Source organism: Sporosarcina sp. BP05 (assembly GCF_014282005.1).
Lineage (GTDB): Bacteria > Bacillota > Bacilli > Bacillales_A > Planococcaceae > Sporosarcina.
Genome location: NZ_JACFTD010000009.1, coordinates 57,672 through 112,430 on the forward strand (window position 1 = coordinate 57,672; position 54,759 = coordinate 112,430).

The window sequence follows — 54,759 nt, forward strand, 5'->3', positions numbered from 1 at the left end:
CGCAGCATCAGGATTTTTCTTTTGCGGCATAATGCTACTTCCCGTTGAATAAGCATCTGCCATATCAATGAATTTGAATTCTTGGCTGCTCCACAAAATTAGTTCCTCACTCAATCGGCTCAAATGCATCATAATAATTGAGAAATCCGACATCAATTCAAGTAAATAATCTCGGTCACTAACGCCGTCTAGGAAATTATCCACCGGTTTAGAGAAACCTAAAAGAGCAGTTGTCACATCACGATCGATGTTATGTGTTGTACCCGCAAGCGCCCCACAGCCTAATGGGTTTTCATCTAAGATTTCAATCGCATTGCCAACACGTTTTTTATCCCTGCTGAACATTTGTGCATACGCACCTAAATGATGACTAAAAGTAACGACTTGCGCACGCTGTAAATGTGTATAACCAGGCATGATTACATTGTTTGCCGCCCCTTTAGTGTTCAGTGAATCGATAAGCATCTGAAGGCTGTCCATTACTTGTGCCGCCTTGCCTTTTGCATACAAGCGCATATCTACAGCGACTTGGTCATTTCGACTACGTGCTGTATGTAATTTCTTCCCCGTTTCCCCAATGCGTTCCGTCAAATGCATTTCTACGAACGAATGGATATCCTCGTAATTGCCTTCGATTTTAATCGTACCCGTTTCAATATCTTGCAAAATAGATTGGAGCCCACCCACAAGCAGTTCGCCTTCTTCTGGTGTCAATAAATCACAGTGTACCAGCATCGTAACATGTGCTAAGCTTCCTGCAATATCCTCTTTATATAATCTATGGTCCACAGGTAATGATGTATTAAATTGCTCCATTATTTCATCTGCACGACTGGTAAAACGTCCGCCCCAAAGTTTCATTTATACGCCCACTCCTTTTTTGTACTTTCTAGCATTCAGTTTCGATAATAAAATCACTGCCAAGACAAGAAGAACTACTGTCAACAGTAACGTCAATGCGCTACCTGTAATACCTGCAACGATAAATCCAACTAACGCAATCGAACCGTTAAGAAGGGCATACGGGAATTGTGTTTTTACGTGATCGATATGATCGGCCCCCGCCCCTGTCGATGATAAAATCGTTGTATCTGAAATTGGCGAACAATGGTCTCCGAAGATGCCTCCTGATAGGACTGCTCCAATACAGACTAACAGATGCGCATCGAGTGCGACAGCCATTGGTATAGCAATGGGTAGCATGATGGCAAATGTCCCCCAAGACGTCCCTGACGCGAGTGCCATTCCTGCACCAACGAGGAAAAGGATTGCTGGGATAATGAACGCAGGGACATTTCCTTGCATCACTTCCACAATAAAGTTTGCTGTCCCCATTTCATTGATTACTTTACCTAGTGACCATGCTAAGACTAGTGTAATCGCGACATACACCATTTTCTGCATTCCCAATGTATAGATAGAGAAAATTTCATTAAACTTTTTAACTTTATAGATAAGCATTAAAATGACAATTGTTATTGCTGCGAATAAGTATGCCGTCGATAAAGCAATCCTAAAATCATTCCCAGGTACTGGTTTGATAGGGAATCCGAATGAAACTAATAGCCCGAATAAAGTTATGAATAGTACTAATAGTGGAAGTAGTATTAAGCTTGAATGACTTCCCTTGGTCATGTCTTCACCTTCCTCCGCCTTTCGAAGAGGTGTTGACGTTGGCCAATAAAGTGCACCCGTTTGCTGTATCCTTCTTTCCGCTTTCGCCATAGGACCGAAATCCAGTTTTGCTATGGCCATAAGCGGCACCATCGTTACAGCTAAAATTGCATAAAATTGAAATGGAATGACCTTTACTAACGTACTGAATTCAGAGGTCGTAATGTTCAACAAATCAAATTCATTTTTAATGAGCCCCATTATATATACACCCCATCCGATGAACGGGATTAAAACCGCCACTGGAGATGATGTTGAGTCAATGATCCAAGCGAGCTTCTCTCTAGATATTTTCGCTTTATCAAAAACCTTCTCAAAAACGGGACCTACGATAAGAGGTGTTCCAATATCGGAGAAAAAGATGAGTACACCGCCAAACCAAGCAGCCAGTTGTGCCTTCACGCGTGTATTAATAAAATTAGTCGCTTTTTCTGCGAGAGCCGCACCACCACCCGATTTCTCCATAAGCGCAACAAATCCTCCTATGAAAAACAGTAAAACTAATACAGCAGCATTGTAGCTATCTGCCACTTGTGGAAACAAGTAATTTCCGATTGTTTCCATTGTTGCTTCAAGCGGACGACCGCCGACCAATAGTAAAACACCAAAGTATGTACCCGAAAATAGCGAAATGACAACATTCTTCGTTACCACAGCTAATATGACCGCAAGTATTGGTGGTAGCAATGATACAATACCCATGTGTTCCAATAAAACCCCTACTTTCATTCACCTTTATGTATAAATATGAATTATATTTTATAATTAATCGATTAGCAAGAACTATTAATAGGAAAATTACATTTGAAATTTTCGTTCTATTTTCGCGGTTCAAAAAGCGTAACCCATCGATACGTTTTTTAAATTATCTATAGGGCAATCTACTTTATAGTGCCTGTGTTAAGTATTTTAAACTCCACATCTACCTTGTATTCTGTCGTATCTATTAGTTTCTGCGTTAATTCTTCCGTCCATTTTCCTTTGTGTTGCATTCTAAAGTTCTCACTGAATCCCACTGGATCAACTTCTAGTTTTTGTAGTTTTTTTAGTAAGTTTTCCATTTCTTTTTTTATGTGATTGCTAATTTCTTTTTCATAAAAATAGACTATCTTATTTCCTTCAGTGATTGAAGATGATATACCAGAAATACTGTCTTACTCTGGCACATCAGCCGACTTTAGCAAGTCTTCCTTGTAATCTAACAAGGGAGAGATAACAGTTCTGTGCAAAGTGAGTTTTTCGATAAGTGAGCTAAAATAAATGATTGTCACAAGCTTATCGGTTGTTTGAATGTCTTTAAATACTGCATCATTTATACCTGCTAATTCTTTCTTAATCGCGGCAATTGTAATGAGAACTTTGTCATTCTGAGTGGACGTTACTTCATTATTATTAGACATACCACCATCCGTAAAACCCATCTCTATCACCTTCTTTATCGTTTAATAACCTTATCAATATTTCCTAAATCGCAAAGGTTTATACAAGTAAGGAACTTCTATACTAAGACAGCAAGGCATGTAATCCAGCTATTTTCGATATTTTTATTGGAGATTGCATATTTAATTTATGATTTGGCCGATTAGAAGTCCTCAACCTTTTCCTTGCTGTCTGAATCTGGCAGTGTTACAATTGGAAAACGTCTTAATTTAGCGAGTGATAACTATGCATGCATTCAACCTAAACGATTATACGAATACCCCAAAACCTTGACAGGAGCCTGTCAAGGTTTTTTGTTTCCCTTGGGAAAGATATTAATAGGAGGTAATCATTGATGAATAAACATAGCCATTCAAGTGCTTCAATAATTGCAGTGTGGATCAGTTTAATAAGCAATATCCTCCTAACAGGCATTAAACTTGTTGTGGGTTTTCTCTTTCAAAGTCCGGTTCTTCTAGCCGACGGTTTCCATAATGCCGGCGATGTTATTGCCAGCGGTGCGGCCTTAACCTCGATGCGAATATCCAAGCGTCCCGCGGATGATGACCATCCATATGGACACGGAAAAGCGGAAGTAATCAGTTCTGCCGTTGTGGCACTGATTTTAGGAATTGCCGCACTCTATATTGCATTTGAAGCAATTTCTGCACTTTTTGAGGAACCAGCTAAAGCTAGTTTAATTGCTTTACTAACTGCTTTCATTTCGCTTATATGGAAACAGGTCTTGTATGTCTATACAATCCGGATTGGTAAATTGACCAATAGTAAAGGGTTGATTGCGACCGCCTATGATCACTTGGCAGACGTCTATGCTTCCCTAGCAGCTGTTGTGGGAATCGGACTTGCACTCATTGGCGATCTGTACAATATTCACTTCCTAGCTTACGGTGACCCCGTAGCGGGTATCATTGTGTCGTTTTTAGTGCTCAAACTTGCGTATGAAATTGGAAGAGAAGCAATGGATGTCCTTATGGAGAAAAACATAAGCCAAATCAGACTTGATGAATTCGCGGCTTTAATCATGACAATCCCTGAAGTGAAACGGATTGATCGTTTGCGCGCGCGGGAACATGGTCATTATATTCTAGTCGATCTGCGTGTTGGTGTGCCGGGCGAAATGACAATTCAGGAAGGGCATGATATTTCGCATAAAATCAGGGATACAATCATGGAATGTAATGAAGATGTGGATGAAGTTTTGATTCACTTGAATCCTTGGTATAAAGAAAACGACTAAAAAAGTTGCGTACATGTCAATGACATGTACGCAACTTTTATTGATCACTCAATTTTTTTCTGGCGGTATTCTTCTTCCATTTCAGAGTCTTTCACTTCATCCTCAGTCGATAAAAACTGTTGTAATGCCTGTTTGTTTTGCTCGAAATCGATACTAAGAACTTCCCCTGCCGCTACACGCTTCTCTTCAAAAGAGTGTTCAACAGGAATACGTAGCGTCTCTATTTTATCAGTCTTGCCAAGAAGTAAACCTTTACCGATTGTAAGGATTGTTCGATTGTCAACATTTGTATTAACGTAAGGTTCCACAACACCTAGTAACTTAGGTAAGTTTAGTAAGCTGTGGACGCTCACAGCTTCATCCTTTAATTTCGACAACGCTTCCTGCTGCCGTTCCACCCGCCCATAATCATTATGTTTATCGTGGCGGAAACGCACATAGCCAAGTAACTGTTCGCCATTTAGCAATTGGTTTCCAGGCTGTAATGTCATTCCAATTCCATGAGACATGGCATAAGGAATATCAACTTCTATCCCATTAGGAGCTACAACGTCTACGATTTTCGAAAATCCAGTAAAGTCAACAATTGCATAGGAATGAATATCAATATCGAAATTTTCCTTTATCGTTTGCCTTACAAGTTCCGGACCCCCAATAGAAAAGGCAGCATTCATTTTATGGTATCCGTAACCCGGAATATCCACATACGTGTCTCTCATAATAGATACAAGTTTCATCAGATGAGTCACTTGATTGTAATGAGCAATCATTAACGTATCAGCTCGTGCATCTTCTTCTCCCCGCGAGTCACTACCTAATAATAGAACATTAATTTCACCGAATTGTGGATCTGCACCTTCAAATTCACCAAACGACGCATCGTCTTCTTTAAGCATTCCTTCTTTTCCAAAAGATAATCCGCTATTGTATTGAGCTACCCCGTATACGATTCCCGCTAACAGAATCAATGTAGTCACGATAAAGAAATTCCTTAGTCCTTTACGTTTTTTGATTCTTCGGTCGCTTCTTTTCATAAATAAATCCACCTATCATTAAATTCTATGTCATGTTTTATCGAATTAACGCCTAGCGCTATCTAGACTATAAAAATTGTATAGTTGTAAAGACATCTTGTCAACAATCGGTGGTACCTATCAGGATACCCACTCCCCTTTATTTGACACCGCGCCAGTGGAATAATTCAAGAAAATAGATGTTACAAAATAAAAGCCTAACGGAACAATGTAGGCTATACTAGGATATAAGAGGAATGCAGTTTAATCCCTCTCTAGTCAAGGAGCTGATCTGAAATGTTAAAAAAACAGATGGAAAAGTATATTGCAGAAAATACGCTGGATAATAAAATCGAGTTCTTTAATGTGGATAAAGAATACGCCGCCAAACATCAATTGATTGCCGAGGGTGTAACCGTTGTAGAAAAAGCGTTTCAATTCAGCGCCATTGAACGGTGCGTTAAAGAAACGGAAAATTTGATTCGAGAAGAAGATCAGAACTTTTTAAATGACAGCATTTCATACTTAAAAAATCATATGAATGAATTTGTTTACGTAGAATCAAATGCTTTTGAAGTTATTAGAGTCGACGCCGTCGTTCTTGAACTTGATGATGTCTTTGAAACGTACACTGCCTTATTTGGACTGAAATTACAAAAGAAATTCGGGAATGACATGAAAGCATATCTTGACACACATTTACGCGGAGATGGTGCAAAGTATAGTGTGATGTTTTCCATTGAAGACGGATTATGGGATATCAATTTTGCACTTGACTATATAGAAGGTTTTAGTGAAGACTTATCTTTTGTTGAAGTTTATCAACTTATGTACAACTTTATATTCAAATTGATTGAGACCGTTGATGAAGCGCAGTGAAGGATGGGAATTAATTGAGTGATTTAGGTTTTATTTACACATATACGCAGCACACAGATGAGCATGATTTGTGCATGTTAGAGATGAGATCCTTTTTCGGCTTTGATGTCACTTCTACCGTGTTGAGAAGTTCGATTAAAATCGATCCAAGTCGCAGTGCATTTATGAAAGAACGACTGGATGTTATGTATGAAAGTGACAGTCTTGATGGAATTTCACAACAGGTTGAACAATACGATATAGGTAATTCTACATTTAGGGTCGTCAGTTTGAATACAACGGATCTCGATTTGACGAAAAAGATTGGACATCCGGAACGTCGGAAAATTGAGCGAGAAATTGGCTTACGTATCAATGGTACACCTGATTTAGTATACCCGCCCGTCAATACGTTTGGCATAGTTTTATTGGATGGTAAGTGGTATTTCGGGAAACATGTTGAAAGTGAATCGGTCTGGTTCCTTCATCAGAAAAAACCGCATATGTACTCTACAGCATTAAGTACACGTGTCGCAAGAGCAGTAGCTAATATTGCGGTTCCACATCCCGAGGGTGTACGCGCAATCGATCCTTGTTGTGGCATTGGAACGGTGCTAGTTGAAGCATTGTCAATGGGTATTAACATCGTCGGACGGGATATTAACCCGCGTGTCGTTTTAGGTTCGAGAAAGAATATTGCCCATTTTGAACTCGTGGGTAGTGTAGATGTCGGCCCTATTGCCGAGGTTGTTGACGACTATGACGTCGCGATTATCGACATGCCTTATAATCTCTTTACACATATTACACCCGAAGCGCAACTTGAAATATTGAAGGAAGCACGCCGCTTTACAAAAAAAGTCATTGTTGTAACGATTGAAACAATCGATCATATGGTTGAAGAAGCTGGTTTCGTTATTACGGATCGTTGTGTAGCGAAAAAAGGGCATTTTATCAGACAAGTACTTGTTTGTGAATAAAAGGAAAGACCTCGTTCAAAGAAGCGAGGTCTTTTCTTTTGTGATTTTGCAGCAGGTATTTCCCCCTAATTAAACTCCAGATAATACAACTCTATTTCTTCCTTCTGTTTTTGCTTGGTACAATGCCTTATCTACTCTGTCGTATAATTCTTCTATTGTTTCCAGATTTCCACGATAACCCCCAACACCTAAAGAAATCGTTATATAATCATTTGTTGGGGATAACGATGATGAAACAGTCGTTCGAAGCCTTTCAGCGATAACCATCGCCTCCTGAACATCCGTTTCAGCCAATAAAACAACAAATTCCTCCCCGCCCAATCTGACACACACATCGTCCCCCCGTACGATGTCGCTCATTTTTTTCGCGAGATACTTAAGTACTTCATCTCCAATATGATGGCCGTAATTGTCATTGACAACTTTGAAATGGTCGATATCAATCATAATAATAGAAAACTGTTTTTTGTCCGAAGTCCACCTTGTAGTAACTTTGTCGCCATATCTACGATTCTTTAATCCGGTAAGAGGGTCTGTGTAGGAACGTTCCTTATAATCCTCAACCCTCAACTGCTGACTTCTCGCGTATTCATGAATTGTTTCATTTAATTGCTTAGCCTCAAAATACCATGTTGGAATGTCAGCATATTGGTTTTGCTCCTCATTATCCTTTAGTTTTGCCGAAAACATTGCCAATTTGCGCAACGGAGATGATAATCTCTCAGTCAAAATAATAGTTAACAGGAAAAAAAACAGGACAAAAGGAAGAGCATACAAAAGCATTTTGTATATCATCCCCTTCAACGGTTTGACGCTTGTTTCATAAGGTGTTTGGGAGACAACTCCCCATCTACTCGACTTAATGTTTGTGTAGCCGGCAAGAAATTGCTTACCTTCTGAGTTCGTAACTTTTTGTGCACCACTTTCATGTCCTAGTATTTTTTGCGCGACTTCATTCTCGTTGACTATTACCCCGATTCGTTTTGGATCCGGATGGTAAATCAACATCCCCTTATTATCGACTACCCAAACATAAGAACCGTCCGTAGCATAGTGTTCGTCGAGGATATTATTAATAATATTATCTTCCTGCAAATAAACCGTGCCGCTCAAGAAACCCAGGTATTCATTTTTTTCATTCCACAAAGGAGTGGAGACTAAAATGAGCAATCTTCCAGTTGCAGCTTTATAAGGTACGGAGATTAGATTTCTTCTTTTAAGGAGTGCTTCTTTCGGACCCTCGGTATCGAGTTTTTTTCCTACTATGCCCAATTCCGGCGAGGTAGCAAGTACCACTCCCTCTCTACTTATAACCGATAGGGAATTAAAGTTTTTACTGCTAGTTAATAGATCTGCAAGTGTGCTAGATAATTTTTCAACGTCATCAATTTCCGCACTAATTTCGGAAGCTTTAACTTGCAAATTACTCTGCATTCCATTAAATACTTCCTCCGTCAAACGTGCCAATTTCATTGAATATACTCTGTTGATTTCTAGAGAATTATTTATCAAGTTTTCTTTTGTTACATAATAGCCAGAAAGCAACGTGATACTGAGTATGCCAATCATCGCGAATGATACGAGAAGCGTTATCCAGAATCGTAACGTTTTGATCATATGTATTACCTCTTCTTTAAGTTGTATTTGGTATCTATCATTATATCGGCTATAAAGGTGACAGTTGAATCACGAACATTATTAGAAATAGAAACTAAAATATTACTAATCAGTTTAATGCAGTATGGGAGGATTCCAATCCCCCTATATATGGTATATAATTCGAGGGATGTCCATATTTAAATTGTAACACTGTTAAATAATTAAATTTAGGTAATAAACACCATTACATTCACAATGACGCTTCGGTGATTTTTGCAAGGTGACTTTGCTCAAACTTTAAATTTCTTCAACTATTAACTAGTAAGAGTTGAAAGACGGTGATGTAATGGAAGTAAAGTCAATATGGGATGAAAGATTGAAAGAGTTTTACATGGAAATCGTGAAATACTTTTCTCTTATTGCAATGGGTGTATTTTATTCCTTTATCATCTTTGGCAGTATTTCTCTATATTACTACATGAAATTTCTTCAATGGTTACCTCCCCATTTTCCAACCGAAATGATAGCATCATTCGTAATTACATTCACTTTTTTAAAGGCTAACGTTCGTACATTTGTCAAAAAAGCGGATGTTATCTATTTAATGCCAGCGGAGACAGCGTTATCCTCCTATTTTAAGAAATCGATGTTTTATAGTGCCTTTATAAATGTAATCAAATTGATAATCATGCTACTAATTATTAGCCCTTTAATAAAACAAGGGGAAATTTTCAATGCCGTATCCATTATAACTTTTTCAGGCTTAATCATCTTAAACATTCGCCTGACTTGGATTGAACAATGGCTAATTACTAAACTTCAAAAGCTCTTCCACAAAGTCATTCGATTTTCAACATTTTATACAATTATTTATTTTATGTTTACAGGTGAGTGGGCAATTTCAGTGATCTTGTTGTTTGTCAATTTCCTTCTATGGTTCTATGTATTTACTACGCAGTATAAAGGGATTAATTGGAGTTTTTTAATAAACCAAGAAGAAAAGTCCCTGTTAAAGATCTATAAATTTATTAATTTCTATATTGATGTCCCTCACCTTAAGCATTCATTTAAACGGCGGAAGCTTTTAGGTTGGTTGTTAAAAAAAGTAATAACTTATAAACTTTCTTCTTCCTACACGTACTTATTTTCACACTTATTTATCAGGTATAATGAATTTTATTATTTGTATGTGAGATTAACCTTAATCGGGATTGGCGTTAGTTACTTCTTTCCTGCTTATGGCTGGTTTGTTGCTTTTCCACTATTACTTTTATCCGGATATCAGCTACTCCCTTTACAATACTCGATAAATGACAGTTCCCGTATTTATCCCGTATCAACTAAGACACGTAAACAGTCTTTTCAAAAACTACTAATGAGCCTGTTAATCATACAACTACTTTTTTTCAACTTGGCTTCGTTTAGTCCTATTTTTGATCTAAAAGTCGTTGTACTAATCTCCATGGAGTTGCTAGTTGCATACTGGTTTGTTTACTTTTTCGCATCGAAACGCATTTTTGTTCAGTAAATTTAATAACCAAAAAAGAAAGTGCCCATGACTGAGCACTTTCTATTTTCAGTTTGAAACAAATGTTGTATAGTCGGCCAAGAGTCGTGCGCCGTAACCAGTTGCAGATTTCGCGTAATATCCTGAAGCGCTGTTTTTACTCATCATGCCTGCCATATCGACATGCAACCATTTACTGTCTTTCGGTACAAAACGGCGAAGGAATAAGCCTGCTGTAATGGATCCTGCGCCGCCTAATGAACTGATGTTATTCATGTCCGCATAATCACTGTCTAAAGACTTGTCATACGCTTCGACTAGTGGCATCGGCCAGATGAAATCACCGTTTTGATCACCAATTTTTTTCATTTGGGTAGAAAGTTCTTCATCTCCGAAAACACCACCGATTTCAGTGCCAAGCGCATTGACGATTGCACCTGTAAGCGTAGCAATATCGACGATGTATTCCGCTTTCCACTCGCCTGCACGTATAAGGGCATCTGCTAAAATGAGACGACCTTCCGCGTCGGTATTGCCGACTTGTACTGTCAATCCATTTTTGTAGGTGATGACTTCACCTGGTAAGACAGATGTGTTATCTGGCATGTTTTCCACGATTGGAATAAGTGCCACGACATTTACTTTTGCTTTCGATTTCGCAAGCAATGTGAGTGCACCGGAAACGGCAGCTGCTCCACCCATATCCATGCGCATATCACTTAAGTCTTTCCCGCTCTTCAAGCTGATGCCGCCTGTATCGAATGTCACGCCTTTACCGACGAGTACCACAAGCGGTTTCGACGCATCACCTTTGTAGACTAATTCAACGAATGAAGGCTTGTAGATACTACCACGAGCGACTGTCAGCACGCCGTTCATTTCCATTTCCTCAAGTTGATTTTTGTCAAAGACATTCACTTCGACGTCAGTACCTTCAAAATTTTTCTTCAGTACTTCTGGGAACGTTTCTGGATTTAAGACGTTGGACAGTTCATTCATCAAGTCGCGCGAGAACGCAGTTGCGGCCGCACGAATCTTGCCTGCTTCGACGAACGGCTTTGCTTCTTCTCCGACTACATGAAGTTCAGTTTGGAATGCTGTGACCTCCGATTTGTATGTAACAAACTGGTATGCCCCTAGTTCCCACCCTTCTGCAAATGCTGTTAGGACAGATTCTTTATCCAACTTTGCGTAAGCATGCGAAAGAATTTCTGATTCAATAATTGCTGATTCGGCTTTTTGAGCGCTTACATCACGAGCAATATTCCCCGCTGTTGCTCGAACTTTTTCAAGTGTCGCCTCTTTTTCTTTGCACTCTTTTACTACAATATAATGCGTTTCATCGATTAATACAGAACTATGCCCCGCCTTTTGATTGGCTACAAATTGTTTGATTGCAGCATTTTCCGAAACAATTGGATCGTTCGCAAAAATAACTTTTACTTCATTAGACATATGAATTCCCCCCGGATAAATTATTTCGACTTCTAAAATAGTTTATCACAAGTTGTCCAACTTCAACGAATTATCTTTTTATAAAAGAAACCAAACGCCTATCTCCATGAACTGAGCGAAGCCGCCTTACAAAGGCTAGCGTATTCAACTGGATTTATTATTTCAACTTATCTATATAGTCGGCACTTAAGAAATAGATTGTTCTTCCTACACCGCTTTGTCTCTTGGTGATGGCCTCACGCTAGATTTGTACGTTATACGGGTGAGAAATACCACCTAGTTAATTCTAAATTAGCAGTGCAGAATATATAGTTAATCCAATACTAATAACCCTTCCACTGATCTTTGTCGGCTGATTGCTCTCCAATCCCTTCCCACTCACGTAAACGCGTGAAATGTTGCGCTAGGCCATTTGCTGTTTCCGTTATTCTTGCCGGATAGTCAAGTATTTCAAGAAGCCTGATTGCATTCCTTGTTAGTGAAGGACCTGGATGGACCGTATAATCAAACTGGATTTCACCGTTTTCAATCGATTCTCGGAAGTGATGATTTGTATACCGATGCTTTGCCATTTCGGTCAGTTCTATATCATGAGATGCAACCACATTGATGCCATTATTTGCAGAAAGCCACTCCATCATTGCAGCAGATGCAGCAATCCGCTCTATCGTATTTGTTCCTTTCAATATCTCATCTATAAAGGAGATGCATGGCTTTTCTTCCTCAATCAACTGAATAATTCGTTTGAGCGATTTAATTTCGGCGATAAAATAACTATCCCCATCTAATACATTGTCCTGTATCGCCATAGATGTCACGATAAAGCTCGGTTTCATCATCCATTTTTCCGCCAATGCCGTATTGATAGTCTGTGCCAAAATCGCATTAATAGCGATTGCTTTAATGTACGTTGACTTTCCGGATGCGTTGGAGCCAGTAATCAACGTACATTTGCCAAGGGTCGATGTATTTGTAACTGGCTTATCAATAAGTGGGTGAGCCATATTACCGAATGAAATTTCTTCTTTACCAATAAAAATAGGCGTACAATATGTATCAAGCGATTTACGGTAAAACCCGACGGCAATCGCAGCATCGAGTTCACCAATACGCTCCCAAACTTTACGGTACTCCTCTTTATGATTGGATACCGTTTTGATGATTTTATTATAAGAAATGAAATCCAATAAGAATAAGATTCGAATGTACTCAAAAATAAAATCAAATTCTCCGCCGCCTTCTTTTCCAAAAGCAACAATTTTTGTCAACGTCAATACTTTTTTAATAGGTTGTACCTGTTGTTTGAATTCCTTTGCATATCTTGTGAATTCAGGATGTTTGACGGACGCTAGGCTTTTTGCAGCATGAATGATGGCTGCTACATACGAGACGGCAAACAGTTCATTTTCTAACATCGATTTATTTCGATAGTAAATGATTGTATTGAGTAGAAATGATCCTAAAATAAGCATAATCCCGTATTTCAGACTAGAAAACATCAGGGTGAATGACACGATTGGCAGTACACCCAATAGAATATAAATAGATGCATGTTTAATTTTATTGCCTTGGTTCTCGTGAAAAAATGATGATGAATTTGTATAATTTCTTTTTCCTAGACCTGACAATATCAGAAGAAGCTCTTCCCTTAATTCCTGATTGCTTGCCAATAAGGTATAAAGTTCCTCATTATTTTGCACCTGTACAAGGGATGGGTTGATATCTCTAAGCTGATTGAATAAGTATTCTGACCCTACAGTGGACTGTGTATAATTGAGCTTTTTGAAAACTTCATTCATCGTTAAGTCATCCCACGTCAATTGATCTACGCCATCATACCCTAATTTACTGCTTTTCTTGTTTTCCCAGTAAGATGAAACTGTTTGGAAACTCTCACTAGCCGCGTGGAAGCGCCCCGATTCCCATTCTTTCCGGAACTTTTTAAGTTTCTTGTTGTTTTTCGTTAGGAAATGATAAACGATAAAAACGACCACTAGTAGTATGATAATGATTAAAGAATTCACCACTTTAACCACCCCCTTCTTTATATGCCTTATTATGTAATACGTTTAAAAAGATTGAAAGTTTCAGTTTTTTGTTTTATTATCATTCTCGGCCTTTTATCATATTTGTGGCACTTTTCTTACTCAAACCTTCTGGAGGTAATTACATTGAAAAAAGTATGGAATCATCAAGGAATTATTGAAAAATTTGAAGCGAATCGCAACGAGGAACTAGCTGGACCGATGACTGCCTATATGAAAGGTCATTTCCCTTTCCTCGGCATCAAGAGTCCACTTCGTAAGCAATTATTAAAAGAGCAGTTTGCGGAATGCGCGTTGCCTGAACCTGGACAACTTTTTAACGAGGTATGGAAACTATATAATCTTCCAGAGCGGGAGTACCAATATGCAGCATTTGCTCTGATTGAGAAAATGAAAAAGCATCTAACAACAGAAGATTTCCCTGCTTTACTTCAATTGATCGAAACGAAGTCATGGTGGGATAGTGTCGATTCGATTGCTCCTCATTTTGTTGGTCGCATTGTAAAACTTGATCGCGATTACGGCGAAAAAATCATGCTGGGGTGGTCTCTTTCTAACAATATGTGGACAAACCGTTCTGCGATTCTTCATCAACTAAAATTCAAACAAGAGACGGATACGGATTTATTATTCGAGATTATCAAACAACATTCTAGTTCAGGTGAATTCTTCATCCAAAAAGCGATTGGTTGGGCTTTACGGGAATATGCCAAGACGAATCCGGATTGCATAAAATCATTTGTGGATAGCCATCCTTTAAAACCACTTAGTAAAAGAGAAGCTCTGAAACACTTTAAGTAATAGTAATAAGACTTTTGAATTATGTACACACAGCTAAAAAAATTCCAGCTAAAGTCAAAGTCTAAAACACAAGTGGTATCATTCACTTGTGTTTTATATTTTTAATAGTTATTCAAAACCGTTTTTTTATGTCAATGTTTCACTAAACTGCATCTTAAGTTGAATAAAAACAGGGTGCTTAACCCCTACTTGAAGTAAAGCACCCGTTAGTTTGTATTTTTTATTATTTCATCATAATACTCTTTCGGATTAGAGATATTGTTATCAATGAAAAACCTTGCATTTTGTTTGAACATATCAATGTAAGAGTCTTTATCCATACTTAATTCGCCCAACTCATCAACATCACCCTCAACTTGTACAGTTTCGGTTTTTATATCTACGATAACAGTCATATATGTTTCATCATTGTATATTACAATACAGGTTACTTGCTTTTTCACTAAATCAACTTGCGGAAATTCGTGACGTACACCTGTGGCTTTAAATATTGTATATCCAACATTAGATTCATTTGAATTATTCTCCATTTTCAACACATCCTTAATAAAACTAATTTACTCATATTCTAAATAGGAAGTTAAGTGTGTCCTTATTTTACTAACCTGCTCGTTAGGTAAAGTAAGAAATTACTCGACTCCATTACTTACTATGAAACTTCAATCTTCTTTCATCAAAAGTTTTTTCATCTTCGGTTCCAAATCCGTAACCATCAAAAATAATTGAATTTACTGGAACTAGCGGAGTTAATGCGATTTTCCAATTACCATCTTCCAATACAAGAACCACTAAGAAATAATTAACCCCATTTATGTGATACTCATTTTCGTGATAAACCTTATAATCAACCGCAACATAAAACGCCCTTTTAATACTGTACTTATCCATATAACGATTCGGTAAATAATTTTCAGCATAATCATATGGTAGCTCTTTCCACTTTATTAATCGAGCTTTTCTAATATTGAGTAAACCTAACTTTTTTTCCTGGTTTTCTTCATCATCCATAAAACTTTTCATTTCATTTGCTTCTTCCTTAACATACCACTTATCTACATTAATCCATCGATTTGCATTTATATCATTAAAATAGCCAGCGATTACTTTTATTGCAGATTTATACCTAACTTCAGTGGAGCTTTCGCGGATTGAAGGAGAAGTATTGTTGGGATTCGCAATTACTGTTCCATAATTCAACCCACAAATTAATATACTAATTAAAACCAACAGAAGAGGGCCACTTTTATTCAATATCATCACCCCAAATCATATTTGGGTTTAGTTTATGCAGTTCAGTTAAAACAATCCGTTGTAATTCAATGTTTTCTCCCCATCAACCGAACCCGTTAAAAAATCAAGTGCTTTTTGATATCCAGTACCTTGCAATGAACAATACCTTATGATATATTGTTGTCAACGAGTACTTTATATACGCCAGTACTGTTCATTAATTACTAGCGGAAGGAGTGTGTGTGAAGTGAATGTGCAATTCAAAAAAGGCGTGCTGAATTTATGCGTGCTTGTTCTTCTCGATAAGCAAGATCGCTATGGTTACGAGCTTGTGCAAAAGATTTCCGATCAAATTTCCATTTCTGAGGGATCAGTTTATCCCCTGTTGCGACGTTTAACGAAAGAAGGTTATTTCACGACCTATTTGCAGGAATCAACGGAAGGACCTCCCCGTAAGTATTATAAATTGACGGATGCGGGTCGTACCTATCTTCACGACCAATTATCGGAGTGGAAAAATTTCACGGATGGCGTCAATACATTAATCGAGGAGGGTGTACAGAATGACTGAAAACCAATTTATAGGTGAACTTGAAACTGCATTGAAACGACTGCCTACTGAGGAACGGAATGATATTATTCAAGATATCCAGGAATACTTCACTAACGGTCGTGAGGATGGAAAGTCAGAAAGTGAGATTGCTACTTCTCTAGGATCTCCTGTTAAAATTGCTGAGGAATTACTTGGATCGTATTCATTTGTGGAAAATAAAGCGGAAATCACATCGACGAATGAAGTCATTACAATCCAAGATGATCGATTTTTGAATGTTGACATCAACGTCCAGCATGGCGCACTAGTTGTCAGTCCGTCTGACAGTTCGGTGACGACCGCCGAACTAATTGGCTCCAATGAGAAATTGAAACTAACTGCGGAAGTGGTTGGCGATACATTGTTCATCCGGCTGAAAAGCCTACGCCACTGGTTACTCATGTTTAATTTCAACATGAAGGCAGTGACACTCAACGTGTTCATTCCTAAGAAGCTGTATCAAACGATTGTGATGAAGACAGATAATGGACGGATTTCTGCCGAGAAAATACTGTGCAAAAAAATCAGTGTGAATACCGATAATGGAAAGATCCAATTAAAAGAGATTGCTGCCACGTCGTTGACTGCCGAAACGGATAATGGACGAATTGAAGTTGATAAGGTGCAGGTCGATCATTTACGCACGAAAACGGATAACGGGCGAATTGAAATGCGTCATGTCGATGCGGACAGTATTGTAGCTGAGTCTGATAACGGTCGAATCGAGCTCGAACATGTTACGGGTTCCATTGTCGGCAGTACGGATAATGGACGGATTACACTTCAGACGGATAGCCTTGATCGGAATATTGATTTTCAAACGGATAACGGAAGTATTGTTATCCAATCAACTAGCAAGCCAACGAATGTTTCCATTCATACGAAAACTGGCCACGGTAAAGTCGATGTATTTGGCGAACGAAATTCACGGACGGTCATCGGCGCTGGTGAACATACGATTCGCTTGAAGTCGGATAATGGACGGATTACGGTGGGTTGATTGTGGATATGGTTGGTTGGCGAGGCAATATGCTTGGCCTTCAACGTTATATGATTGCTTGGCTGAAGGATACGCTTGGTCGGCAACTTTATATTCTTGCTTCCCATCTCAACCAGTTAATTTCAAGAAAAAAAGCTGATGATACACCGATTTTCCGGTGTATCATCAGCTTTTCAATGTTTTCACACGACTGGCGCTTCTCCGCCAAACGCTGCCCACTCTTCACGGGATGGTCCGTAGACGCCCGGTACACGCAAGCCGGCTTGCCTCATGAGTACTGTCATTTGACCGCGGTGATGCGTTTGGTGCGCTGTTAATATACTAAGGACAGTCCCAATCGCCCATTGCTCCCCGTACATCTCTTTTAATTCCGCAAACGATCCATCAGTCCACTGTTCTTTGATTGCTGCAACCATTGCTTCATTTGTTGAACTGTAAGCTCCCGCGATTTCGGCAGCCGTTGTTGGTACAGCTGCATCGTGAGGATTCGCTTCGAAATCAAGACCTGTCCGTGACATCATCTCACCAAGTGTTGTGACGACATGCCAAGCAATTCCGCCAAGGGTACGGTCATCGGGTGATACTTCTTGCTCAAGAGACTTATCAGTTAATTCATCTAGTATTTTTTGTGTCGATTCACTTTCATGGCCCCAGTTAATAAGAAACTCTTCGATTGTTTTAAACAACTAAAATCCCTCCAAGTTTTGCTTTACTCTATAATCCTTTTCGCCATTTGTCGTAATTTCTCCTGCAATATCATAAAAATAGAGGACGAGGAGGCATCCTCTATTGGTTGATTGTGGAACTCTTCATTTTATCATCTTCCACAACTTCACTCATTATTCCCTATCATGGTTATAATGAAACAACATTGTCATGGTATAATTTCCAAAATTAGAATGGAGGAATCTTGTGGCTCGTAAAAGAATGCTGTTTTCATTCCTACTACTATTTTCTATCCTACTGACAGCTTGCTCAGCGAAGACATCCGGTGTGGATAGTCCAGAATTTGATCAAGCACAATCTGAATTTATCGAGGAATTAAACATTGAAAATATTTACGCTTCATTGAACGAATTAACGAAAAATCCTCGAGTAGCTGGCACAAGTTCGGAAATGCGGGCGGCGGCTTTTTTGACTGTACAATTGAAGGCGGAAGGATATGAAGTTGCCGTTCAGCCATTCGATTTCGAAAGGTACGTCATACCGGAGTCGCACGGCCTAATTGTCGAAGGCTTTGCAGGCCCACTCTCCCCTGCCCCATTTCAATATTCGGTTGACGGTAATGTCGACGGCCAATTGGTCGATGCAGGATATGGCTTGAAAAAAGATTACAAAAAAATTGATGTAAAAGGAAAAATCGCGCTTGTCGCTGTTGATAAAACCGCTTTTTCTGAACTGGTCTTATTGGCATCAGAGGTTGGTGCAAAGGCTATTCTTCTTTATTTCCCCGATGAATTAGAAATTGATAAATGGACGCTTGGTAAAGAGCATTTTAAAGAATTCATTCCCGCGCTGGCTCTTACTTATGATGATGGAGCAAAGCTTATTGAATTAGTCAAAAACGGTAGTCCTGTCAATGCGGCTGTTAAAATTAAAGGGGCCCGTATTGACAAGGTTGCATCACAAAACTTGATTGCCACTAAGCATCCCACTTCAGAATTGAATGATGACATCATACTAATTGGTGCCCATTACGATTCCGTCGATGAAGCACCCGGTGCGAGTGACAATGCAAGTGGTACTGCAGTTGTCCTTGAACTGGCTAGAATGTTCAAATCGGTTCCAACAAGTAAAGAAATCCGATTCCTATTTTTTGGTGCTGAAGAAGAAGGATTACACGGGTCAGAAAAGTATGTAAGTGCACTGACGAAAGATGAAATTAAGCGCTCTGCCGCCATGTTCAACTTGGATATGGTTGGCAGTGCAGACGCGGGAGATTTAGCCATTCAAACGATAGATGGAGCGGACAATACCGTTACAAAAGCTGCAAGTAAAGCGAACGAGGCACTGAATGGTGATCCAATCGAGACTGACTTTGGAGACAGAAGCGATCACACACCTTTTCATAATGCAGGAATCGACGCAGCTTTGTTCATTTATGATCCAGTGGAAGAGTGGTATCATACGCCAGAGGACACTATTGAAAAGTTAAGTAAGGACCGTCTTGTTAACGTCGCCAAAATTGTTGGTACATCGGTTTTTGAACTGACTTTTTCAGGAATAATTGAAGAGTAATATAATAAGAGTTCTTTATTCACCCAATTTGGCATACTAAAGATAAAGGGAGGCTGCTTTATGACGACCATTCTAATCGACGCGGATGCGTGTCCGGTTGTGAAAGAAACGATCCGAATAGCGGGGACCTTCGGATTTCGCTGCATCCTTATCTGCGATACAACCCACGAAATGCATCGGGAAGGTGCAGAGACAATTATCGTCTCGAAGGGGGCGGATGCAGTTGATTTTGTGCTTGTAAATCGTGTAAAGAAAAATGATATTGTCGTTACACAAGATTATGGTTTGGCAGCGATGGTGCTAGCAAAAAAAGGCCATCCAATCGATCAAAACGGGCGACTCTATACGGAGGACAACATCGACCAGCTGTTATATGCCCGCCACACAGCTCAAAAAGTCCGAATGGCTGGCGGACGATTACGCGGTCCAAAAAAGCGCTCCAAAGAAAGTGATTTGAAGTTTGAGGAGAGTTTGAAGAAGTTGTGTACGGAACTTGCGGAAATATAAAGCAAAAGCCTGTCGGCATATCGACAGGCTTTTTTCACCGGTTAGTAATTTTCTGTACAAGCTATGCGTATGTTGGGTATATACAAACTTTCAGGATAGCATTTCCTTAGCAATCAATTCATAGGATTTCAACCTATCTTTAAAATCTGGTAAATCTGTAATGAATACTATTAATGAAGCCGGAGGTAGCCTATGCCGAAAATTCTATCTGTCAGTACTTTTAAACCGCCTCATGAAGTTAAACAGCAACAAGCAGTTGAGTTAACTCGTTCACTTTTCAGTGAGAAATACAATGATATTGAACGGCTTTTGAAAGTCTTTCAAAATGGCGATATCGAGACGAGAAATGTCTGCATGCCCCTGGAATGGTATGGAAAAGAGCATGACTTTGAAGAGCGCAATAATTTATACATTCAACATACTATCGACTTCGGTGTACAAGCCGTGCTGTCGTGCCTCCAAGGGGAGGGCATGCTTGATGAACCGATTGAACCGTCTATGATTGACGCCATTTACTTCATCTCCAGTAGTGGGATTTCAACGCCAAGCATTGAAGCACGCATTATGAACCGGATTCCTTTTCGGGATAGTACGAAACGCGTTCCAATCTGGGGGCTTGGTTGTGCTGGTGGCGCTACGGGAATAAGCAGGGCCTACGAGTATTGCCTTGCGTTTCCCGAAGCGAATGTCCTTGTTCTCTCCGCTGAATTATGCAGTTTAACATTTCAGAAAGACGATTATTCAAAAAGTAATCTAGTGGGGGTCTCACTGTTTTCAGATGGAATTGCATGCGCATTGGTTTCTGGCGACAAATCTTCGGTGAAAGTGAAAAAAGCGATGCCTAGGGTTATTGCTACCACTTCGAAACTGATGCCCGATTCCGAGAATGTTATGGGCTGGGACGTAAAAAACGCTGGACTGTATGTTGTTTTCTCAAAAAGTATTCCCGCTGTCATTACAAATTGGCTTGGGCCTTTCGTTCATGAATTCCTCAGTGAGCATGGGCTAACAAAAGATGATATTACACACTTCGTTGCGCATCCTGGTGGTAAAAAGATTCTTGAAGCATATGAAACAGCATTAGGATTTGATCAAAACAAAACGGACATTTCACGGGATGTACTGCGTCACAATGGCAATATGTCATCCCCTACAATTCTTTACGTGTTAGAGAAGTTCATGAAAAGTGAGCCTGCTGCCGGTGAGTATGGATTAATGGCTGCACTGGGCCCTGGATTTTGCGGCGAATTGCTGTTATTGAAATGGGAATGAGGTGTTTTACAAATGATATTTTTCATTGTCATTTCAATCGTGATCATACAGCGTCTTATAGAACTTATTATCGCGAAACGCAATGAGAAATGGATGCGTAGCCAAGGAGCATTCGAAGCGGGTGCTGCCCACTACCCCGTTATGGTTGCCATGCATATCGCATTTTTCATTTCACTCCTTGCGGAAGTCATTCTGCTCGATAAGTCACTGTCGTCAGTATGGATTTTATTTTTCGCCATTTTTCTAGTGGCGCAAGTGGCACGGATCTGGTGTCTTTCTTCGCTTGGGAAGTTCTGGAACACGAAAATCATCATCTTACCTGGCGCTGACGTTGTGCAGAAAGGCCCGTATAAGTGGGTGCGCCATCCCAATTATGTAATTGTGACGACTGAGCTCTTGGTGCTTCCCCTCATCTTCAGCGCTTATTTAACAGCAATTATTTTTACATTACTGAATGTGTGGATGTTATCCGTCAGGATTCCTGCAGAAGAGAAAGCATTGAAGGATGCGACGAATTATAAAGAGAAGTTTTCGCTGGACTAATGACAATCGGCACTTACACATAAAACCTGCTTTTCTAAACGACAAAAAACGCTGAGCTCAACTAGTCAGCGTTTTCCTATTCATTGCTATCCAATAAATTCCGATGCTATCAATAACTTTAAGGGATTACCATCTTCTACGCATGGATTTCATAGCAAAACTAACAACAATCACTATGATAAGTGCTCCGATAATCGCAGGTACAATGTAAAACTCAGCTAATTTCGGACCCCAGTTCCCTAGCAACCTACTTCCAATCCATGCACCAATGATACCAGCAATCACATTTCCTATGATTCCGCCCGGCATATCTTTACCTGCAACTAATCCCGCAAACCACCCGATGATTCCACCAATAATTAAATATAATAACAAACCCATACATTACATCCCCTTTTAAGTTTTTTGTCTCCTAAATAAGTTCGGATTTCGGGTTCTCTATAAATTAATACGGTTTGAATTCCTTGAATATACCTCCTTCCACCGCCCCCTTCCTTTACACTTGAATTGTATAAGCCGAAGATGATTTAAGTAATCTTTCTACTCCGCCAGGATGATAAGGCATTAACCCATTCGCTGTCGGCAAATCTACCCATTTTATTTCTAAAATTTCTTCTTCGTCTTGAATGGAGCATTCTCCGGATACGATTATTGCTTTAAATGTTAGAAATAAAGCGTGATGCCCTTTTGCATTAAAAAATGCTTCATTTACCGCCACAATACGTTCAACTTCAATCGTCAAACCTGTTTCTTCCTGAGCTTCACGAATAATTGCTAGTTCCAACGTTTCCCCTTCTTCAACGTCACCGCCAGGAAAAGACCATCCGCTACCTTTGTTATTAACCATCAGTACTTTTTGCTCGTCTTCTTTATAAATAAGTGCATAGACAACATTTACTTTTTTCATTTCTGCCATCCCCCAAAATGTCGATTAACTACAACAGAATTCCGTAGACTACCCTTCATACATTCCTACATAGGGTATCTCCTTACCGTCTACTACTACAATATATGCGAGCGTATCCGTTTTATATATCTTTGTTCCAACAGGTAATTTGTTAGATGTACCACTTTTAAACTTCCAAGCTTTGCTCGTTTGTTTTGTTATTTCTCCCACTTGCTCCCCCACTATATAAGGTAATTCTTTTAGCCATTCTAGATCTTGGGCGTTCGAGTAGACGATACTATCTAAAACAAAGATATCCGCATCACTACTTCCAAGAAAATCTTTCGGCGTAAGATTTCCTTTATAAGCTTCTTGACAGCCTGATACTACCAATAGAAGTAAAGTTATAAAGAATACGAATCGACCGATTTTCATGGATATACCTGCACCCCTTATTCAAAAGTCTTTTACACATATTAATTAGTGTTTCTTTAACACACTATTAAATTATTAACCTATGAGTCACTTGTCCAAGAAACATTAGGAATCCAATTAAAGACAAGATAAATCCAATGTAAAAAGGCCAGGGATTGTCTTCTTTCTCCTTATCAAAAGTCTTATAAGTCAACATGCATAAAGCGATTGTAATGACAGGTAGAAAACCGTAAACTGGCCCAAATGTAAATGAAACTCCGCCCATAAACATAGCGACTAGTCCGAAGCGGTTTTGTTTTGGAATTCTATCTAAATACGCTTTATCAGCCTCTGTAATACCTTCATCATCTTGTGAAAACCTCTTTATAAACTCCATATATTTTTTATAAAGCCTCATATCTATATACCCTAAAATACATAACAACCTCCTATATTCGTCACAATATGGAACAACCCTACTACTTATACGTTGGTAAAGGTCAAATGGTTCCACAATCTACAAGTAATAGGATTTTTTACTGGTTTCACAACAGAATCCCTTCGATAGTAATTTCAAAATGAGAAGGAGCACTCCCTAACAGGCGTGCTCCTTCTCATTTTACATTTTTATCTTTTCAACAGTCAGACGCGTCAAAGTTTTTCCAGTAAACCCGAACAATACCGTTAAAATTGGTGACAACAGACAAAAGAATGCGAATGGCAAGTAATCGAGAGTTGCGACACCTAGCATACCCGAAATAAATATACCGCAAACGCTCCATGGTACCAATGGATTTACGACCGTTCCCGCATCCTCCATCACCCGACTTAAGTTCTTGCCCGCAAGACCTACCTTTTCATATTGTGATTGAAAAGCTTGCCCTGTCAATAAAATCGATAAATATTGTTCGCCAATCAGCACATTAATCCCAATCGCAGTTAACGCGGATGCAAAAATAACCGAGGATACTTTCTTCAACACACTTTCAATTTTCCCGAGTAAACATTGGACAATTCCAAGTGTAAATAATAACCCACCCATACTAAGTGCCAACAATACCAATCCAATTGTAAACATCATGCTTTGCATTCCGCCACGCGTTAGCAGCGCATCAATATCCGCAATCCCTGTCGTTGAAACAAAGCCGTTAAACAAAATCTCAAACACTTCTACAGCGCTGAAACTCTGATGGAAATAGGAAACTGCAATTGCACTTGCAGAGCTTATCGCCAATGCCATAAGCGCTGGCACTTTCATTATCGTCAAGGCAAACAGGACAACTAGCGGAATGACTGTATACCAGTGGATCATCCCTGTATCCAACAATCCTTCTTGGAAATAGGCAATTTTATCAACATCAGTAAGCGTACCACTTGGTGACAGTAAGCCGAAGATAATCAGTGATAACACAAATGCGGGGATAGTCGTCCAAGCCATATTTCGAATATGTTCAAACAAATCAACACCGACGATGGAAGAAGCCAAATTTGTCGTATCTGACAAGGGAGACATCTTATCTCCAAAAAACGCTCCAGAAACTATTGCTCCAGCCGCTATAGGCAGTGATAAATCGAGCATAGTCGCCATCCCTATAAATGCGACACCCACCGTTGCAACCGTAGTTAACGAACTACCAATTGAAATTCCAACAATTGCCGTAACTACAAAAACAATCGCAAAGAAAAAGGACGGTGTAATCAAATTAAACCCAGCATAGATCAACGTAGGAATCGTCCCACTCATGATCCAACTACTCACTAAAATACCGATGAAGAAAAACAGGAAAACGGCACTCATACCTGCTCCTGCTCCATCTACCAAGCCACCTTCTAGCTTGCGATACGGAACTTTTTTGATAAGACCATAACAAATTAATAACAAGATAGAGAACAAAATAGGCAAATGCGGCACCGATCCAAATTGAAGAATACTAACGTTTATTATGGTTACTATTGCCACTACTAGCGCGGACGCCTCTATAAATGTAGGCGATACGACTTCCTTTATTCGAAACATGATGACTTCCTCCTCGATGGTTATAGAATGCTGAATGCGCCTACTTAGTCGAGACAAGCGCTGGTCGACTAAGTTCCACACGTCCTGTGGCAACGTCGCACTAGAACGTCCTGTACGTAGAAGGCTTGCGCCTGAAGCTAGGCCTAGAAAAAATGGGTACAAAAAAAGCCCCTTCAATCCCTTGGAAAGGGACGAAGAAGCTCTCCGCGTTACCACCCTAATTGATGGACCAGTTCTGGCCTGGCCATCCACTTCATTAGTAGTTGAGAAAATCGGACGGCGTACTTCATACATATTGTTGCCTGAATTCTCACCTACCATTCAGTCTCTTGCTGCTGCTCACAATATGATTACTGGACCATCTCTCAAATATATTTAATTATAATGATTATCTTTTTCGCAAAAGTTATTGATTTGAATCTTATCACGTTCAGCGGGCATGTCAAGCAGTTTCAGAAACACAGAAAACTAAGTATTTTCCATTTCTTCTTCCAGGCGTCAGCGCTCGCACGCAAAACCGTCTTTATTGCCATCCATTTTTTCAGAGTAAGCAGGATGCCCTTTTTTCACGCCGTTTGGATACTTCTGACGCAGTTCCGTACAGTTTTTAAACGCTTCCTTAGCGCCAGATACAGGTTGGGTTTCAGCTTTCTTTTCTACATACGTTTTACTGTCAAATCCGCGATCAGTCGCATAATCTTCTAGCGTCCAGATACCGATTCCCGCTTTTTTGGCCTTCTCTTCTGCTTTCTTATAAGCGTCTAGATGACGTGTATTTGGCGGATAGACGTACGCGACGCGTGCAAGCCCTTCTTCCAGCAGTTTTTCCTGAACGCTAACGCCATCAATATAAATATAGGCAAGCAGTCTGTCGTATTTATCTTTTTTTCCACCAACATCGAATTCGATTTCAAGTTTCCCGTTGTTCATCAGCTCAAGATTTCGCTCTTTTGCTTTCTCGCCGAAAGGCTGCTTTCCGAGCCTTGGATGATTCGTTTCTGGGGTATCAATTAGTAAATAACGGACATTCTGTTCTTTACCCTCATACTTAATTTTAATCGTATCGCCGTCGATTGTCTTTACAAGTTCGACCGGGATTAAATCGGAACGACTTGGCTCTGGTTCTTGTTCTGGGAAAAACAAATTGTATACAATTACAGCAAGCAAGACGAGACCGATACTCACTTTGCCAGCCGGTGTTTTCCACATTTCATTCTTTTTTTCTTCGTCATCATTTTCATTCCTTTTTTGCTCAACGTTTAGATTGACGCTATATAATAACCGATTGCTGCGAGAATAATCCCACCACCATATGTTAGCAGGAAATACAGTAAAGCATGCTTTTTTTCATCATTTCTCCAAAGTTCAATCAATTCTTTATTCATCGTAGAAAATGTCGTCAAGGCTCCTGCAAGACCTGAAGCTACTAATAAAGTCCACATCCGTGGTATTTCCATTCCAAAAATGCAGCCAATCAATAATGTACCAGCTAGATTGACAACCAATGTACCTCGGGGAATTTCACCTGGACGATTCATGAAGGTTGAGATTAAATACCGAATGATAGCCCCGAAAAAACCACCGATGCCAATCATCAAAATGTCTATACTCGTCATATGCGCGCACTCTTCCTTCCTAGACGGAAGCCAAGTCCCCCGGCAGAAAGTCCACCTAAGATACTGCATAGGCCATATAATCCTGCGAGGATGAACTGGTTATTTTCTACAAGTAAAACAGTTTCCACACTCAACGCGGAAAACGTTGTGAATGAACCAAGAAAACCCGTTGTCACTATATCTTGCACATCTTTATGTGCGGATAATGTGCGAAAAGCGCCCGCAATGATGAAACATAATAAGAACGTTCCAATTACATTCACGGCCAGCGTCGATATGGGAAATCCCGATACATTCGGAACTGCCTGTCCAATCAGCACCCGCATGGTAGCTCCTGCCGCTCCGGCCAAACCCATCCATAAAACCTTTTTCATAGGGGAACCTTTTCAAGGAGCCTAAGCGAAAGCACCGTTTCAAGATCAAGCCGCTTCTCTACTTTACCGAATTGAATATGGACTTCGTCACCATCACGTCGGGTGATTTCACCATTTCCGAATACACGGTGTTTGACTGCTGTGCCAACCGTGAGCTCGTCACTGTCTTGTATACCATCGGGATTGAGTGCAATCGTGGCTTTCGTAATCTTCACGGGTTTCTGCTCTTTTTTCGCTTCACCCGGTTTCAAAAGGAGGCCCCGTACTTCATTCAGAAACCTTGAATCTTCTTTCGGTTTCCCTTCGTCTTGGCCGTATGACAACAATTCAAGCCGTTTTTTCGCACGTGTCATACCGACGTAGAAAAGCCTTCGTGCTTCCTCCAACATAGCTACGTCACTTTCATCTTCCTCAGATGGAATGACCCCTTTTAGCAAGTCAATCATGAACACACGCCGAAACTCCAGCCCTTTTGCACTGTGGAACGTTGATAATGTCACCGCATTTTCGGGTGCATTGAATTTTGCGTTTTGTACAGCCTGTTCAAGCTCTTTCAAACGAGTTGCAAACTCTACCATCGTTCGCAGTTGTGAGGCAATCCCTTCAAGCGTATCTAAAATGCTAAGGAGACTCTCAAAACGGAATCCAAACTTTTCTGCCCTACTTTTAAGTGCCGCCTCATAACCAAAATCATTCCGGATCAGCTGAATCACTCGTTCCGGGCGCATGCCAGGAATCACAGCGTACCCTTTTTTATAGTCAGCTAACTTTTTCACTTGACTGTCTTTCATTTCAACCGTTTGAATAAATGCATCGAATACATTCCCAGTTGTTGCGGTATTTTCAAACTGGGTGAGCATGTTTCGTGAAATAAAGGCATTCATTTTCATGATGATTTTCGCAAATATATCTTTCCGTTCCATATTAAAACTAAGACGCATAAAGTTCAAAATATCCTCGACAATCCAATGCGTGAAAAACTTGTCGTCTGCATCCTTCATATAGAATGGAATCCCTCGTCTGTGCAGTTCGCTTACAAACATCGTTGACGATGAATTATTCCTAAACAAAATAGCAATCTCATTCAAATTCTTCTCGTTCAACAGTTCATATGTTACGTATTCCAATTGCTGTTTCGGACTATTAAGCTGTTTAATATAAATCGGCTCGACTTTGCCGTTTTCTGTATGCATGTCTTTTGGATAGCGCTTTTTGTTCCGTTTGATAAATTTCGAAGCCATCTCCACGATTTCTTTTGACGAACGGTAATTGCGTTCCATCATCAGTACTTGAGCATCCGGGTAAACCCTCTTAAAATCCAGAAGATAATCCGGCTCTGCGCCGCGCCACGTATAGATCGACTGGTCATCATCCGCAACAACGCAGAGATTGCCGTGATGCGCTACAAGATGCTCAACAATTTTATGTTGAACAAGAGACGTGTCTTGGCTTTCGTCGGTCAGGAGATAGTCGTAGAGGTTTCGAAAGTGCTCACTTAGCTGTTCGTCTTCTCGAAGTGCCTGTTCCGCAATCGTCAACATATCGTCGAAATCGAGTAGCAAATGACCACTTGTGCGTGTCTTATACTGTTCATATTTCCTGGCGATGCGCCCTGCCTTGTCAACAGGTCCATCTAGCTCCTCCCATTTTCCAAGTGGTATCATACGGTTTTTAATCCCACTGATGAATGTCGAAAGAGATGAAAGTTCATCATCGGTGCAATCTTCTTTCAATACCTCTTTATAAATTCCTTTCAACAAGAAAGTCTTGTTGACTGACTGACGCCCCGTTCCACTGCCTTCAATCAGCTCATATGTTGTGCCAGTCTTCTCTAAGTAGCGTCGCGCAATCATAAACGCCAAACTATGGATTGTGGAAAAGTCAACACGAGCGCTATGCGGGAAAAACCTTGTAAAACGCTCCGTCATATCTCGTGCAGATGCTCGGCTAAATGTAATTGCTTTAATACGCTTCGGATTGACGTTCTTTTCTTCAATCAAATAGCCAATTCGCATAATCATCGTTGTCGTTTTCCCAGATCCTGGGCAGGCCAAAAGAAGAAGCGGTCCCTCCGTTTGAAGGACTGCTTTCTTTTGTACTTCATTCAAATCTATATTCAGTTCGCTCTTTTTCCGTTCAAAAAAATCATTCATTTTACCGTAACTCCTTTTACTTACACTGTACTAAACTTACCATACGAACGCCTATTTGTAGAGGAATCAAACATCGTTCACACAAAAAAGCCTCCGCACAATAGTCTGTGCGGAGTACTCGTGATTTTCTTAATCATTTAGATTACACTCGGTGTGCAAAATAGAAAACATCAACGCATCGTGGGAATGTCCATTTTGGAATAAATAACTTCTCAACTTGCCTTCTTCCACGAATCCATTTTTCTTTAACAGTCCGATAGAGGCACGATTTGCAGGAAATGTGACTGCCCCCATACGGTGCAATCCAAGTTCATCAAATGAATAATCCAAGACTTTTTGCAATGCCTCAGACGTAATGCCACTTCTCCAAAAATCCGGATGTATTTCAAATCCGACTTCGGCTTTTTTCATACCGAGCGCCAAGTTATTCAGTCCAATTGTTCCCACAAAATGGTTTCCGTCATTTAGCGTAATCGCCCAGCGGATTCCTTTTTTGATTTCATAAGTACTTTTGAAATGCTCAATAATTTTTTCCGCCTGAGCCAACTCATGCATCGGATCCATCCCATAATACTTAACTACTTCAGGGTTTGAAAAAATGGTAAATAGTGCAGACGAATGGTCTTGTTCCACTTCGGTTAATCGAAGCCGTGGCGTAGTTAAATTTGGAAATGTCATACTAGTCCCTCTTTCACTTCATTCTCAATTATATCTGCCAAGGCTAACGGATTGCATTGTTCTATATACTTTTCTTCCGCGGGAAAATACCGTTGTTCATACTTTAAAGCGATTTCTACCTTATCCCCCATATAGATGTCCCTATCTGAGATACGCTGTAACCTCGTCTCTTTATCCAACTCTAGGTAGATGACTGTTTCAAAATACGGTCTCAGTTCAGGGCGTTGTAGAAAAACTCCTTCAACAATTACTGAAGTTCCAACCGGAATTTCAATTTTCTGCAGCATATACCTGTCAGTTTCTCTGCTATACACTTCTATTGTTTCATTCACAGCCAAACCACTTTTCAATGGTAACAGTAATTTTTGTATTAAATAATCATACCGCCATTGTAAATGATAATAGCAATACCATTCTTCATAATTATCGTTATAACGAACTTCTTTTTTGTGTACAAAATCATCAAGGTGCAAGATCACTGAGCCCTTTAACTGTTGCTGCAATTTATTGGCATACATCGTTTTTCCCGATCCGCCAAGACCATCAATTCCAATGAGAGTAGAACACTTAGCGTGATTTTTCATTTTGGTATTCCCATTTCACGAAATGGATAGAACCTGAATTTCACTGAACCAATGACTGATTTTTCGTCGATGAAACCGATGATCCTACTATCTGTACTATTTCTTCGGTTATCACCGAGCACGTATAAATAGCCTTCAGGTACTTCCACTTTAAAGTCTTGTGTTAACTTTTGGCCTTCGAAAATGTCTGCTTTATTCTCTTGCACATAGTCCTCTTCATATTCCACGCCATTTATATAAAGCTTGTCGTTGTTCATGACGACGACATCCCCTGGAAGACCAATTACCCGCTTAATGAAATTATCCTCTGAATCCGGAGCATGGAAAACAACCATATCAAAATGGTCAATTTTATACACTTTTGAGATGACGATTTTGTTATCATTTTCAAAAGTCGGTTGCATCGATTGACCAGATACAACGACTGGTGTAAATAAGAATTGACGTATGACAATTGCAATGACGAATGCAATTGCTACTGATTGTATCCACGAAATGAGCTCACTTTTCCCGCCTTCCTTCATACGATACCCCCATTCACTGTATAATTCATCGTATTTCCCATATAACGTTACTATGCACTATATTCTATTCATTCTTCTGAAGTCCTGCCCAATTTAAAAGATTCTTTCTTAAATACTACCTGAGATCTAGGTCTATTCCCTGTAAAAAAATACCACCCTCCGTTTGAAATGGAAGGCGGTTCTTGTTAAACTTTGAAATGGTTCATTGCGGTGTGCAGATTGTCACTTAACCTAGCCAATTTGTCTGCTGCTCGTGCTACTTCCCCAATTGCACGAAGCTGCTCGTCTGTCGATGCACTGATTTCTTCACTAGCTGCCGCTGTTTCCTGTGCTGTCGCCGCCATTGTTTCAATTGTCTGCATGACCATTTCTTTATGTTCGACAACTTTATTTACTTCGTCATAGACACTACTGATTGATTGTTCCAGCTTATTCATGAGTCCCGAAATATCTCCGAACGTAATTTGTGTAGCTTGTACTACTTTACCTTGTTGCTCGAACGTTTCTCCGGTTTCTCTCATTTGCATGGAAACTTGACGAGAGCCATTTTGAAGCTCTTGAACGGTTGCTTTTACTTTCTCAGTAGCTTGTGCCGATTGTTCAGCAAGTTTCCTCACTTCGTCAGCAACAACAGCAAAGCCTTTACCATGTTCGCCAGCACGTGCAGCCTCAATGCTCGCATTGAGCGCCAACAAGTTCGTCTGCGTGGAAATTTGAGTTATCGTTTCCATGACAATTCCGATTGCTCCAACTTTCGCTTCCAAATCTCCAACGACATCCGCCATCGATTGCAGGTTTGTCTTCCAGCCATCGAACGACGATTGAAGCTGATTGACTTGGCTGAGCCCACTTTTATTGACCTCTTCAGCTTCTATCGCAATGCCTGTCATAATACTCGCTTTTTCTTGAATCCCTGTGAGTAGTTCACTTAAATAATCAACTGTTTGCGTCACATCTTCTGTATCATGTGCGGATTTCGTTGCACCCGATGCGATGTCATCGATGGCCCCCGCCATCTGCTCACTAACGGCATTCGTCTCCTCCGCGGATGCACTCAAGCTTTCTGCCGCAAGACGAACTTCATCGATAGAACCGTTAACCAGTGTGATAACGTCACGAACTTTTGAAGTCATAGCATTAAAATTGTTGGCAAGTTGACCAAATTCGTCCTTCGATTTTACATCCGCATATGCATTAAGATTTCCTTCTGCCACCTTATCCATCGCTACACGAATCTCACTCAAAGGACTAACGATTCTTGCAATCAAGAACCACAGAATAACTATCATAACTATTCCTGCCAGTATGAAAGTGATGATGATTAAGTTCCTAGTTTGACTAACAGAACCATCAATTGCATCTTGATTGAAAGCGGCACCAACTGTCCAACCGAAATGCGGGATTTCTGTGAAGACACCGACCATTTTATTCTTATCTTCATTGTATTCTCCGATTCCTTTGGTTTTTTCATCATTAAATAATGCCGTTAAATACGATAAATCAGGCAATTCCTCTTTGTCTGTTAGTAAATGAGGATGAACGATTGCCCCATCATTACTGTCAAATAAGAATGGGTAGCCTCCAAATCCAAATTCACTTTTAGATACACTGTCCGTAATATTCCCCAAACTAATGTCCACCCCAATAACACCAACAAGTGAATTATTTCGTTTCATCGCTTTAGATGCCGTAATAACATAGCCACCTGACGCGGCATCGACATATGGATCCGACCATACCACTTTGTCCGGTTGGTCACTTGCTGCTGTGTACCATACGCGGCTAGTCGGGTCAAATCCATCAATAACCAGATGCGGAACAAATTTGGTGTATTTGTTTTCGAATCCAAAATACATTAAATCAGTATCCGTCAATTGCCCCATATAATCAGTAAACGCTTTTTCGATGCCCCGGCCTAATTCACCATCATTTCCGTTGCTATACTGCGTCTCTATAAAAGATGTGACTGCCGGATTCTCGGTAAGCAAATATAACGTTTTTTCATATTGCAACATATTGTTTTCAATTGATCGACTCATTTCCTGTACAGCAACTTCACTTTGATTTATGAGTACATTTTCTGTTTGCTTTTGCATTTGAAGATTAACAAACAAATTCACTACTGTAAGGATAATGATAAATAATGCTATTACACTCACAATGATTTTTGCTTTAATCGTTTTCATTTCACTTACCTCCTTCTACTCATTTCGACTTACTTCGCCAATAAACTCTAATTTCACTGGCCTATGTTTTTGATTATAGTCTAATAGTCACTAGAATGAAAGAATATTTTAAATCATCCAACACACTTCGTCTCCTTAAACATATGCAAAACAAAAAAACGCCATTCTCTGGCGTTTTTTACTGTTTACTAAATACTTTGTAAATGTTTTGTACAATTAAACAGCTCACATTGGTTTCTATCTTCTTGCAAGCTAATAATCGTGATTGATGTGTTTGCCAAGTCAACCGTTAAATCCTTGTAAGGAACAAGCTCTTTTATCAATCTACCAATAAAACCACCATGGCTGACCACCAAAATTCGTTTATCAGGATATAATTCTTTTATTTCCTCTATGAAATCAATTCCACGCAAACTAATTTCTGCCGGCGGTTCAAAACCGAGCTCAAGCTTTCTCCAGGAATGTCCCCATTTTTTTACGCGCTCAGTTTCTGTCAATCCTTCAACCAAGCCGCCACCTGATTCCCGCAGGCGATTGTCCGATACGAGACGGATATCAGGCATACTGTCCGCGATGATTTCAGCTGTTTTTGCTGCACGAATTAAAGGACTTGTGTAAATAACATCCCAGTGTTCGCCGGAAAGCCTTTGGGCTACACGGTGTGCCATCTCAATTCCTTCTTCATCTAATGGAATATCTGTACTTCCTTGCGCTCTTCCTTCTTTATTCCACGCGGTAACGCCGTGTCGAACAAATCCAATTGTCGTAATCGAAAACACCTCTCACTTTACGTTTATTAATTAACCACTTTCAAGCATTTCTCATACGACATATCCGAGCGATCTTAGTACATTATTCATAAATGATTCCGTATACAAGTAAACTTCCTCACGCTCAGGTTCCTGATAAATGTCATGATACAGCCGTTTCCATTGCTTATATTGAAACTCAGAAAGTTCCTGCCGGATAAACCATTTCTTAGCAAGCACTATATCTGTGATTTTATCATCTTCTGCAACATGCATGAGCACCGGTATGTCATGAATACTTCTTTCATGCTGTGCAACCAATTTCATGAATGATTGTAACTCTTTATACCAGGATACGGTGCATTCATCTTTATATAAGTCGTCTTGCTTAGCTTCTTCATATAAATCACTATTGCGTGTTAACATCTCTATGCCAATTTCATGATTCAATTTCATGGATGATGAGAATTTTGACAATACGTTCGAAAATTTAGGCGGCTGATGGCGCAGTGCTAACCATGGGGAGCTAAAAACAGCCCCTGCACATTCAATTTTCTTTCGCTGTAACAGACGCATCACGAAGGTGGCACCTATTCCATGTCCAATGATGAACAAAGGTAAATTGTCATCGAGACCAACCGCTATTAATTTTTCCACAAATTTAGCGTATGCATCAAATTGCGCATCGTGGATTTTCCCGACGCCTTCCGCCCCATGTCCGGGTAAATCACCTGTCACGACGTGAAAACCGCTGTTTCGGAGTTTCTGGATTAGCCATGCATTTCTACTATGATGTTCGTACACATTATGGACGATGGCCACGACAGCTTTTGGTGGCCCTTCTGCTTCCCATTTCCACATGGTCATCTTCCCCTTATCTACCTGGATCTTTTATCTATCTATTCCCCTATTTAACTATATTAAAAACCTAATCTTTGTTAGGATAATTATACACTACCTAAAGAAAAGAGGAGAGCATCATGATTTATCCCTATAAAGGAAAAACACCTATAATTGATCCGTCCGTTTTCATTGGAGATTTCACGACGATTTCAGGTGATGTGACAATTGGTCCTGAATCGACAATTTGGTTCAATACGGTAATCCGGGGTGACGTATCTCCAACAATTATTGGACGTAAAGTAAACATTCAAGACTTATGCTGCCTTCACCAGAGCCCACAGTTCCCGCTTATCCTTGAAGATGAGGTGACAATCGGACACCAAGTAACATTACATAGTTGTACGGTGAAAAAAGGGGCGCTTATCGGCATGGGCTCTATTATTTTGGACGGTGCTGAAATTGGCGAAGGGGCGTTCATTGGCGCAGGCAGTCTCGTGCCGCCTGGTAAGAAGATTCCGCCGAATATGCTAGCACTCGGGTCGCCAGCCAAAGTTGTGCGTGAGCTAAATGACGAAGATCGTGCGGATATGGACCGGATTGTTCAGGAGTACGCCGAAAAAGGGCAGTATTATAAGAGTTTGCAACACTAATGAAAGAGCTGCCCTTGAAGGCAGCTCTTATTTTTTTACGTATAAAAAGATCACTAAGCCAATTAGCACAAAAAACAAAACAACCCCAACTAGCAGCAACAAACCTATTAAGCTTAAGGCCCCCATACTTTCTCCTCCTCAATCGTGTTTACTTTATAACAATTGTAACAGTTGATTATTGCTCGTGTAATGAGAGTGTGTACACTACGCTAAACCAAACATCCTCGAACAGAAAAAACGCCGGAAGACAGAGAGACCCTGGCATCCGGCGTTTATACTAAATTATTTCCCTGCTAACTCTTTCAATGCACCAGCTTTATCCGTTTGTTCCCACGGCAGATCAATGTCTGTACGGCCGAAGTGACCGTATGCAGCTGTTTGTTTGTAAATCGGGCGGCGTAGATCGAGCATTTTGATGATACCTGCTGGACGAAGGTCAAACAGTCCACGTGTAAGCTCAACAAGTTTACTTTCCTCTATAGTGCCTGTCCCAAATGTATCGATAGAAATCGATACGGGTTGTGCAACACCGATTGCATAAGCAAGTTGCACTTCACAACGATCTGCAAGTCCTGCAGCAACGATGTTCTTCGCAACATAACGAGCGGCATATGAAGCTGAACGGTCCACTTTCGTCGCATCTTTCCCTGAAAACGCACCGCCGCCATGACGCGCATAACCACCGTATGTATCCACGATGATTTTACGGCCAGTAAGACCTGCATCTCCTTGGGGTCCGCCTATTACGAAACGGCCAGTTGGGTTGATGAAGTACTTCGTGTCTTCATCAATTAAATTAGTTGGTACAACTGGGTTAATGACGACTTCTTTAATGTCGCGCTGGATTTGCTCAAGTGTTATTTCTGGGTGATGTTGCGCTGAAATAACAATCGTATCGATTCGTACAGGTTTATTGTTTTCATCATATTCAACAGTCACTTGTGTTTTTCCATCTGGGCGAAGATACGTAAGCGTTTCATCTTTACGCACTTGTGCAAGTCGGAATGATAATTTATGGGCTAAGCTAATTGGTAACGGCATCAGTTCCGGTGTTTCATTACAAGCGTAACCGAACATCAAACCTTGGTCACCTGCTCCAATTGCTTCAAGTTCATCATCAGTCATTGAACCTTCACGCGCTTCAAGTGCTTGGTCAACACCTGCAGCGATGTCAGCTGATTGTTCATCGATCGCAGTTAAAACTGCCGATGTTTCCCAATCAAAACCGTATTTCGCACGTACATAACCAATTTCTTTAACAGTTTCACGCACAACTTTCGGAATATCGACATATGTTGTCGTCGTAATTTCCCCTGCAACTAGAACAAGTCCTGTTGTAATTGTCGTTTCACAAGCAACACGTGCGTTCGGGTCTTCTGCCAATATTGCATCTAGAATAGCATCCGAAATTTGGTCACACATTTTGTCTGGGTGTCCTTCAGTTACCGATTCTGAAGTAAATAGTCTGCGGTTTGTCATTTTATTTCCTCCTTATATCCTACGAGATTGATACGGTACTCATATGTCCCATGTAGAGTCTTTTCGATATGAAGAGACTACAAGCCATTGCGAGCTCTATACACGAGGATTAAGGGCGATATCATATAAAAAGCCCTTCGCTCACGTACTAATACATGAGGAAAGGCATGATTTCATAAGCACCTTTCACTCTTATCATACAAGGACAGTGCCTTGCTACAGGTTTGGCACCTTCGCGCAGACAAAATGTCTTTGCAGGTTGCCGGGTTTCATTGGGCCTGACCCCTCCACCAGCTCGGGATAAGAGTATCCGTTCAACTATACATGGTACGAAAAATCTTGTTGCATGTCAAATCTTTTTACCCATTTCACGTATAAATACTTGAGGTTTGAATTAGTATAGATTATTATTCTTAATGTGTTATACTAATTCAATAATGTGATGACACCCAATTGATTGGGACTATATGCAAAGGACGGTACATACTTATGATATCTGCGAAAATTAGTGATGACCTTAACAAACTTCTTTCTGGTAAGAATGTAAACATTCAACTTTCAGTTCCACAACTTGTTGAAAAAGCGATTTCACGTGGTGAAGCTCAATTGACATCAGACGGAGCGGTTACGGCTCAGACAGGAAAATATACAGGTCGTTCACCTAAGGACAAATATATTGTTGAGGAAGCGTCCTCCAAAGACAAAATCGATTGGGGCAACGTCAATCGTCCAATCTCTTCTGAAATTTTTGATTCCTTATACACTAAAGTAATTACACATTTAAAAGCAAAAGACGAGCTGTTCGTCTTCAAAGGTTTCGCTGGCGCAGATCCAGCTTCACAATTATCCATTCAAGTTGTGAATGAATTTGCATGGCATAACCTGTTTGTACACAACTTGTTCATCCGCCCAACTGAAGAAGAGCTCATGAAACATGAATCACAATTCACAATCGTTTCGGCTCCTTCATTTAAAGCAAATCCTGCAATCGATGGTACGAATTCAGAGACATTCATTATCGTATCGATGGAAAAACGCATTGTACTTATCGGCGGAACTGAATACGCTGGCGAAATGAAAAAATCAATCTTCTCAATCATGAACTACTTGCTTCCTGAAAAGGGAATTATGCCAATGCACTGTTCAGCAAACGTTGGTGAAGACGGCGATGTTGCTCTATTTTTCGGTCTTTCTGGAACAGGGAAAACAACACTTTCTGCAGATGCAAACCGTAAATTGATCGGCGATGACGAGCACGGCTGGTCTGACACTGGCGTCTTCAATATCGAAGGCGGTTGTTACGCAAAATGTATTAATTTATCACAAGAAAAAGAACCTGAAATTTTCGGCGCAATTCGTTTTGGTTCCGTTTTGGAAAACGTTGTCGTAGACCCGGAAACACGCATTCCTGATTACGATGATGGTTCATTGACTGAAAATACCCGTGCGGCTTATCCTATCCAAGCAATTGATAACATCGTTGACCCTTCTGTTGCTGGTCATCCGAAAACAATTGTGTTCTTGACAGCAGATGCATTCGGCGTATTACCTCCAATCTCGAAATTAACAAAAGAGCAAGCAATGTATCACTTCCTTAGTGGTTTCACTTCGAAACTTGCAGGAACTGAGCGTGGCGTTACATCACCTGAAGCAACGTTCTCAACATGCTTTGGTTCACCTTTCCTTCCACTTCCAGCGACAGTATACGCTGAAATGCTTGGGAAGAAAATTGATGAACATGATGCACAAGTTTTCCTTGTTAACACAGGCTGGACTGGCGGCGTCTACGGCGTTGGTAAACGTATGAGTCTTAAATATACGCGCGCTATGGTTCAGGCAGCTCTCGCAGGAGAACTGAACGACGTTGAAACAGAAACGAACGGCGTATTCGGTCTTGAAATGCCAACATCCATTAAAGGCGTTCCCACAGAAGTATTGAACCCGCGCAATGCATGGGCTGACGGCGAAGCTTACGACGTAAAAGCAAACGAATTGGCAAACATGTTCCATGAGAACTTTAAGAAATTCGGTATGGTATCTGAAGAAATTACGCTTAAAGGCGGACCAATTGCATAATTATCAAATTAAACAGTGTAGCACATTGAATGTGCTACACTGTTTTTTTGTGTATTGGATTTGTAGCTGCAAATCCGTACCTCTAACTGCAACTTCATTTTATTCAAAAAACCACTTATTTCCCTTGTCTCCTCATCCAACTACATAAATCACGAACAAGCTGTGCATTCATCACGGGCGGTATAAAGTGCGTATACGCTGGGAAATACCATGTCTCGTACACTTTTTTATGTTCACGCAGTGCGTTTTCCAGCAATACCGCCTGTTGAAATGACACGTTCTCGTCGATCATGCCATGAATAATAAGTACGGGTGCAGCGATTTCATCCACGCGAAACAAAGCCGTACGGTTCCTATATTCATCTGGCATATTATTTGGTGTGCCGCCGATAACTCTTTTCATCATCCGCCGCATGTCTTTCCGTTCATGGTATGTAAATACGATATCGGATACACCAGACCATGTGACCACCGACGTAATATCTTCACGTAAAATTGCTGTCCAAAGAGCCATTATACCGCCTCGCGAAAACGCAAACAAGTGAATTTTCTCCACGTTTGTCTTCGGATTTTGCTTCAGTACATCAACCGCGTTCACTGCATCCTGACGATCGGCACCTGCAAACTCATCCCGTCCCTCACCTCCACGGTTCCCGCGATAATAAGGAGCAAAAACAACAAATCCTTGCGAAGCAAACTGTGCAATTCGAGCAGGGCGAACCATACCGATATGCTGCATGCCGCCTCGCAAGTAAATGATGCCCTCATAGTTCCCTTCTGTAATTGGTTCTGCCATGAGTCCTTTCACCTTTAACCCATCTGACAAATATGTAATTTCTTCAAGCGAAACATGCGGGTTTGGGGATGGGTATGGCCTTCGATGCATAATCAAACCATCATGAATCATGTTCTTCTACCCACTTTCTTAATGTTTCCATGCCTGTATCTTTCATAAGGAAACTCAATTCTTCACACTGGTCAAGTTCTTCATTAGTCATCCACATAGCTCCTTCCGTTTCATGAAGGACTGGATTTTCATCGATTTCCGCAACTTTTCCTGTAAAAACAGCTTTGCAAAATGTACTATTGCTTCGAACGACATACTCTGCAAATTTCACCAGATTTATAATCGTCACACCTGTTTCTTCAATCGTTTCACGTATAACCGCTTCCTCGATTGTTTCTCCATGCTCTGCTTTACCGCCTGGAAATTCAACGCCTCGAACTGAATGCCGAGTAAGTAACCATTTACCATTATGTTTGAGGATAACAAGGACATGCCGAGCTGGCATTCCAAATTTATTTGCTTCGAAAGTCAGCTCGACACGACCACCATTTACATCATCGAAGATAAGCATTGCATTCACGTCCTTTCAACCAGTGTAGCGAAGGACAGCAATCCTTTCAACGAAAATACGGAAGCTTTTCGATAAAACGCTTCGACTTGTCATCTGTAAATTCATGAATAAGCGCATAGATTTTCATCGTACGTTGATCGACGTTGTAATTATTTCGACCAAAATGATAAGGCATAAACGGTAAGTGCGACCTCAGGAAATTTCGGAATTCAAGTTCATCTATCTGTTTAAATAAACGTTGAAAAATTGGAACATACTCACTTTCAACGTTGACTTCAAATTCCCATGGGGAATCATCCGGGTAATTGTATACTTGCTGATTTACGACAGAAACGTACATTTTGTATTTCTCCATGCTACACCATCCTTTTTTCTTTTTAGCATGGCTTACTATGAAAAAAGCATGCATCCCCTTTTACTGGAGATACATGCTTTACTGCGATTTACGCTTGTACGTCAAACGAGGCTCCCTTATGAGGATGGGCCGCAACAGGCTGATTTGATAAACTTTTCAACATATCTGTTGCCGCTGCAGTGTTCATTGATAGTGCATTATTTAACACGCTCATCTGAACAGTCGATTGTAAACTTCTCAATTGACTTGCCATGATGGAATTCATATCCACTTGCCATCACTCCTTTCACCAACCTATTATCGGCATTTATCTACGTTTTTCAATGAAAAGCAATTAATTATTGCCTTCACCAAGGAATGCATTGAGCATCCATTGATGTTTTTCGATACTCTGATGGGTCGCATTCAACAAGTCTTCCGTCATGCCATCGCCATCTTTCGCGGCCAACTCCATGCCTTTTTTCAATGATTTCATAATTTCACCGAAGTCACTGGCGACGGTTTTCACCATTTCATCGGTCTTTTCTTTACCTGTCGCTTCTTTCACGACAGACTGTTCCAGATGTTCTTTCAACGTAGCTACCGGCATTCCGCCAAGTGTCAATATACGTTCTGCGATTTCGTCCATATGCAATGTCGCTTCATTGTAGAGTTCTTCGAATTTTACATGCAAAGTGAAAAATTGATGTCCTTTTACATACCAGTGATAATTGTGGAGCTTCGCATACATGACTGACCATGTGGATACTTGGACATTCAATTCATTGATAAGTTCTTTCGACATAAAAATCTCTCCCCTTTTTGTTAAATATAATTCGTCTCTCTGTTAATTTACCACTGAAGCATCTACAATAAACATCGAAGCATTTATAAGGAGTTTTTTAAATGAAAAAGATTTTAATTGGTTTTATTAAACTTTATCAAAAAGTGATTTCACCACTTACACCACCTTCATGCCGTTTCTATCCCACTTGTTCTCACTATGGGATTGAGGCAGTCGAAAAGCATGGTGCACTAAAGGGTTCATGGCTTGCCATACGTCGAATTTCAAAATGCCATCCGTTCCATGAGGGTGGATTTGATCCTGTTCCAGATAATGATGTGCATAAAAACTAATTTCTTTAGACAAAACGGATTGACATAATCGTCGAGCCGTTTTTTTCGATTAAAATAAAATCGCTTATTTAGTTGCCAAATCAGAAACTCTCTTGTATGATAAAAAAGTCAGTTAGACAAATCGTAATCATTACTATTAAGACGCGGAGGATATATCTAATGAATAAGAAACTATTTTTTATCATTTCATTACTAACAATTATTCTACTCAGTGCTTGTGGCGCTAAATCCACATCTACAGAAAAAGTGGCAACTGGGACAAAGAAATTGTCTATTTTTACAACGGTATACCCACTTCAATACTTTACAGAACGAATTGGTGGCGAATACGTTGATGTCAAATCCATCTATCCCGCCGGTGCGGATGAACATACTTTTGATCCTACACAAAAAGATATGATGGGACTTGCCGACTCGGATTTATTTTTCTATATCGGACTTGGCCTTGAAGGTTTTGTGGAAAATGCGGAGAAAACGCTGAAAAATGAACATGTAAAAATGATTGCAACAGCGGAGGCAATTCCTGATGAGATGTTGGATGAAGGTCATAGCGATGAAGGTCACAACGAAGATGCTAAGCATGATGAGCAAGGACACGAAGGTCATAATCATGGCGTTGTCGATCCTCATGTATGGATTTCACCACTGCTTAGTGTCGAACTTGCGACTTCTATCAAAGATGCATTAATTGTATCAAAACCTGAAATGAAAGACGAATTCGAGAAGAACTATGAACAACTGAAGGTAGAACTTGTCGAACTCGATAGCAAATTTAAAGTTATGGCTTCCAATGTACCTTCTAAGACATTTTTTGTCTCACATGCGTCATTTGGTTATCTTGCCGATTCATATGGACTTGAACAAGTCGCGATTGCAGGACTGAACTCACAAAGCGAGCCTTCACAAAAACAATTAGCACAAATTGTAAAAGAAGCAAAAGACAAAAACATCCACTATGTGCTATTTGAACAGAATGTATCATCGAAGCTAACAAATGTCGTACGGAAAGAACTTGGCGCTGAATCACTCATGCTCCATAATCTTGGCATATTGACAGTGGATGATGTAAAAAACAACGAAGACTATTTTTCTTTGATGGAACAAAACATTGAAACGCTGAAGATAGCGTTAAGTGGAAAGTAAAAGAAGAAAGGCTGTCCCGTATGCCAGGTTTAATCTGGCATATGGGACAGCCTTTTTTTGTGTTTGAGTGGATTGCTGTGATAGTCCGGAGTTCCTCTTACAGTTTCGACGGTTGCCATCACAGTTACAGCAATTCCCCTTACAGTTTGATGAGTTGCCATCACAGTATCAGCAGTTCCCCTTACAGTTCATCGAGTTGCCATCACAGTCTGCAGTTCCCCTCACAGTTTCGTCGGTTGCCATGACAGTCTCAGCAGTTCCCCTTACAGTTTGACGAGTTGCCGTCAGAGTCTGCAGTTCCCCTCACAGTTTCGTCGGTTGCCATCACAGTATCAGCAGTTCCCCTTACAGTTTGACGAGTTGCCATCACAGTTCGGAGTTCCCCTCACAGTTTCGACGGTTGCCATGACAGTCTCAGCAATTCCCCTTACAGTTTGACGAATTGCCATCACAGTCTGCAGTTCCCCTCACAGTTTCGTCGGTTGCCATCACAGTCTCAGCAATTCCCCTTACAGTTCATCGAGTTGCCGTCAGAGTCTGCAGTTCCCCTCACAGTTTCGTCGGTTGCCATCACAGTCTCAGCAGTTCCCCTTACAGTTTGACGAGGTGCCATCACAGTCTGGAGTTCCCCTCACAGTTTCGTCGGTTGCCATGACAGTCTCAGCAATTCCCCTTACAGTTTGACTAGGTGCCATCACAGTTCGGAGTTCCCCTCACAGTTTCGACGGTTGCCATGACAGTATCAGCAATTCCCCTTACAGTTTGACGAGTTGCAATGACAATTCGACGGCACCTCTATTTCAAATCCACCAACTCTTTCAATTTGCGACGCAATAACTTATTAGATCCATTACGCGGTAGTTCATCAATGAAGTGAAATGATTTTGGCACTTTGTAACGCGCCAATCGCGCTTCACAATAAGCTATTAAATCATCTTCGGTTACATTTCCTGATACTACGACAAACGCAACCGGAACACTACCCCACTCGGAATGGTCTTTTCCGCAAACGCCTGCCTCTCGAATATTCGGATGCGCTGCCAGTACATTTTCAATTTCAGCAGGATAAATATTTTCTCCTCCTGAAATGATCAAGTCGGATCTTCTGTCAACAATATACAAATAACCTTCCGCATCGAGATAACCGATATCACCTGTCGGAAGCCAGCCATTTTCCAATGGATCTACTCCTTCAAAACGACCGATATATCCAGGTGTGACGTGCGGACCTCGTATAAATACTTCGCCTTTTTCACCTGGATTATCTGTATCTTTGATTTTGATTTGATTGAAAAACAACGGTTTGCCTGCCGAGCCCATTTTCCTCATCGCATCGCTTGCTGCTAAGGTCGCTGTTTGCGAACTAGTTTCTGTCATTCCGTACGTTTGGAGAACTGGGACATCAAGCGCTTTTGCCCGCTTCAAATAATCAATTGGAACCGGACCACCGCCTGCTAGCATCGATTTAAATGATGGATGTGCAACACTATTTTCTTTTTCCAGTTCACGCAGAACTTTGTCCAATGTAAGGGATACAACAGACATTCGTGTGACGGACCCATCCCCTACCGCTTTCGCTGACTTGATGGCATCAAACTTTTCATGCAACTGAACCTCCATTCCGTAAAGTACAGAACGAACAAGAATCGAGAACCCGCTAATATGGAATAAAGGCATCGCACAAAGCCAGACATCGCCTTCATCAAGCCCTAGGTTTAGAACAGACGACAGTGCACTCGAAACGTGATTACCTGCTGTTTGACGCACCCCCTTCGGAAATCCTGTCGTGCCCGATGTATACATAATCGTAATGGTCCTGTCTGATTGCCAACTATCCTGAATGACAAATGGCAGTTCAGCACTGCCCTTAATCGCAGTAAACAGTAGCTGACGCACCGGTGTATCGGCAACAACACTACTCAGTTCATTCGACACAATAACCGTCGTCGCGCCTGAATCATCCAATTGATATGCGATTTCCTTTTTTGTCAATCGACTGTTTAGCATAACAATTTCAAGGCCTACTAGCATACATGCGTGAATGATGACCACCATTTCAGCATTGGAGGGCCCAAGTAATGCAATACGTTGCCCTTCATTTAAACTGTTCGCCCTCAATTTCCGTGCAAGAATTACCGCATCATCTTTTAACTGTGCGAATGTCCACTTTTCCTCTTCGAACGATAAAGCTACTTTATCAGGCGTTAAATAAGCCCGTTGCATTAACCAATTTGGAATCATGCCATCACCATCCATTCAGAAAAAGCTGCCCGATTAGAGGCAGCTTTCTTAGTTTTTATCTAGTTTTATCAAGGAAAACGTGGGAATTGTCCGAAGTCCGGTTTACGTTTTTCTTTGAACGCGTCACGGCCTTCTTTCGCTTCGTCAGTTGTGTAATAAAGAAGTGTTGCGTCACCAGCCAATTGTTGAAGACCAGCAAGTCCGTCCGTATCCGCATTCATTGCTGCTTTGACGAAACGAAGTGCCGTAGGGCTCATGCCAAGCATCTCTTGACACCATTGAACCGTCTCGTCTTCCAGTTGTTCATAAGGAACTACCGTGTTGACTAGACCCATGTCGAGTGCTTCCTGTGCGTTGTATTGACGGCATAGGAACCAGATTTCGCGCGCTTTCTTATGACCGATGATTCGTGCCAAGTAGCCCGAACCATAACCTGCGTCGAATGAACCGACTTTAGGTCCTGTTTGTCCGAAAACTGCATTTTCTGCTGCAATCGTCAAATCACAAACGACATGAAGTACATGTCCGCCGCCGATTGCATATCCTGCAACCATTGCCACAACCGGTTTCGGTATAACACGGATTAGACGCTGTAAGTCCAAGACGTTTAGACGTGGAATTTCATCGTCCCCTACATAACCGCCATGCCCTCGCACGGATTGGTCTCCGCCTGAACAGAATGCTTTCTCGCCTTCGCCTGTTAATACGATGACTCCAATGCTTTGGTCGTCTCGTGCGCGTGAAAATGCGTCGATTAACTCCGATACCGTTTTAGGTCGGAATGCATTGCGCACTTCCGGACGGTTAATTGTTACTTTTGCAATCCCGCCATACTGTTCATATTTGATGTCTTCGTATGTACGTATCGTTTCCCATTGACGTGTCATAGTGACCCTCCTCGATTTTTCAACTCTGAAATATGCTTCTCTATCATTGTAGCAAATGTAGCCGGTTTTTCCACATGAATTGCATGTCCAGCATGTTCTATCGTTTCGTGACGGACATTAGGGAAATTCCTCTGCATTTCCCGGGAAATATTTACGAACTTCGTGTCGAGTTCCCCCGTTATGAGCAAAACCGGAAGATTGATTGTTCCTAGGCTCCCCCAATATGAAGATTGGCTGCCTGTTCCAATCCCACGTAAGCTGTTCGCAAGGCCGATTTCACTCTGACTAAGTCGTTCATTTCTCACAGACAGCTGTTTTTCTTCTGACAAAGTCTTCTGAGACGCGAACAAGGGAATATTTCCCCAAAAATCGATGAATGCTGGTAATCCGTCAGTTAAGATTCTTTCTGACAGCCGCCTGTCAGCTACTTGTCGTTCTTCTCTCTCCACTTTCGTCTTCAATCCTGGGGAAGAACTCTCGAGAATCAACGACGATACCCGATTCGAATGATGCACAGTATACGCTAGTGCAACGCGCCCCCCCATTGAATAACCAACTAAGATGAATTGATCAAGAGAAAGCTCAGTAAACAGTTCCTCAAGGTCCTCGACTTGCTGGTCCATGGAGTAGCGGTCAATGTCTTCCGGAATAGTCGATTTCCCATGTCCCGTCAAATCGACAGCTATTGTTCGGTAGTTCCCCTTGAGCAACTTTGTAATTTCACGCCAAGAGATGGTGCTCCCCGTAAAGCCATGTAGAAATACGATGGCAGGCAGATTCTCTTTACCTTGGATTTCCACATGCAGTTCAATTCCACGCACGTAGATAGTCTTTTCATACATTATGATCAAGCCTGTCCGTGATTAGTGTCCATAGATCACGGTGAGCTTTCACATTCGCTTGACGATTTGTGAACACTTCAATAATACGTACCGGTTTTTCCTTCGCTTTAACTAGCTCCATTGCGAACTCTTCTGGCGTGTGAATTGCCGCATACTGCGCATCATACATCGCTGCAATATGGTCGAATGTTAAGCCTGTCGGTGTACCGAACAGTTCTTCGAAATGATTGCCTGCTTCAGCTTGTGGAAGATACGAGAATATTCCGCCTCCATCGTTATTGATAATGACAATGGTCAAATCTGCCTCGTGGAAACGAGTAACAATCAGTCCATTGACATCATGCAAGAACGATAAATCGCCAATTAACAGCCATGTAGGTCGCTTTCTTGCCGCCTGGATACCAAATGCTGTTGATACAACGCCATCAATACCATTAGTCCCGCGATTTGCAAAAATTGTGATGTCCTTATCCGTCTTCCTGAAAAACGTATCAACATCACGGATCGGCATGCTGCTGCCGCTTACGAGGTCGCTGCCTGTGGGAAGGTGCTCAAATAACATTTTTGCAAAGATCCCCTCATCGCCAGCAACACCCTCATAATTATCCGTAATCGCGGATGCCACGTCATTCGCCGCCGTCCACAACTTCGTATAAGAAGTCTTCGGTTTATCCACAATGATTTGCATGATTGTTTCGGATGAAGTCTGGATATGATGCGTCACGACGCCAAGCGAATCCCTGAATTCCGGCGATTCATCTACTGCAATAACTGTAGCTGGCCGTACTTTTTTCAAATAAAGCGACAGCGGCTTCGCTACTGGCTGTGCACCAAAACGAATTACAGTATCAGGTACGGCTTTCTCTTTGAATACATCACTTTTTAATAACGCATCATAATGATCGATACAAAGCGCAAGGCATTGTTCGGGCACTTCTGTGCGAAGATTCGATAGTGGGTCGCATAATACTGGCCATTTCAGTGCTTTGGCAAAGTTCCAAAATGCTGTTTTATCGAACCCTATCGGCATTTCACCTGCAATGATAAAGCCTTTTTCTGACGTTGCAAGCAACTGTGAAATTTGTTGGGCAATTGATACATCCAAGCTATCTACACTGTTAAATCGTTTTTGGAAAGTCGTTTTCGGCGTTTTCCTATCAAAATCGATAAGAAGCGGTTCTCGAAACGGCACATTTAAGTGAACCGGTCCTCGAGGGGCTGAAGTTGCAACTGACAATGCGCGACTGACATGCCGATCGATAAAGTTTTCGATATCCGGATTATTTTCAGCAAGCGGGAAATCTACACTGTATTTCACATGCTTACCATACATTCGGATTTGATCGATTGCCTGCGGAGCACCGACTTCCCTTAATTCATGCGGACGGTCTGCCGTAATAACGATAAGCGGGATACGGGCATAATACGCTTCTGTTATAGCAGGATGATAATTCGATGCCGCGGTACCTGACGTACAGAGAAGGACGACAGGATTACCTGATGCCTTAGCCAAACCTAGTGCGAAATAGGCAGCCGATCGTTCATCGACTTGCATATAGACATCAAGGTCTTCCGTTGAAGCGAAAGCATAAGCGAGTGGTGTCGAACGAGAGCCCGGGCTAATAACTACCGCTTTCACATCCGCCATCATCAAAGCAGCCGTCATTCTTCGAACATAATCCGTCAAAACTGTACGGTTATCCATTCAGTTTTCCTCCAAGCGCCCGCATAACAGGTCTGAATTTCACCCATGTTTCATCGTATTCTATTTCTGGTTTAGAATCTGCTACAATTCCTCCACCAGCGTACAAGTACGCACTATCGCCGTCGAGAAGTGCAGAACGGATTGCCACAGCAAATTCACCATTTCCAGCAGTATCTGTCCAACCAATTGGTGCAGCATAATAACCCCGATCTAAGTTTTCCTCAGAACGGATCATTTCCATTGCTATATCAGTTGGGACTCCGCCTAGGGCCGGTGTCGGGTGAAGTGCTTTAACCAAACTGAAAATATCAGTCCCTTGTTCAACTTTTCCTTCAACTGGCGTAAACAAATGCTGAATATCACGGACTTTCATCAATTTCGGTACTTTCGAAATTTTGATGTCCGTGCAAAATGTTTTAAACACTTGTGAAATCATATTAACGACATATTGATGCTCTTCCCGATTTTTTCTATCTTCAAGAAGTTCATCGCCAAGTTCGCGGTCTTCGGCTGCCGACTTACCTCGTTTAATGGACCCCGCGACACATGCGGAATACGCTCGGCCATTTGATATTTCAATTAAACGCTCAGGTGTAGCACCGAAAAACAATTGGCCATCTTTTTGCAATCCAAAGTGATAACTTTCCTGCTGTTCATTGGATATATGATGTAGTGCAGTGACAGCCGGTACTTCATCTGCAAAATTAAGTTTTACCGAACGTGCTATTACCACTTTTTCAGCTTCACCATTATTAATTTTCTTTGTGACATCCGCAACGGTTTCCATATAATGTTCTTTCGAAAGTTCCTCTATTGACACGACTTTCGGTTTTGTAAGCAAAGCGGATTCCTCGACTTGTGCGATATGAATTAGACGATCTCTTTCATCCCTTAACTTTTCAAACTGTTTTGCCGCATCGTCGCTCTTTGTTACAAGGTTAATGGAAATTTCCGTCTTGCCATTCGTAATCGACAACTGGAAAGAAGGTACAACGAAATGAGCAGATGGAAATGCATCCCACTCTGATTGCTTAACACTTTTCGGATCAAACGAGAAACCTCCAAAAAGAACAGGTTCCCGGTCATTTTCTTCTTTAATAAGCGCACTACATAACTTTTTCCAACTTGTTGAAATATGTGTGAAACGATCACCCGTTCCATCGCTTGTTAATACCGTAGCATGTCCAATTCCAACAAGCGTTAATGTTTTATCTGCATTTTGCCAATAGAAACGTTCATCTTTATAACACGAATCCCCTGCTTCGAAAAACGCAAGTGGTGAAATTCGCCCCGCATCGACAGTTTCTGTGAAAAAGCGCAACTCATTCTGCCTAACTTTTAATTGAGATTCACGGGTAGCGGTCAACTTCCGATTCATTATATTCCCTCCGTACATTCATTCGACTGATTAAGTGTATATACCTATATTCTATCATACCGAATTCGCGTCGTTTCAGCACATAATAAGCAGTCCATATGTTCAGTCCACCCATTTTGGAGTACAATGGATAGGGTCATTAAAAGGATAGGGAGAGAACAATAATGCAACAGACAATAAAAGCGGATACAGGTTGGCGTATTTGGTGGCAGCTTACACGTCCACATACACTTACAGCAGCTTTTGCACCTGTATTTCTCGGTACAATGATTGCACTAACTTACGGGAAAATACATTTCCCTTTATTCTTCGCCATGCTCATCGCAAGTGTCTTCATCCAAATGGCAACGAATATGTTCAATGAGTATTATGATTTTAAAAGAGGGCTTGATACAGAACAATCAATTGGTATCGGCGGTACAATCGTCCGTAATGGCGTAAAACCAAAAACCGTGTTGAATCTTGCCTTTATGCTTTACGGGATTTCCGTCCTTATCGGTATTTATATATGTATGGAAACCTCGTGGATGCTCGCAGTCGTCGGTATCCTGTCAATGATGGTCGGCTACTTTTATACGGGAGGACCGTATCCAATCGCCTACACACCATTCGGGGAACTATTTTCCGGTGTTGTCATGGGAATGCTACTCATTCTTATTGCATTTTATATCCAGACAGAAACAGTAACGACAGAAGCAGTTCTGCTATCCATCCCAAGTATGTTGCTTGTGGCAGGTATTATGCTGGCAAACAATATACGTGATTTGGAAGGCGATAAGGTAGGCGGGCGTAAAACACTTGCTATTCTCGTCGGCCGCTCCAATGCAATTACAATCCTAATGCTATTTTTCATCATTTCATATGGCTGGATTATTGCAATGGTTGTCTTTGGACATCTTACGCCATGGGCACTGCTTGTATTTCTTAGTGTCAAAAAACCGGCTATGGCGATTACCGTGTTCCGAAAAAATCACATTCCTATACATGTGATGCCCGCGATGAAAAACACTGCAGTTACGAATACTTTATTCGGATTACTATTAGGTATCGGAATACTCATTGGACATCTACTCTAACTACTAAAACGCCCGAAGCATCGATTTACGTCGATGCTTCGGGCGTTTTAGTAGTCGCATGTTTAAATGATTCGAAATAAAGGGAAGTGTAGTAACGACAGTCAATAATCTTTACTTTTGTTTGTTAAGCACAATGTATATGAGCATACTATCGTTATTACTAAAAAGGACGTGACAATACGTGTTGAATGATAAACAAAAAGCCACTCTTAAAAATGAGTTAAATGAAATGAAGGAACATTTAACAATTACAGAAAAAGAAACAGATATTAAAGAAAGTGCGCAAGAAGATTCTGGCGAGCTGTCGATGTATGACAACCATCCCGCTGATTTAGGTACAGAACTCTATGACAGAGAAAAAGACATGGCTCTGCACGTACATGCTGGCTCTGAATTAGGTAAAGTCGCAAGCGCCTTACAAGCGATGGAGGACGGTTCTTACGGGAAGTGTGAAGTATGCCAAAAAGATATACCATTTGAGCGGCTTGAAGCAGTTCCTTACACGACTCTTTGCATCGATCATGCGACGGAGCAAGAAGTACCCTACGACCCACCTGTCGAAGAGGACATGCTTACCATGGCCAACCCAAATTCATTTGCTGGAGCAGCCCGAGATGGCGAAGACAGCTTCCAGGAAATCGCAAAATCCGGAACATCAGAAACCCCTTCCGATTTCAGCGGGGATCGCGATAACTATAATACGTTATACGACAGCGAGATTTCAGACGGGGCAACCGAAGAAATTGAAGAATTCACAGGTACCGATATAAATGGAAAATCACGCGGATTCATCAGATCCGATGCCTCTGAGAAATATGAAGCGGAACTGGATGATGAAGGAGTCGAATCCCCTCTTGGAGACATTCCTTATCATGAAAAAGACAGTTATATTGAGGATAAATAGAAGTGAAAGAAACTCCTAAAGCTATTTTTGGTAACCCGTTAAGTTTAGAGGTACTAAACTTAAAATAACACCGCACATATCAAAACAAATAAAACTAAATACAAGTATAAATTAGCATTGCTTTTAGCAGTGCTTTTTTCATTTGTTTATCGAAGTATTCCAACAGTAAAAGGGAATTAATTATTAACGTGGACAAATTATTGAAAGATGCAGGTTTAAAATTCTATATAGTATCAGTGAACTGTTTTGCAACTTTCTCAAACAGAATTCGTTTAAATTCTTAATAAAGAATTCATCAGCTTTGGGAATGAGGGGTAAATATTAGTAAGAGACGGAAAAAAATCTTGATAATAGCTATCGTAATACTGTTCACTATTATTTCAATAATAGTATTTAAAAAAGATTTATGGGAAGTTAATGAAGAGCTAATGAAACAAGAGATGTTGAACATTGGAGAATCCGTAGAATCAGTGAATTTATCCAATGTAACTCCATTTGAATGGGATATAGTGTATTCTTTTAGCCCGTATACATCTAAAGATACAATCTATAAAACCGTTGGCTATAAGTGGGATACTATCAGTGAAACAGTAAGTGAAGGTATGAACCAATTAGTTTTTATGAAAGAAGAAAAAGTGGTTTGTTATTTATATGGATATCCTGCGAATAATGGATATGGAATTTATTTTAATAGTGGAAGTGATACCAGATTAACTTCTGCTTCTATGCTTAGTGTCGATGATGATTTAACTTTTCAAGTTGTAAGACGAGATAGTATTATTTATTTAATGAAAAATGAATGACAAATAGATTCTTCAACTAACAGGTGCTTTAATTGATTAACAGGGCTTCTTAGGGAGCTCTTTCTTCTTAAACTAACGAAGCAGGTTAGTTAAACAAGAAGTGTTGGTTATTTGCCCATTTAAACAGACATACCCTTAATCAAGAGGTGTTTGTATGAGAAAAAAATTTGTTCTTTATATCGTAGGCATTCTCATCCTTTCGTTAGCTTTTTCGTTTTTTTATTTACAGGAACCTAAAGCGGATGGAGAAACTCACATTTTAACTGAGGAGGAACAAAAGGAGTTAGTTGAATTTAATGATTCTCTCATTAAAGGGGGAGGATTCTTTTCCTTGGTAGGGGAAGAATTAAGTAAAGCAGGTTACAAATATCAAACTGCGGGAATGATTTATTCAATGGATGATATTAGGATTTATTTAATCGTACCAGATAGCGAAGTAATTACTGATAAAACGAAAAAAGAAATAAATAATATATATCAAGATATGGTAAGTAAACACAATCTTAATTGGGAAGCATTTATGATAAAAGTTGCCCATTCTGATGAAATAGAGTAACTAACGGGTGCTTTAATTGAAGAAGGAAGAGGGAAATATTATTAATTAAAACAAAAACGCTGGATCATTCCCAGTGTTTTTTTGTTGAATATATCCCCTCTTTTCCATTTCCCTTTAATTTGACCACTGAATTAGCCACGGTTTTAACACGATATTTTCAACTTACAAGAATTATTGTAGGTCAATAATTCGTATGTTATTTTGATTGTTGAAACAGCAACAAGTGTGATTTAAATGTAAATGTTGATGCATAGGTATTTTAAAGACCGCAAATTCAGATGCTAATTAGCGGTCTATTTCGTGCTTTATTTTGCATTTTGTACCACTTAACTAAACGGGTTACCATTTTTGCTTAAGGTGTTTCTTTTCGTATATATAAGTTCAATGTATAAATACCTATATAAACTTAGCGAAGGCGCCTTAAAAGGGGCAGCCGAAGCCCTAAGATTGGCGGCGAAGATGCTTGGCTTAGGGCGAGAGGCATCCCCTAGCGCCGCAGCAAATTAAATGGCGTTCTTTATTTCGGCAAATATAGTTATTAATTTTAGGAAACTAGAGAACTATCTATAAACAAAATAAAAAGTAGCTTTACAAGTTCTTTAAGAACTTGCAAAGCTACTTTTTTGTATGACCCCTACGGGATTCGAACCCGTGATACCGCCGTGAAAGGGCGGTGTCTTAACCGCTTGACCAAGGGGCCAAATTATATATGGCGGAGAAGGAGGGATTCGAACCCTCGCACCGCTTTCGCGATCTATACCCTTAGCAGGGGCACCTCTTGAGCCGCTTGAGTACTTCCCCATATATAAATGGCTCCGCAGGTAGGACTCGAACCTACGACCGATCGGTTAACAGCCGATTGCTCTACCACTGAGCTACTGCGGAATGGTGGGCCTAAGTGGACTCGAACCACCGACCTCACGCTTATCAGGCGTGCGCTCTAACCAGCTGAGCTATAGGCCCTCTTGGAGCGAGTGAAGGGAATCGAACCCTCATCATCAGCTTGGAAGGCTGAGGTTTTACCACTAAACTACACTCGCATAATAATGGTGGCTCAGGACGGAATCGAACCGCCGACACAAGGATTTTCAGTCCTTTGCTCTACCGACTGAGCTACTGAGCCACATATTTGGTTTACATTAAGCATTTAACTTATCCTAAACCTTATAGTATGA

The 54,759-nt window shown here is 40.7% G+C and carries 56 protein-coding genes, 6 tRNA genes and 1 riboswitch (1 of these 63 cut by a window edge); of the genes, 19 read left to right on the forward strand and 43 right to left on the reverse strand.

Annotation, left to right across the window (positions count from 1 at the left end):
* The 4 genes from argH to H2672_RS12230 all read right to left on the reverse strand — a co-directional run.
* Window positions 1–861, reverse strand: partial view of an argininosuccinate lyase gene (gene argH, locus H2672_RS12215; protein ID WP_186671719.1) — the 5' portion only. Its footprint begins 468 nt before the window's first position; the window shows 861 of its 1,329 coding nt (coding positions 1–861); it begins with the start codon at window positions 859–861; its stop codon lies beyond the left edge, outside the window.
* On the reverse strand, window positions 862–2,376 hold the full coding sequence (locus tag H2672_RS12220) for a Na+/H+ antiporter NhaC family protein (RefSeq protein ID WP_255485798.1): 1,515 nt from the start codon (window positions 2,374–2,376) through the stop codon (window positions 862–864). It abuts the gene before it with no gap.
* A 179-nt stretch (window positions 2,377–2,555) separates the two neighbouring features.
* Window positions 2,556–2,822: a Ger(x)C family spore germination C-terminal domain-containing protein gene (locus H2672_RS19970; RefSeq protein ID WP_370569644.1), complete on the reverse strand. Its 267-nt coding sequence runs from the start codon at window positions 2,820–2,822 to the stop codon at window positions 2,556–2,558.
* 6 nt (window positions 2,823–2,828) lie between these two features.
* On the reverse strand, window positions 2,829–3,095 hold the full coding sequence (locus tag H2672_RS12230; RefSeq protein ID WP_186671723.1) for a hypothetical protein: 267 nt from the start codon (window positions 3,093–3,095) through the stop codon (window positions 2,829–2,831).
* Between the two features lie 353 nt (window positions 3,096–3,448).
* Here H2672_RS12230 and H2672_RS12235 point away from each other — a divergent pair, with 353 nt between their 5' ends.
* Window positions 3,449–4,351, forward strand: coding sequence for a cation diffusion facilitator family transporter (locus H2672_RS12235; protein ID WP_186671725.1), 903 nt, complete (start codon window positions 3,449–3,451; stop codon window positions 4,349–4,351).
* A gap of 44 nt (window positions 4,352–4,395) precedes the next feature.
* On the opposite strand, the gene H2672_RS12240 is transcribed toward H2672_RS12235, so the two are convergent.
* Window positions 4,396–5,385 carry an LCP family protein gene (locus H2672_RS12240; RefSeq protein ID WP_186671727.1) on the reverse strand — a complete coding sequence of 330 codons (990 nt, stop codon included), beginning with the start codon at window positions 5,383–5,385 and terminating at the stop codon, window positions 4,396–4,398.
* A 276-nt stretch (window positions 5,386–5,661) separates the two neighbouring features.
* On the opposite strand from H2672_RS12240, the gene H2672_RS12245 reads away from it, so the two are divergent.
* Both H2672_RS12245 and H2672_RS12250 read left to right on the forward strand, forming a co-directional pair.
* Entirely contained in the window at window positions 5,662–6,243 is a 582-nt protein-coding gene (locus H2672_RS12245) for a branched-chain amino acid aminotransferase (RefSeq protein ID WP_186671729.1), read from the forward strand.
* A gap of 14 nt (window positions 6,244–6,257) precedes the next feature.
* Window positions 6,258–7,202, forward strand: a complete 945-nt coding sequence (locus tag H2672_RS12250) for a TRM11 family SAM-dependent methyltransferase (protein WP_255485780.1) — start codon at window positions 6,258–6,260, stop codon at window positions 7,200–7,202.
* A 69-nt stretch (window positions 7,203–7,271) separates the two neighbouring features.
* On the opposite strand, the gene H2672_RS12255 is transcribed toward H2672_RS12250, so the two are convergent.
* Window positions 7,272–8,819 carry a sensor domain-containing diguanylate cyclase gene (locus tag H2672_RS12255; protein WP_186671731.1) on the reverse strand — a complete coding sequence of 516 codons (1,548 nt, stop codon included), beginning with the start codon at window positions 8,817–8,819 and terminating at the stop codon, window positions 7,272–7,274.
* Between the two features lie 328 nt (window positions 8,820–9,147).
* Here H2672_RS12255 and H2672_RS12260 point away from each other — a divergent pair, with 328 nt between their 5' ends.
* Entirely contained in the window at window positions 9,148–10,329 is a 1,182-nt protein-coding gene (locus H2672_RS12260) for an ABC transporter permease (RefSeq protein WP_186671734.1), read from the forward strand.
* A 48-nt stretch (window positions 10,330–10,377) separates the two neighbouring features.
* On the opposite strand, the gene H2672_RS12265 is transcribed toward H2672_RS12260, so the two are convergent.
* Both H2672_RS12265 and H2672_RS19975 read right to left on the reverse strand, forming a co-directional pair.
* A complete protein-coding gene (locus H2672_RS12265; protein ID WP_186671737.1) occupies window positions 10,378–11,763 on the reverse strand; it encodes a leucyl aminopeptidase family protein in 1,386 nt (461 codons plus the stop codon).
* 323 nt (window positions 11,764–12,086) lie between these two features.
* Window positions 12,087–13,790, reverse strand: coding sequence for a MutS-related protein (locus H2672_RS19975; protein ID WP_186671739.1), 1,704 nt, complete (start codon window positions 13,788–13,790; stop codon window positions 12,087–12,089).
* A 144-nt stretch (window positions 13,791–13,934) separates the two neighbouring features.
* Here H2672_RS19975 and H2672_RS12275 point away from each other — a divergent pair, with 144 nt between their 5' ends.
* Complete coding sequence (locus tag H2672_RS12275) at window positions 13,935–14,609, forward strand: DNA alkylation repair protein (protein WP_255485783.1); 675 nt, start codon at window positions 13,935–13,937, stop codon at window positions 14,607–14,609.
* Between the two features lie 206 nt (window positions 14,610–14,815).
* Here the strand turns inward: H2672_RS12275 and H2672_RS12280 are convergent, their stop codons facing one another.
* Window positions 14,816–15,139, reverse strand: a complete 324-nt coding sequence (locus H2672_RS12280; RefSeq protein ID WP_186671744.1) for a cysteine peptidase family C39 domain-containing protein — start codon at window positions 15,137–15,139, stop codon at window positions 14,816–14,818.
* A 112-nt stretch (window positions 15,140–15,251) separates the two neighbouring features.
* Window positions 15,252–15,860, reverse strand: coding sequence for a hypothetical protein (locus H2672_RS12285; protein ID WP_186671746.1), 609 nt, complete (start codon window positions 15,858–15,860; stop codon window positions 15,252–15,254).
* 226 nt (window positions 15,861–16,086) lie between these two features.
* Between H2672_RS12285 and H2672_RS12290 the strand changes: the two genes are divergently transcribed.
* Window positions 16,087–16,410 carry a helix-turn-helix transcriptional regulator gene (locus H2672_RS12290; protein ID WP_186671748.1) on the forward strand — a complete coding sequence of 108 codons (324 nt, stop codon included), beginning with the start codon at window positions 16,087–16,089 and terminating at the stop codon, window positions 16,408–16,410.
* On the forward strand, window positions 16,403–17,431 hold the full coding sequence (locus H2672_RS12295; protein ID WP_186671751.1) for a DUF4097 family beta strand repeat-containing protein: 1,029 nt from the start codon (window positions 16,403–16,405) through the stop codon (window positions 17,429–17,431). The genes H2672_RS12290 and H2672_RS12295 overlap by 8 nt, the downstream gene beginning before the upstream one ends.
* A gap of 182 nt (window positions 17,432–17,613) precedes the next feature.
* Here the strand turns inward: H2672_RS12295 and H2672_RS12300 are convergent, their stop codons facing one another.
* Window positions 17,614–18,117: a DinB family protein gene (locus H2672_RS12300; protein WP_186671753.1), complete on the reverse strand. Its 504-nt coding sequence runs from the start codon at window positions 18,115–18,117 to the stop codon at window positions 17,614–17,616.
* Window positions 18,118–18,343: 226 nt separating this feature from the next.
* On the opposite strand from H2672_RS12300, the gene H2672_RS12305 reads away from it, so the two are divergent.
* From H2672_RS12305 to H2672_RS12320, 4 genes are all read left to right on the forward strand, one after another.
* Window positions 18,344–19,669: a M20/M25/M40 family metallo-hydrolase gene (locus tag H2672_RS12305; protein WP_186671755.1), complete on the forward strand. Its 1,326-nt coding sequence runs from the start codon at window positions 18,344–18,346 to the stop codon at window positions 19,667–19,669.
* Window positions 19,670–19,729: 60 nt separating this feature from the next.
* Window positions 19,730–20,176: a YaiI/YqxD family protein gene (locus H2672_RS12310; protein WP_186671757.1), complete on the forward strand. Its 447-nt coding sequence runs from the start codon at window positions 19,730–19,732 to the stop codon at window positions 20,174–20,176.
* Between the two features lie 192 nt (window positions 20,177–20,368).
* Window positions 20,369–21,448 carry a type III polyketide synthase gene (locus H2672_RS12315; protein WP_186671759.1) on the forward strand — a complete coding sequence of 360 codons (1,080 nt, stop codon included), beginning with the start codon at window positions 20,369–20,371 and terminating at the stop codon, window positions 21,446–21,448.
* 12 nt (window positions 21,449–21,460) lie between these two features.
* The gene (locus tag H2672_RS12320) at window positions 21,461–21,991 is read left to right on the forward strand and encodes an isoprenylcysteine carboxyl methyltransferase family protein (protein WP_186671760.1); all 531 of its coding nucleotides are present in this window, start codon (window positions 21,461–21,463) and stop codon (window positions 21,989–21,991) included.
* A 126-nt stretch (window positions 21,992–22,117) separates the two neighbouring features.
* Here H2672_RS12320 and H2672_RS12325 read toward each other — a convergent pair whose 3' ends face one another.
* The 15 genes from H2672_RS12325 to H2672_RS12395 form a co-directional block, all read right to left on the reverse strand.
* On the reverse strand, window positions 22,118–22,372 hold the full coding sequence (locus tag H2672_RS12325; RefSeq protein ID WP_186671762.1) for a GlsB/YeaQ/YmgE family stress response membrane protein: 255 nt from the start codon (window positions 22,370–22,372) through the stop codon (window positions 22,118–22,120).
* 115 nt (window positions 22,373–22,487) lie between these two features.
* On the reverse strand, window positions 22,488–22,898 hold the full coding sequence (locus H2672_RS12330; RefSeq protein ID WP_186671764.1) for an NUDIX hydrolase: 411 nt from the start codon (window positions 22,896–22,898) through the stop codon (window positions 22,488–22,490).
* Window positions 22,899–22,946: 48 nt separating this feature from the next.
* Complete coding sequence (locus H2672_RS12335) at window positions 22,947–23,312, reverse strand: hypothetical protein (RefSeq protein WP_186671766.1); 366 nt, start codon at window positions 23,310–23,312, stop codon at window positions 22,947–22,949.
* A 67-nt stretch (window positions 23,313–23,379) separates the two neighbouring features.
* The gene (locus H2672_RS12340) at window positions 23,380–23,709 is read right to left on the reverse strand and encodes a cell division protein FtsK (RefSeq protein WP_186671768.1); all 330 of its coding nucleotides are present in this window, start codon (window positions 23,707–23,709) and stop codon (window positions 23,380–23,382) included.
* A gap of 201 nt (window positions 23,710–23,910) precedes the next feature.
* Window positions 23,911–25,308: a Na+/H+ antiporter NhaC gene (nhaC, locus tag H2672_RS12345; RefSeq protein ID WP_186671770.1), complete on the reverse strand. Its 1,398-nt coding sequence runs from the start codon at window positions 25,306–25,308 to the stop codon at window positions 23,911–23,913.
* 498 nt (window positions 25,309–25,806) lie between these two features.
* Window positions 25,807–26,517 carry a thermonuclease family protein gene (locus tag H2672_RS12350; protein WP_186671772.1) on the reverse strand — a complete coding sequence of 237 codons (711 nt, stop codon included), beginning with the start codon at window positions 26,515–26,517 and terminating at the stop codon, window positions 25,807–25,809.
* A gap of 50 nt (window positions 26,518–26,567) precedes the next feature.
* Window positions 26,568–26,924 (reverse strand): fluoride efflux transporter CrcB, encoded by a 357-nt coding sequence (gene crcB, locus H2672_RS12355; RefSeq protein WP_186671774.1) that lies wholly within the window; start codon window positions 26,922–26,924, stop codon window positions 26,568–26,570.
* Window positions 26,921–27,298 (reverse strand): fluoride efflux transporter FluC, encoded by a 378-nt coding sequence (locus H2672_RS12360; protein WP_186671776.1) that lies wholly within the window; start codon window positions 27,296–27,298, stop codon window positions 26,921–26,923. The genes crcB and H2672_RS12360 overlap by 4 nt, the downstream gene beginning before the upstream one ends.
* Entirely contained in the window at window positions 27,295–29,451 is a 2,157-nt protein-coding gene (locus H2672_RS12365; RefSeq protein WP_186671778.1) for an ATP-dependent helicase, read from the reverse strand. Before H2672_RS12365 ends, H2672_RS12360 begins: the two co-directional genes overlap by 4 nt.
* 129 nt (window positions 29,452–29,580) lie before the next feature.
* Entirely contained in the window at window positions 29,581–30,129 is a 549-nt protein-coding gene (locus H2672_RS12370) for a GNAT family N-acetyltransferase (protein WP_186671782.1), read from the reverse strand.
* Window positions 30,126–30,713: a nucleoside/nucleotide kinase family protein gene (locus H2672_RS12375; protein ID WP_186671787.1), complete on the reverse strand. Its 588-nt coding sequence runs from the start codon at window positions 30,711–30,713 to the stop codon at window positions 30,126–30,128. The genes H2672_RS12370 and H2672_RS12375 overlap by 4 nt, the downstream gene beginning before the upstream one ends.
* Window positions 30,710–31,237, reverse strand: coding sequence for a signal peptidase I (gene lepB / locus H2672_RS12380; protein WP_186671789.1), 528 nt, complete (start codon window positions 31,235–31,237; stop codon window positions 30,710–30,712). Before lepB ends, H2672_RS12375 begins: the two co-directional genes overlap by 4 nt.
* Before the next feature lie 185 nt (window positions 31,238–31,422).
* A complete protein-coding gene (locus H2672_RS12385; RefSeq protein WP_186671791.1) occupies window positions 31,423–33,423 on the reverse strand; it encodes a methyl-accepting chemotaxis protein in 2,001 nt (666 codons plus the stop codon).
* Window positions 33,424–33,611: 188 nt separating this feature from the next.
* Window positions 33,612–34,193: a histidine phosphatase family protein gene (locus tag H2672_RS12390; protein ID WP_186671855.1), complete on the reverse strand. Its 582-nt coding sequence runs from the start codon at window positions 34,191–34,193 to the stop codon at window positions 33,612–33,614.
* 51 nt (window positions 34,194–34,244) lie between these two features.
* Window positions 34,245–35,033, reverse strand: coding sequence for an alpha/beta hydrolase (locus H2672_RS12395; protein WP_186671795.1), 789 nt, complete (start codon window positions 35,031–35,033; stop codon window positions 34,245–34,247).
* Window positions 35,034–35,152: 119 nt separating this feature from the next.
* On the opposite strand from H2672_RS12395, the gene H2672_RS12400 reads away from it, so the two are divergent.
* The gene (locus H2672_RS12400; protein WP_186671797.1) at window positions 35,153–35,665 is read left to right on the forward strand and encodes a gamma carbonic anhydrase; all 513 of its coding nucleotides are present in this window, start codon (window positions 35,153–35,155) and stop codon (window positions 35,663–35,665) included.
* 282 nt (window positions 35,666–35,947) lie between these two features.
* Here H2672_RS12400 and metK read toward each other — a convergent pair whose 3' ends face one another.
* Window positions 35,948–37,144: a methionine adenosyltransferase gene (gene metK / locus H2672_RS12405; protein WP_186671800.1), complete on the reverse strand. Its 1,197-nt coding sequence runs from the start codon at window positions 37,142–37,144 to the stop codon at window positions 35,948–35,950.
* Between the two features lie 189 nt (window positions 37,145–37,333).
* Window positions 37,334–37,451: riboswitch (SAM riboswitch) on the reverse strand.
* 182 nt (window positions 37,452–37,633) lie between these two features.
* Between metK and pckA the strand changes: the two genes are divergently transcribed.
* Window positions 37,634–39,220: a phosphoenolpyruvate carboxykinase (ATP) gene (gene pckA, locus H2672_RS12410; protein ID WP_186671802.1), complete on the forward strand. Its 1,587-nt coding sequence runs from the start codon at window positions 37,634–37,636 to the stop codon at window positions 39,218–39,220.
* Between the two features lie 115 nt (window positions 39,221–39,335).
* On the opposite strand, the gene H2672_RS12415 is transcribed toward pckA, so the two are convergent.
* From H2672_RS12415 to H2672_RS12435, 5 genes are all read right to left on the reverse strand, one after another.
* The gene (locus tag H2672_RS12415) at window positions 39,336–40,127 is read right to left on the reverse strand and encodes an alpha/beta hydrolase family protein (protein ID WP_186671805.1); all 792 of its coding nucleotides are present in this window, start codon (window positions 40,125–40,127) and stop codon (window positions 39,336–39,338) included.
* On the reverse strand, window positions 40,117–40,578 hold the full coding sequence (locus H2672_RS12420; RefSeq protein WP_186671809.1) for an NUDIX domain-containing protein: 462 nt from the start codon (window positions 40,576–40,578) through the stop codon (window positions 40,117–40,119). Before H2672_RS12420 ends, H2672_RS12415 begins: the two co-directional genes overlap by 11 nt.
* 46 nt (window positions 40,579–40,624) lie before the next feature.
* A complete protein-coding gene (locus H2672_RS12425; protein WP_255485789.1) occupies window positions 40,625–40,933 on the reverse strand; it encodes a transposase in 309 nt (102 codons plus the stop codon).
* An 88-nt stretch (window positions 40,934–41,021) separates the two neighbouring features.
* Window positions 41,022–41,198: a putative motility protein gene (locus H2672_RS12430; protein ID WP_222439387.1), complete on the reverse strand. Its 177-nt coding sequence runs from the start codon at window positions 41,196–41,198 to the stop codon at window positions 41,022–41,024.
* Window positions 41,199–41,267: 69 nt separating this feature from the next.
* The gene (locus tag H2672_RS12435) at window positions 41,268–41,717 is read right to left on the reverse strand and encodes a Dps family protein (protein ID WP_186671815.1); all 450 of its coding nucleotides are present in this window, start codon (window positions 41,715–41,717) and stop codon (window positions 41,268–41,270) included.
* 101 nt (window positions 41,718–41,818) lie between these two features.
* Between H2672_RS12435 and yidD the strand changes: the two genes are divergently transcribed.
* Window positions 41,819–42,049, forward strand: a complete 231-nt coding sequence (gene yidD, locus H2672_RS12440; protein ID WP_186671817.1) for a membrane protein insertion efficiency factor YidD — start codon at window positions 41,819–41,821, stop codon at window positions 42,047–42,049.
* 159 nt (window positions 42,050–42,208) lie between these two features.
* Window positions 42,209–43,192 (forward strand): metal ABC transporter solute-binding protein, Zn/Mn family, encoded by a 984-nt coding sequence (locus H2672_RS12445; protein WP_186671819.1) that lies wholly within the window; start codon window positions 42,209–42,211, stop codon window positions 43,190–43,192.
* Window positions 43,193–43,987: 795 nt separating this feature from the next.
* Here the strand turns inward: H2672_RS12445 and H2672_RS12450 are convergent.
* The 5 genes from H2672_RS12450 to H2672_RS12470 form a co-directional block, all read right to left on the reverse strand.
* Complete coding sequence (locus tag H2672_RS12450; RefSeq protein ID WP_186671822.1) at window positions 43,988–45,433, reverse strand: o-succinylbenzoate--CoA ligase; 1,446 nt, start codon at window positions 45,431–45,433, stop codon at window positions 43,988–43,990.
* Window positions 45,434–45,501: 68 nt separating this feature from the next.
* Complete coding sequence (gene menB, locus H2672_RS12455) at window positions 45,502–46,320, reverse strand: 1,4-dihydroxy-2-naphthoyl-CoA synthase (RefSeq protein WP_186671824.1); 819 nt, start codon at window positions 46,318–46,320, stop codon at window positions 45,502–45,504.
* Complete coding sequence (menH, locus tag H2672_RS12460; protein WP_186671826.1) at window positions 46,317–47,162, reverse strand: 2-succinyl-6-hydroxy-2,4-cyclohexadiene-1-carboxylate synthase; 846 nt, start codon at window positions 47,160–47,162, stop codon at window positions 46,317–46,319. Before menH ends, menB begins: the two co-directional genes overlap by 4 nt.
* Window positions 47,155–48,867: a 2-succinyl-5-enolpyruvyl-6-hydroxy-3-cyclohexene-1-carboxylic-acid synthase gene (menD, locus tag H2672_RS12465; protein WP_186671828.1), complete on the reverse strand. Its 1,713-nt coding sequence runs from the start codon at window positions 48,865–48,867 to the stop codon at window positions 47,155–47,157. The genes menH and menD overlap by 8 nt, the downstream gene beginning before the upstream one ends.
* Window positions 48,860–50,245, reverse strand: a complete 1,386-nt coding sequence (locus H2672_RS12470) for an isochorismate synthase (protein WP_186671830.1) — start codon at window positions 50,243–50,245, stop codon at window positions 48,860–48,862. Before H2672_RS12470 ends, menD begins: the two co-directional genes overlap by 8 nt.
* A gap of 164 nt (window positions 50,246–50,409) precedes the next feature.
* On the opposite strand from H2672_RS12470, the gene H2672_RS12475 reads away from it, so the two are divergent.
* The 4 genes from H2672_RS12475 to H2672_RS12490 all read left to right on the forward strand — a co-directional run bounded on the left by H2672_RS12475 (window position 50,410) and on the right by H2672_RS12490 (window position 53,584).
* Complete coding sequence (locus tag H2672_RS12475; RefSeq protein WP_186671832.1) at window positions 50,410–51,321, forward strand: 1,4-dihydroxy-2-naphthoate polyprenyltransferase; 912 nt, start codon at window positions 50,410–50,412, stop codon at window positions 51,319–51,321.
* Between the two features lie 181 nt (window positions 51,322–51,502).
* Complete coding sequence (locus tag H2672_RS12480; RefSeq protein ID WP_186671834.1) at window positions 51,503–52,225, forward strand: TraR/DksA C4-type zinc finger protein; 723 nt, start codon at window positions 51,503–51,505, stop codon at window positions 52,223–52,225.
* Between the two features lie 344 nt (window positions 52,226–52,569).
* Window positions 52,570–53,028: a hypothetical protein gene (locus H2672_RS12485; RefSeq protein WP_222439383.1), complete on the forward strand. Its 459-nt coding sequence runs from the start codon at window positions 52,570–52,572 to the stop codon at window positions 53,026–53,028.
* A 154-nt stretch (window positions 53,029–53,182) separates the two neighbouring features.
* Window positions 53,183–53,584, forward strand: a complete 402-nt coding sequence (locus H2672_RS12490; protein WP_186671836.1) for a hypothetical protein — start codon at window positions 53,183–53,185, stop codon at window positions 53,582–53,584.
* A gap of 628 nt (window positions 53,585–54,212) precedes the next feature.
* On the opposite strand, the gene H2672_RS12495 is transcribed toward H2672_RS12490, so the two are convergent.
* The 6 genes from H2672_RS12495 to H2672_RS12520 form a co-directional block, all read right to left on the reverse strand.
* Window positions 54,213–54,284: transfer RNA gene (locus tag H2672_RS12495), tRNA-Glu, on the reverse strand.
* Between the two features lie 10 nt (window positions 54,285–54,294).
* Window positions 54,295–54,385, reverse strand: a tRNA-Ser gene (locus tag H2672_RS12500).
* Window positions 54,386–54,394: 9 nt separating this feature from the next.
* Window positions 54,395–54,469: transfer RNA gene (locus H2672_RS12505), tRNA-Asn, on the reverse strand.
* Window position 54,470: 1 nt separating this feature from the next.
* A tRNA-Ile gene (locus tag H2672_RS12510) sits at window positions 54,471–54,547 on the reverse strand.
* 3 nt (window positions 54,548–54,550) lie between these two features.
* Window positions 54,551–54,624, reverse strand: a tRNA-Gly gene (locus tag H2672_RS12515).
* Window positions 54,625–54,631: 7 nt separating this feature from the next.
* Window positions 54,632–54,707, reverse strand: a tRNA-Phe gene (locus H2672_RS12520).
* Window positions 54,708–54,759: the final 52 nt, after the last annotated feature.

Coding starts and splice junctions, on each gene's coding strand:
- H2672_RS12260 (WP_186671734.1), top strand. CDS start 9,148: ATGGAAGTAAAGTCAATATGGGATGAAAGATTGAAAGAGTTTTACATG.
- H2672_RS12325 (WP_186671762.1), bottom strand. CDS start 22,372: ATGGGTTTGTTATTATATTTAATTATTGGTGGAATCATCGGGTGGTTT.
- H2672_RS12255 (WP_186671731.1), bottom strand. CDS start 8,819: ATGATCAAAACGTTACGATTCTGGATAACGCTTCTCGTATCATTCGCG.
- lepB (WP_186671789.1), bottom strand. CDS start 31,237: ATGAAGGAAGGCGGGAAAAGTGAGCTCATTTCGTGGATACAATCAGTA.
- H2672_RS12230 (WP_186671723.1), bottom strand. CDS start 3,095: ATGGGTTTTACGGATGGTGGTATGTCTAATAATAATGAAGTAACGTCC.
- H2672_RS12450 (WP_186671822.1), bottom strand. CDS start 45,433: ATGATTCCAAATTGGTTAATGCAACGGGCTTATTTAACGCCTGATAAA.
- H2672_RS12295 (WP_186671751.1), top strand. CDS start 16,403: ATGACTGAAAACCAATTTATAGGTGAACTTGAAACTGCATTGAAACGA.
- H2672_RS12425 (WP_255485789.1), bottom strand. CDS start 40,933: ATGGAGAAATACAAAATGTACGTTTCTGTCGTAAATCAGCAAGTATAC.
- H2672_RS12445 (WP_186671819.1), top strand. CDS start 42,209: ATGAATAAGAAACTATTTTTTATCATTTCATTACTAACAATTATTCTA.
- H2672_RS12415 (WP_186671805.1), bottom strand. CDS start 40,127: ATGATTCATGATGGTTTGATTATGCATCGAAGGCCATACCCATCCCCA.
- H2672_RS12335 (WP_186671766.1), bottom strand. CDS start 23,312: ATGAAAATCGGTCGATTCGTATTCTTTATAACTTTACTTCTATTGGTA.
- H2672_RS12470 (WP_186671830.1), bottom strand. CDS start 50,245: ATGAATCGGAAGTTGACCGCTACCCGTGAATCTCAATTAAAAGTTAGG.
- H2672_RS12310 (WP_186671757.1), top strand. CDS start 19,730: ATGACGACCATTCTAATCGACGCGGATGCGTGTCCGGTTGTGAAAGAA.
- H2672_RS12240 (WP_186671727.1), bottom strand. CDS start 5,385: ATGAAAAGAAGCGACCGAAGAATCAAAAAACGTAAAGGACTAAGGAAT.
- H2672_RS12430 (WP_222439387.1), bottom strand. CDS start 41,198: ATGAATTCCATCATGGCAAGTCAATTGAGAAGTTTACAATCGACTGTT.
- H2672_RS12350 (WP_186671772.1), bottom strand. CDS start 26,517: ATGTGGAAAACACCGGCTGGCAAAGTGAGTATCGGTCTCGTCTTGCTT.
- H2672_RS12435 (WP_186671815.1), bottom strand. CDS start 41,717: ATGTCGAAAGAACTTATCAATGAATTGAATGTCCAAGTATCCACATGG.
- menH (WP_186671826.1), bottom strand. CDS start 47,162: ATGTATGAAAAGACTATCTACGTGCGTGGAATTGAACTGCATGTGGAA.
- H2672_RS12360 (WP_186671776.1), bottom strand. CDS start 27,298: ATGAAAAAGGTTTTATGGATGGGTTTGGCCGGAGCGGCAGGAGCTACC.
- H2672_RS12395 (WP_186671795.1), bottom strand. CDS start 35,033: ATGTGGAAATGGGAAGCAGAAGGGCCACCAAAAGCTGTCGTGGCCATC.
- H2672_RS12475 (WP_186671832.1), top strand. CDS start 50,410: ATGCAACAGACAATAAAAGCGGATACAGGTTGGCGTATTTGGTGGCAG.
- H2672_RS12220 (WP_255485798.1), bottom strand. CDS start 2,376: ATGGGTATTGTATCATTGCTACCACCAATACTTGCGGTCATATTAGCT.
- H2672_RS12235 (WP_186671725.1), top strand. CDS start 3,449: ATGAATAAACATAGCCATTCAAGTGCTTCAATAATTGCAGTGTGGATC.
- H2672_RS12280 (WP_186671744.1), bottom strand. CDS start 15,139: ATGGAGAATAATTCAAATGAATCTAATGTTGGATATACAATATTTAAA.
- yidD (WP_186671817.1), top strand. CDS start 41,819: ATGAAAAAGATTTTAATTGGTTTTATTAAACTTTATCAAAAAGTGATT.
- H2672_RS12265 (WP_186671737.1), bottom strand. CDS start 11,763: ATGTCTAATGAAGTAAAAGTTATTTTTGCGAACGATCCAATTGTTTCG.
- H2672_RS12490 (WP_186671836.1), top strand. CDS start 53,183: ATGAGAAAAAAATTTGTTCTTTATATCGTAGGCATTCTCATCCTTTCG.
- menD (WP_186671828.1), bottom strand. CDS start 48,867: ATGGATAACCGTACAGTTTTGACGGATTATGTTCGAAGAATGACGGCT.
- H2672_RS12245 (WP_186671729.1), top strand. CDS start 5,662: ATGTTAAAAAAACAGATGGAAAAGTATATTGCAGAAAATACGCTGGAT.
- H2672_RS12365 (WP_186671778.1), bottom strand. CDS start 29,451: ATGAATGATTTTTTTGAACGGAAAAAGAGCGAACTGAATATAGATTTG.
- pckA (WP_186671802.1), top strand. CDS start 37,634: ATGATATCTGCGAAAATTAGTGATGACCTTAACAAACTTCTTTCTGGT.
- H2672_RS12375 (WP_186671787.1), bottom strand. CDS start 30,713: ATGAAAAATCACGCTAAGTGTTCTACTCTCATTGGAATTGATGGTCTT.
- H2672_RS12320 (WP_186671760.1), top strand. CDS start 21,461: ATGATATTTTTCATTGTCATTTCAATCGTGATCATACAGCGTCTTATA.
- H2672_RS12370 (WP_186671782.1), bottom strand. CDS start 30,129: ATGACATTTCCAAATTTAACTACGCCACGGCTTCGATTAACCGAAGTG.
- H2672_RS12400 (WP_186671797.1), top strand. CDS start 35,153: ATGATTTATCCCTATAAAGGAAAAACACCTATAATTGATCCGTCCGTT.
- menB (WP_186671824.1), bottom strand. CDS start 46,320: ATGACACGTCAATGGGAAACGATACGTACATACGAAGACATCAAATAT.
- H2672_RS12420 (WP_186671809.1), bottom strand. CDS start 40,578: ATGCTTATCTTCGATGATGTAAATGGTGGTCGTGTCGAGCTGACTTTC.
- crcB (WP_186671774.1), bottom strand. CDS start 26,924: ATGACGAGTATAGACATTTTGATGATTGGCATCGGTGGTTTTTTCGGG.
- H2672_RS12315 (WP_186671759.1), top strand. CDS start 20,369: ATGCCGAAAATTCTATCTGTCAGTACTTTTAAACCGCCTCATGAAGTT.
- metK (WP_186671800.1), bottom strand. CDS start 37,144: ATGACAAACCGCAGACTATTTACTTCAGAATCGGTAACTGAAGGACAC.
- nhaC (WP_186671770.1), bottom strand. CDS start 25,308: ATGTTTCGAATAAAGGAAGTCGTATCGCCTACATTTATAGAGGCGTCC.
- H2672_RS12385 (WP_186671791.1), bottom strand. CDS start 33,423: ATGAAAACGATTAAAGCAAAAATCATTGTGAGTGTAATAGCATTATTT.
- H2672_RS12340 (WP_186671768.1), bottom strand. CDS start 23,709: ATGAGGCTTTATAAAAAATATATGGAGTTTATAAAGAGGTTTTCACAA.
- H2672_RS12330 (WP_186671764.1), bottom strand. CDS start 22,898: ATGAAAAAAGTAAATGTTGTCTATGCACTTATTTATAAAGAAGACGAG.